The sequence below is a fragment of the Geotalea sp. SG265 genome (genome assembly GCF_022808985.1).
GTDB lineage: Bacteria > Desulfobacterota > Desulfuromonadia > Geobacterales > Geobacteraceae > Geotalea.
In genome coordinates this window covers 230,687-288,357 of sequence record NZ_JAKZFT010000005.1, presented here as the reverse complement: position 1 = coordinate 288,357, position 57,671 = coordinate 230,687, and the positions used below count along the sequence as shown (strand labels likewise).

Sequence of the window (57,671 nt, the reverse complement as noted above, 5' to 3'; positions counted from 1 at the left end):
ATAGTAACTATGCCGCTGCAATAGGTCAAGCCGGATTGCCGCATCCCATAAGAAGGGCACCGGCAAAGCCGGTGCCCTAAAAACCTTCGTACATCAATGGCTTCCGAGGTGGCAGGACGGGGGAGCACCCTCCGTCCTGGCCGGTCCATCGTCAGTATGAAGTGTAATCGTAATTGGCAGCTGCCCCAGTGTATGTACCAGGAGTGGATCCCCCATGATGGGTGCACTGGCTGACGTTATTGGCTGTACCGATGGTGTAGCAGGAAATGGAGCCGCTGGCGGTCGTGGGGAGCCCCAGGCCATTCCAGGTGGCGCCGTTCAGGAAGCGCCGGGACTGGGGAACGGCATCGGTTCCCCTCCCATTCGCCATATTGGAACCGTGAATTCCGCCTATCTTGTCGCCGCCATGGCAATGCCTGCAGTATTGGGCAAAATAGGTTCCGTTAGTTGTACCCCGCGAGAGGGCGATGTTGCTGCCATCCTTCAACCACATTGAAGAACCATGCTTGATACGCCCCAGAGCCTCATTGGCGGGAGCCGCTTTCGCGGCAGCAGTTGCCTCCGAGCCATAGACGTCGGCGCGGTGGCAGTTGAAGCAGAAGTAGCCTTTATCTGTGCTGGCAGTCAGATAAGTGCTGTAGTTGACCGTCGCGTAGGAGGCAGACCCTCCCTTGTTGCTCATCCATTCAAACTGTAGCGATACGTCGGCATCCTTGATGAGCCACTTGTTGATGGACGCGTGAGGACCGACCGGATCGGTCTTGGTAGAGCCGTGGCAGTCGGTGCAGCGCAGGATGGACCATGGACCGAATGGCGGTACGAATGCAGAACCGAGACCTGGGCTGACAAACCAGTTGGCTGTCGCTGCGGAAGTGCTGACACTGGTAATCCATTGGCCGGAGGAATTCATGGCCCTGACGGTAAAATGGGTCGCATCGGTAATGGTCGTGATCTCAAGGAAACCGGTGCCGCTGGCGCTCGTTCCCGTTCCGGCAATGGGGTTGGCAGGAGGAGTATCGGCACCCACATAAATTACCCAGCCCGGCAAGGCATTGCGCGGCAAGGCCCCAGCACCAGCGAAGGTGGCTACGCCATTGGTGATACTCACTGTATCGGTGGCGACGGAGGTATTGTAATACGGCCAGTTACTGGTGTTGAAGTAGCTGTTGTAGGAAGCACTGGTATTGCCATAGTTCATCTTGACCGGCTGGTTGTTACCGCGGGCGTAAACGGCATGGTGTGCCACGTTGTTCGGGTTGAACTCTGCCGCCACATCAGTTGAACGGGCAACGACATTGCTTTTGGCATCGCCAGATGGTGTCATCGGTGTGGCAGTACCGAAAGCATAGCTGCTGTGGCACCTGATGCACAGGTCGCGCTGCCCGGCAATGGTCGAACCACCCAGGCCGGTAGAGCTCAGGTTATCGAAGACGTTCTCAATCTTCTTGTAGGTCAGGTTTGCGGTATCGACAAATCCGCCATTGGCACGGGTAAAGCCGGTCGCCCAGCCACCGGTGATGACCGTACCCCAGACACCGGATGAGCCGGAACCGGCTCTGCCGCCGCTCTGGTTAACCGCTGTCCACTTGTCCCCCATGAGAACCTCATAGGTGTAAGTGGCATCAGGAGGGGTGGTCCATGGCAGGGAAACGGTATAGGTACCGGAAGACAGGGTAAATCCGCTGATGTAGCGAATCTGTTCCACACCTGCCGAGCTTCTGACCTTGATAAGCTGGCCAACCCACTTGCCGTCGGCCCAGCCGGGAACATTTTTCGAGTCCGACGCAACCAGGGTGTAGTTGTTAGTATTATTACTGCTGCTGGTAACGGTTCCCTCCGGGTTACGGAAGGCGGCATGAGTGTTGTGGCAATCGGCACAGGAAACGTGGCGGCTGCCAATGTAGAAATTCTGTCCGTTTGTCAGGCCGCTGACAGACGGACTGAATGTGATGACACCATGAGTCGTGCCACCATTTATAGTGGACGAGACACCAATATCGGGAAAGGTGATGGTCATCCCGTTGAAATCGCTACCGGTCCAGAGTTTGCCATAACCGGTGATAGAGGTGGTAGTCGCAGTGGAGATGTTGCCAAAATCACCTTTATTCCAGCCTGATGTAGCCGTTACCCGCTCGTAGCTGTCATGCCTGCCGAAGCTGTCCAGCGGGTGGGACGCCGGCTTCACCAGTTGATAATTACCGGCAGCTGTCTGGAAAGCAGCGACCGTAATCTGTGTGGTTCCACCGGAAGAGGCCGTGTTGGCGGTAACAGTCCTCGATCCGCCGGGTGCCTTGAAAACATACCCCACCAAGCCACCAGTTGCATTGGGAGGTGTTCCTGTCGAAGCTGTCCAGACATTCTTCGTAGTAATAAGGAAGGTGGTGGTTCTTGAGCCGCCGGAAGGTGTGGTGCCCGAATCGCCGACGAAGATATCGCGCATGCCGGAAAGGCGGCCGTCGATCTTCTTCTGACCGTACCAGTCGCTGGTGGAGTAGCTGGCGAACTTTTTATAATCGGTACCTTTACTGTGGCAGGAGAAGCAGATATTTTCAACAGCCGGCTTCGGATTGGATACCTCGAAGAGGGTCGTCGAATCAGGCACGGTGGTGAAGCTGCCGTTCAGGTACAGGGTATTGGATGATGTACTGTAGACGGTGTAACGGGCATTGCTGCCGGTACCTTTGGTCAGGGTCAGGGCGTAGCCGTCGAAGTTCTTTCCTGCCCACGGCGTACCGCTCACAGTGAGTGAGGTGCTGTTGGCACTGGACACGGTTCCCTGGTAGTACTGGTTGCCAAGCACCGCGAACCTGGCCGGGATCGAGGACTGGTGCTGACCGAAGCGGGGATACTTGCCAGCGGTGCTATACTGGCCGTTGACGCCCGACTTGGGTCCGAAATCGCCGTTGCCCCCCATGGAGTCGTTGTGACACTTGACGCAGACCCCGTTAAACTGGGTGCCGTCGGCGTATTTGGCGGATTTCACGCCGTAGCCGTGGGTAGAGACGTTAAGTACCGAGGTTGCGTTGGCATAGGTCAGGTTCGGATAGGGTATGGGCATGACGTTGATCTGGCCATCAGGAGTACTGTAAGCCTTCGTTCTCGATGTCTGGTGACAAGAGAGACATAGGTTGGTATCGTCATTGACGCCGGCGGTGGGTGTGGTGGTGGCATTGGCACGCAGGTTATAGGCCCGCTTGCCGGCGGTCTTGAACTGGTCGTGGTCCACATGGCACATGAGACAGCGACGGGCGGTGGTGTTGGTCGAGCTGTCGGGAATCAGGTTGTAGTAAGTGCTGGTTCCCAAGATGCCCGTACCACCGGTGGTCAGGTCATTGTCCATGTAGTGGCGGTAATTGAGACCCGATGCCTGGCTGTGCATGGAATAGGAAGTTGTACTGGCACTGTACAATGCCGCAGCACCGGTTGCCTCTTGATGACAGCCACCGCAGGGGCTGCCGCCGGAAGATTCACCAGCCTGGGCCTCGATCAGCCCGTTCATGTGAAGTGCCTTGCCTGCCGCAGTGAAGCCATCGTTGGTGGCATTGACATGGGTATGACAGCCGTTGCAGCTGGTGCTGGTACTGTGGGTACCGGCAGGTGGATAGCCATGGCACTTGCTGCAGTCGGCGGAGGTGCCGGTGATGAGCGTGCTATCGGTCCAGGTCGGGGTGAATGACGCCTGGGACGTTGACCAGCCGTTCTTAAACCGGGTACCGTCATGACAGTAGACGTTGGAGCAGGTGGGGTTCGCGCTGCTCGTTTCGGTTGGCGTCGTCGCCAGATTCCGCGGGTTAGTCTTGGCAATGGTGCCGAAGGTGACATTGGCCGGTAATTGCGAATCGATATGTCCGGTGGCGGAGACCGTGCCGGGAACGGTATGGCACTCGTTGCAGCGAATGGGATTGGTATAGCCCTTCGCCGCGGTCAGGTGAGCCTGGTGGAAACCGACCCCCTCGGCCGTGGTGGCGGTATTGCCGGCAGTATCCTTGCCGGTGCCGCCCGGTGCGATGACCGCAGCGGAAATATTGGCATAGGTGCCGAGCGCACCGTGGCACTTGGTGCAAAGAGTATTGGCGGCATTATTGGTGCCCCAGGTGGGTGAGGTTGTACCGTGGCACGCGGTGTTGGAACAGTTTGTGGCTGTGCCGGTGCCGCCGTAGCGGGTTGCGACCTTGATCTCCCGCTGTTTGTCCACGTGGGTAACGAGACTGGTATAGGGCTTCAGTGCCGTGCTGGAATTGAGATCGGCAGTTCGGGCGTGGCACGTGTCACAGGTATAGTTGGTGCCGAGGACCGTGGCGTTATTCACATGTTTGGCGTGGGTGCCAGTGGTCAGGGTTGTCGCATCCCCATGGCAGGAACCGCACGACAAGGTGCCGCCGCTCCAGGTGGGGGAGGCATAGGTCACGGGAGTGGCTTGGCCGTCGCTATGGCAGTAAACCGTGGAGCAGCTGGTGCCATTCCACCCTCCTGAGGCATAGGAGGCGGAAAACTTCACATCCCTGGTCTTGTTCACATGGTAATTGACGCCGGTGTAGTTTTTAAGCGCGGTGGTGCTGGCCAAGGCAACGGTTTTGCTGTGGCAGGTATCGCAGGTGAAGCTGTAGTTGATCCCTTTGCCCACATGCTTGGCATGCTGAGCTGTCAAGGCAGTGCCATTGGGGTTGTTGGCGTAGACACCGCTGCCATTCATACCGCCGTGGCACTGGACGCAGTCGTTTATAGTTGTTGCCCAGGCAAGGGTGACATAGTTGGGGGTCGCTTGCCCGGAGCTGTGACAGTAGACATTGGAACAGTTTGTGCCGTTGTAGGCGCCGGTGGGGCCGTTAGCCCAGCTGTTCATATCCACGTTTTTAGCCCCGTTGGGATGGAGATTGCGACCGGTGGCGCCATTGATGGTGGAGTTGTTGGCGGCGACCTGGCTATGGCACGAATTACAGCTGAAGTTGGTGTTGGAGCTGTAGTTCTTCATATGCTTGTCGTGGGCCGCCGACCAGGTGCGGGTAGTGTCGGTGCGCTTGTTATGGCATACACCGCAGTTGTTGGCGGATTTAGCCGTGTTCCAGGCAACCGCCACCTTTGGTGCCCCTAGTTTTCCGTCGCTGTGACAGCCGGTGGCTGTATTGCTGCAGGAGCCGTAGGTATATCTGAAGCCTTTGCTGTCCGTATAGGCAGTGCCGCCGGCAACGTAACTCGCACCAGTGAGATTTGTGCCCCCCACGTTAGCGTCACTGTTGGCGCTGGCGGGGCCGGTGGCATGGCTGGTGGTGGAATGGCAGTTCTTACAGCCATAGGCATATGCGGTTGCCGTATGGGCGTTATTGCCGGTCAGGTTCCAGAAGGTAGCGGCGGAGTTGTAATGGATACCATGTCCGGCAGTGGCACCCGCTGACAAGGCGCCGCTGTTGTCGGCCCCATGGCAGGAAGCACAGGTAGTTGTGCCACCCCAGGCAACGGAAACCGCAGTGCCATGGCAGTAAGTGTTGGCGCAGGTCTTGCCGGTGCCGGTCGTAGGATCGTAGGTACCGGTCCGGCCGCCAATTACCTTCATCTGCACATCTTCGGTACGGTTGAGGTGTTTGCCGTTAGAGGTGTTGACCTTGGTCGGCGGAATGGCCGTATCGGAGGTTGTGCCCGCATGGCAGTAATCACAGGAGAGGTTGTTGGTCTCGACATGTTTCACGTGGCTGTTGGCGGTAACGGAACCCGCTGCACCCGATGTGTATACCGGATGTGCCTTGCCCGCCTGGTTGCCGTGGCAACCGTCACAGCCGATGGCAGCGGCATTCCAGGCAATGGTCTTGAAGCCGGGGGTGGCGCCATTGATGTTGCCATCACTGTGGCAGTACAGGCTGGCACAGCTGCCGACAGCGGTACCCGGGGCTTTGACCGCCCCGGCAGTGCCGGTGGTGACGCTGCCGTTGTACGTCGGACCCGTGGCATTGTCGGTATTCAGGTTGACGGCATTGTCGAACTTGACATTGATGTTCTTGTCCACATGATTCGACTTGGTGCCGATGCTGGTGTCGCTGTTGGCTGTAGCGGCATGACATTCGGCGCAGCCGATAACCCTGCCGACGGAAGTGGTGTAGTTGATGTGAGCCAGGTGGGCATTGCTGGCGATCTTGGTTGCGGCCAGCCTGTTGCCGCCATGGCAGCCGCTGCAGTCGGAGGGTAGAGCACCCGCACCCCAGGTAGGAACAGCGTAGGTAGCCGGCGACTGGCCGTTACTGTGGCAGTAGCTGGCATTGCATGTCCCATAAACGGCACTGCCCGGCACAATGGCCGTCCCCTTACTGTAGGTGGTCCCGGCAGCATTGCCGGTCATGGCCAGATTGATGCTGTTGTTGACGTGGGTCGGATAAGTGACAGTGGTCGCACTGAAGCCGCTACCGTGACAAACGCTGCAGTCGATATTGTATGTAGCTGACTGGGCATGCTTGACGTGGCTGCCGGTGGCGGAAGCACTGCTAGACATATCCACATGGCAGCTCCCGCACGTCAACGCACCGCTCCCCCATGCGGCAGTGGTTACTTTTGTACCGGCGCCAAGGCCGGTTGTACTCTGGACGGTGCTGTGGCAGTAGCTTGTGGAACAGGTACCATAGGCGGCGCTGCCCGGGGCAATGGTATTGGTCTTACTGTAAGTGGTGCCGGCGCCGATTCCGGTCATGGACAGGTTGATGGTATTGTTGACATGAGTCGGGTAGCTGACCGTCGTGGCGGTGAAGCCAGTACCGTGGCAGACGCTGCAGGCAATCTGGGCAGTGCCCGCCTGGGCGTGCTTTACATGGCTGCCGGTGGCAGAGGCTGAGCTGGACATATCCAGATGGCAGCCACTACAGCTGAGGGATGCCCCACCCCAGGTGGGGGTGGCATAGGCGGAGGGTGCACCGCTGCCCGTTGCGCCTTGGATGGTGCTGTGGCAGTAGATATTGTTACAGCTGCCATAGGTGCTGCTGGGGGCAGCGGCTCCCGTGGAACCGGTAGTGGTATAGGAAGAACCGTTGCCGGATTTGTAGGTACCCGATAAAGCGGTCAGATTCCAGTCGACGGTACCGGTGACATGGCTGAAGTTGCCTGCGGCAACTGCCGTATGGCAGTTCGAGCAGCCAAGGCCCATGTTACCGGTGGCGGAACCCGTATGGCGTGTATGGGAGCCTGTTACAGGCGCCGCTGTCGGAGGCGTTGCCGTGGAAGCGCTATGACAGGCTCCGCAAGCCGTATCGTTGCCGCTGGTGGAAGTCCAGGATGGGTTGAGGGTCTTGCCGCTTCCGCTCCAGTTGCCGTGGCAGTACACGTTACAGGAGTTATTGTAGGAAGTACTGGTTTTGACCGTAGTGCCGGGGCTGGTGGAAACGAAGCCATCCGGGTAGGAAGCAGACAGCGGGCCATGGCCGCTGAATGAACCAAAGGCGACGTTGCCGGCAAACTGCGGCCAGTTGGTGCCGTTGGCATTGAAGCCGATCCTGATGCCATTGGAAACAAGGGGGTTAGTGGACCCGCCATTGTGGCAGGTGGGACAGTTCATCCCCTGGGTAACGGCATGTTTCTGGTGGGCGCCGGGGCTTGCCGGGCTTGTGGCGCCAGTGGCCGGTGAAGCCAGACCGGTGGCGGTGCCTATGGTGGTATCGGCCGGCGGATTGCCATGGCAACGGGTGCAGCTGGCGTAAAAGCCCTGGTCGTGGTTGTGGCACTGGATGCAGTCCTGACCGTTATTATGGGTTTTGCCATCGGTCTGGCCGGTGGTGTCGTAGCGGTGATGCTTGGTCTGGCTATGGCAAGCCTCACAGACACGCTTGGAGGAGGTATGGTTGTCCGAGTCGTTGCCGAAACCGGTGACGTTTTTGAAGGTAACCGCGCTCCCCGGAAAGTTGCCCGTGGAGGTGTCAGGAGCCGTAAGCGTCTGATTCACCCGCTTGATGTTACCGGTGTTCTTGTTATGACAGGTGGCACAGGTAAAGGCGCCGTACTTGCCGGTGGCGGTTCCCCAGTCCCCGCCCCACTTGGTGGTGCCGGGAAACTCGGTGCTGTTGTGCAGCAGGCCTGCCTCAGCGGAGGTAGCAAAGAATTGCAGCATTACCCAAAATAAGGAAATAAGTACAGCCAACCTCTTCCCGGGCTGATTTATATCAACAGTGACAACCTCTGTAACCATAACCCCTCCGCTGTAGTTCTAATGCTTAAATAGGCGAATTTGTAATAAAAACGCCTCCAGTCACTGACATTACTGGTAGATGCTCGTGAAACATTACGGATGGAGAGGAGCCGACACTCCTCCAGAGGCTAGGCTATGGGAGGTGGTCTGGTGGAAAGAGAGGTAGGAAGAGCAAGAGCAGCTGCTGTATGGTGGGGGAGATAGAGAGGGAATGACTGGACTGCCGCTGGGTGGTGAACGAATTGGGTAGCGGTACAATCCAGGTGCAGATGGCCGGCATCGTCATCGAGACAGTCGCCCACCGTATCCGCCATTTCCAGATGGGGATGGACTTCGTCATGGGCGCTGAAATCGTTCCCCAGCCGTAACAGCAGAAAAGTGAAAACGAAGGCGGCAATAAATATGAATTTGCAAAATTGGTTCAGCTTCATCTGTCCCATACGCAGAGTTCGTTACATTCAGACATCTCTTTGATGCGTCTAATGGCGTACTTTGCAGCTACAGTGCCAGGCAGATTCATAACAGGCTGACCCAGCGAAGTTTTCTGCATGAATACCTGCCGCCTTCCGGAGATGAAAGCACCGTATGGTCCGATGTGAGTAAATAATGGAAGAAATGTCATTTTTTTGAAGCTTAAATTAAAAATAATATTAAATCATATTGTTGAAATTGATGATTAATTAACTATATTAGGGCTTTCATGCAATATTCGAAGGCAAAAACCCAATTTCAGACTCTAGTTAACGATTTTGGAAAATTTCCTTTTTCGAATTTTGAGTTTTTAGGTGGAGACACATCTTTTTGTTAGTGCAATGTAATTTTTTGGGCCAATAATCGCCATTGCGCCGAGAATCGGAACTTTCAGAACTGTTTTTCGCTGCATACCTTGCCGCGGCATGGAAATCAGGGAAAAGGGTCCAGGAGAGAAAGCGTGTCAGAGAAGCGATGTAGGAGAGCCCAACGAGGCACAAAAAAAGCAAGAAGCCCGGACCGCTACAGTCGATGCTCCTTGCTTGGTTTTCAAGAGTGCTGGTGAAGGCTCAATGAGCCGGCAAGACCTTACAGCCCCTTTGCCATCATCTCCTCGATCATGGCCGGCACCTTGCCGAGGGTGCCTTTGCCTAGCTTCTTGATGATGAAGGAACTCCCCATGATCAGTTTCATCGCCTTCATCAGGTAATCCTTCTTGAAGGTGTCCTTCATATTGAAGACTTCCGGCAGTTTCTTCATGTAAAAGCGGCGGTAGCAGTCGACGATAGCCACATCCACCTGAAGCAGGCTCATCTTTTTCGGCTCGATGATGGGATCGATAAGGTTGTACTTTGAATAGTCGTGTACCTTGATGCGGTCCTTGACGTCCTGGTACATATCCGCATAGGGCCAGGGTGTGATGGCCAAAAAATGGGCATTATCGGGATTGTAATACTGGGCAAGTTTCAAGGTCCGCTCGATGCTTTTTTTTGTCTCATCTGGAAAGCCGAGAACAAAGGAGGTCTCGGTGATGATCCCCTGCTCGTGGATCAGGTCCAGGGCACGCTTGGACTGGTCCACGTCCAGTTCCTTCTTGATGAAGTCCAAGGTTTCCTGGTCCGTGGCCTCGATGCCGATATAAATGTGAACGACACCCGCCTTGCGGTACTTCCAGAGGATCTCCTGGTCGCGAATAATGTCGGGAACCCTTGTCTCCATGAGCAGATAGATGGGGAGCTCTTTGGCGATGAGCAGGTCGAGCATCGCCTCCCAGCGCTCCCGATCCCTGGTTGGGTATTCATCGGCAATGAGGAAGACATTGACGCCGTAGGTGTCGTACAGGTGCTTAATTTCATCGACCACTTTCTGTGGGTCGCGGCCGCGCCAGGACTGCTCCCAGAACTTCTGTTGAGAACAGAAGATGCAGTCATGGTCGCATCCCCGTGAGGTGCTGATGGCACCCAGGCGTGAATTGGGAATGACGAAGTACTTATAATCTGGCCAATCGAGCAGATCCCAGGCCGCAGGCAGGTCATCGAGATTTTCACGGAAGCAGCGTTTAGCGGTTTTGACAACGCGATCTTCCCTTTTGAAGGCGATGCCGGGGACCTCGGCCAGCTCGGCTCCCGCTTCCAGTGCCGTCAGCAGGGCTTTAAGTGTTGCCTCTCCCTCGCCGCAAATGATGTAATCCACTGCTTCCGTTGTCCTGAAGACCTCTTCATAGCAGAATGACGGATGAACGCCACCGAGGATGGTGATTGCGCGGGGATTTATACGCTTTGCCAGTTCAAGGGTCTTAAGAGCATCGTTGATGGTAGAGGTAATGGCTGTCGTGGCTATGTAATCGAACTTTGAAGCTTTGAGGCGCTGCTCGATCTCGGGATAGCCGTGATCCTTGGTCATGGCATCGTATATCTCCGCATCGAAACCGGCCTCCCGGGCGGTACCGGCGAGGTAGACGAAGTTGAGGGGTATCCAGCGGCCGGCTACCTCTACCACGCCACAGTGGTATGGGGGGGTGATGAAAAGGATTTTTTTTACGCGAGTTGCTGCCATTTAACGTTCTCCGTCCTCTTTCCTGCCTGTCCCGGCGCTCGGGTGTGCCTGATAACCAGGGCATCGCCATTGTATCACAGCGCGGATTTTAATATTCAATAAAAGTGCCGAGATGTGAGGCCCTTTGGTCAATCAGCGATCCTGATCCCGGGAAATGGCATCAAGAATACCGTGAAATACTGAGCGGTGAGCGGTCTTCCCCCCTTCTGCCCATGAGATAGCCTGCGTGCCCCTTCCATGGGCCACGAACATCATCTCCCTCCGGGGTGCAAGCAGTCTTACCGGCATATAGACCGCGACAGCAACAAGCATGCAGAGACCTGACCACCAGATAAACGACAACCCCCGGTCTCTGACCAGATCGGTCATGACGATCCTTTTGGCGTTGGGAAAGGCAAGGGTGTAGCCATTGCGCGTAACGGTGCTTCCAAGAGGCACCGTGCCCTCCGCCACCGCGGCCTTATCCTTCACCACCCGGAACTGGAGCTCATATTTACCGCTACTGTAGGGATCACGGGCCGACCTGGGCTCAGCCAGGGTAAAAGCTATCCTGTAGGGGGAGCCGGGGACCTCGACGCTGTCTTCCCTGCCGGGAGGATAGATCATCAGCGTGACATACGAGGAAAAAGCGAAGGCTCGCTCCGGAGGGGTAAATTCCACGAAGGGAGCAAGACCCAGATAGCGAGGATAGAGATAGACGCCATGCAGAGAGCCGGGGGGGTAAAGGCCGAATTCTTTCGTTGTTTCGGTGCTGCCGTCAAAAAAACCGACCGTGATGGCCAAGGTGCGAGCCAGGACCAGTCCCGGGCGGTCCCGGAGAAGAATCTGCTCCACCCGCCCCTGCGCCCCCATCGCCTCCGGCAGAGGCTCCCCCTCGATAAGTGGCGTGCGCACGGATTCCCTGGTGGTGGTGCTGAGGAGGATGCCGGAAAAAAGCAGCAAAAAGCCCAGCAGCAGAAAAAAGCGGGCAGGAAAGGCACTGATGCCTTTCCATGCAGCGATGAAGCCCTCGCCGTGCCGGCAGTGGTATCCTGCCCCGGCCAACTTTTTCTCCAGCAGGTCGGCCTCCATCCTGCCGGCCAGTTTGACACGTTCCCCGGCAGCCCATGTTTCCTGCGGTAGAAAGACCGTTAACCTTTTCTTCCGGATAAAATCGGCGATTTCAAAGAACAACCGGGCAGCAAGATTCAGGGGAATGCAGGCCAGCAACATGGCTAACGGGGGGGTGCTCCTGGTGAGCGCCAGGAGGGTCACCAGGGCCTCGTCATTGTAAAAGGCGATGATGATGTAAATGAGGGCGAAGCAGCCAATGATGGCAGGCGTTGCGCCCCGCGATGCCACTATGTGTCGGAGGAACCAGGCGAGCCGCTTCATTTTCCTCCTCCCGGCAGCTTTTTCTCCGATTGGACCTGGGCCACCCAGGTATTTACCAGCATTTCAGCAGAGAGATGCACGCCGGAACCATCCACCGCAAATGGTACGGGGATGGGGTTGCATCCTCCAGGCTTGCCCACCGTTTCCAGCGGAATCAGCGTTTTGCAGTAATAGCAGATAACGGTGCCTTCATTCTGCCCGTATCCGTCGGGTTGACAGATGGAGCAGGCATCCAGGACAACGGTCAGTTCGCCCGAACGGTAGAGAGCGAAAAACCGTACTTTCTGCGCGCCTTTCTGATAGAGGTACTTGTGCAGCTTGCCGTCCTTGAGGTCCACGTCCCCATCCTTGACCGGAAGCACGATCTCCCCCGCGCTATCCGCTTTTACCGCCAGTGGTTTCGGATCCCAGTACTCCACGGAGGGATGGCTGCTGTTAAAGGCCGCTGCCGCCATGACCAGGCCGGCAAACAGTGGGAAAAAGAGACGCCGGCGGCGCTCGCGGAGCTGGGCAGCGATGAGCTTGCGACGGACGGCGGCTTGGCGTACGTGGGCCACGGACGGTAGCGGCTCCCGAAAGGTCGCCAGTGTCACCCCAGTCGTAGGTATGAACCAGATGGCAAGCCCTCCCCAGAAGCCGACGCCGTTGCTGAAAAGAAGGCCGATGTAATTCCAGATGTCTGTGCGAAAAAACGGGTGGTCGGGAATGAGCATCGATTCGAAAAACTGGTGAACGAAGTCGTGGATGAGCTTCATCACCTTCATGCTTAGTGGCGAGAAGAGATCGAGCCGGGGAGAAAGGGACGCTATGAACAGAAGCAGCGAGACGGCGAAAAGGGATGTCCCCCCCTTTGCCATGCCGATGTTTGGCAGAAGCGGCTCCAGACGGTACACAATCATCCAGAGCCCCAGCATTGCCAGGAGAATCAGCAGTAATGCCATAAATTGCGAATTATCAGTCCCGTAGGGCAAGCGGCAGACAAGCAATAGGCCATACCCTGCTGCAAAGAGAAACACGGTTATGGCAACCACGGCATGTCTGACGGACGGCCTGTCCCCCTCAGCCGCAGTCCCCCTGTACCAGACAATGGCGGCAACGATGAAGAGTGAAATAAAGGCAGCGGCCAGGGCCGACTTGATGATAAAGAAGGGTATCTCACCGGGAACGGCAGCGAACAGGAAAAAACCGAAAATGGTGCCGGCCACGAGCCCCGCAGCGCAGCCTGCTGTTAGCGCGGCCTTTTCCCCGGCATAGGCCCGTGCCAGTCCCATGACAAGGATGGCCCAGACAAGGAGCATGGTTACTCCCCTAGCTAGGATCATCGCCCTTCCTCTCGTGCCGCAGATCCTTCACCAGCTTGCCGTCATCCATAAAAAGGGTGCGCCCGCCCCACCCTGCCACCTCCTGGTTGTGGGTAACCAGGACCAGCGTGAAGTGTTCTTCTTCGTGCAGCTCTTTCAACAACTCCATGACCAGCCGGGTGCTCTTGTGGTCCAGATTGCCGGTCAACTCGTCGCCAAGGAGCAGTTTCGGGCTGTTGATGATGGCCCGGGCGATACAGACCCGTTGCTGCTCCCCCCCCGACAATTCTCCCGGTCGGTTGGCAAGCCGTTTGCCCAATCCTACCCGTTCCAGCGCCTGGCGTGCCTCGGCCTGGTCGGGAACACTATGGAAGTACTGGGCCATCATCACGTTCTCCAGGGCGGTGAGATAGGGAATGAGGTGATGTTGCTGGAAAATGATGCCGACCGCTTCCCGTCGGAACCTGGCCAGATGGTCTTCGCTGAAGGCAAGGAGGTCCTCACCTCCCACCAGCAGCCTTCCGGCAGTGGGGCGGTCAAGACCCCCCAGGAGATTAAGCAGGGTGCTCTTGCCCGAACCGGAATGCCCCATTACAGTAAGCCATTCCCCCTCGGAAACCTGCAGGTCCAGGGGAGCAAGAGCGCAGATATCCCCGTAACGTTTGGTCAACCCTGCTGTTTCGATGATACATGTTCCGGATTCCACTGGCATTAACTCATTCTCCCCGTAAGCTGCGTACCGGATCGAGGCGGTAGACGGCGATCAAGGGGCCGGTACTGCCGACGAGGGCCAGAAAGCAGCTGACTACGACCGCCGCTGGGAAAAAGGCAGGCAGAAACTCGGCAGCAGTTGCAAAGACCGTCTTCGTCACCAGCAGGGCGATGGCATAACCGGCACCATAGCCTGCCACCCCGCCGATGATGCCGAGAAGAACCGATTCTGCGGTGAAAAGGAGCAGAACCGCTCGCCGCGACGCCCCCATGGCTTTGATGAGGCCGATTTCCCTGCCCCGCTCAAGCACGCTGCTGCTCATTGTTGCTGCAACACTGGCGCCACATGCAGTGACCACCACCGCCGCCACCAGGAGCATCAATAGCTGGACCTTCTTCAGCAGCGATTCGCTGGTCGCCGCAACCTGACGAACCTCTTTCACCTGTGCTCCTCCCAGAAGCTTCTGCAGATTGCCGGCGAGCCGCCGCAGGTCTTCCCCTGTCGCAGCTGCCAATATTTTCACGGCAGTCAGCTGCCCCTGCAGACCCAGCGCCTTCTGCAGGGCCAGCAGATCGAGAAAAACAAGCCGGTCCGCCTCGCCACCCGTTGAAACGATGCCGGTAACCCTGACCACCATGCCGCCGGCAGGACCGCTCAACGAAAGCGCATCGCCAGGCTTGATGGAACGGCGCAGGGCAAGGTCGCTGCCGATCAGGGCGCCATTTGCATCCGGCCAGGTACCCTGAATCCGCCACCAGGGGGAAAGTCGGCGGATCTGCGGAAATACCACCCCATCCACAGCGACCGTATCCCCCCAAAGCTTCAGTGCTCCCCGCAAGTGGAAGGAAAGGTCGCGCCCTGCAGCCGGCTCCTGCAACAGTGCCCGTTGAACCTGTCCCTGGTCCAGGTAAGCAGATTCCGCCACCCTGCCGAAATTCATGCCGCCGCTTCCCACCTCGACCCCGGCACTGTCTGCCACAATCACAAGGTTCGCGCCGTAGCGCCTGATTTCCTCGGCTACTTTTTTCTCCATGGAAAAGGAAACAATGCCCAGGGAGGTAACGAGACTCGACGCCATGGCCAGGACCGTCACCAGCAGCAGCGTCCCTCCCTTTCGATGGGCAAGAGAGCGTATGACCACATGAAAGAACCAACGTCTTCTGCTCATATCATCCCTTCAGCACCTGCACCGGCTTGATAAGCAAAGCCCGACGCAGGGGAACGACGCTGCCGGCGGCAGCCACGGCAAAGGCGGCCAGAATGGCGGTGGGGAAAAGCCAGAAGGGGGACTTGATCTTCGAACTGAAAACGATACGGCTGACCAGCTCCGCCAGCTGATCCCCAAGCAGGTAACCGAGCACACCACCGATCAGGGAAATAATGAGGATTTCGCCGAAGAAAATGGTGACGACCTGCAAACGATCCGCACCGAGGGTCTTCATCAGCGCCACCTCGTGCTGCCGCTCGGCCATCGAGGCCATGAGGCTCGTGGAAACGGCTATGGCCGAAGCCGCCAAGGCCAGGGAGGTAAGAAGAATCATGACCATGTTGAATTTCTTCAGCAGGGAACCTTCGGCGCTGGCAATCTGCCAGATGGGCTTGGCCCGGCTCCCGGCCACGACCTCCTCCACGTTCTTGGCAACGGAGGTGACGTAGGCGGTGCAATACCATTTCTCATATTCCAGTTTGGTCATGGTGGCCGGGTCCCGGGAGCCGAAATCATCCATGGGTACGGTCAAAGCGCTGACCAGCACCCGGGAGATACGCCCCTCCTTTGCCAGCAGCCCCTGTACCGTTGGCAAAGGAGCAAAAAGCTGCTCCTCCTCGTAGCCGCCGGTTGTTACAACCCCGGATATCTTGAAGCGCCGGCTCCTGCCGTTTTTCCCGGCAACAATCTCGCTCCCCGCTTTGAGACCGAGTCTTCTAGCAAGGGAAACGCCGACGATTGCCTCGTCCGCTGCCTGCGGCCATTGTCCTGCCACGTCCCACCAGGGTGCGATCACCCGCACCCCCTGGATTGAGGGCTCTTCCCCTTCCACCTCCAGTTCCTTGCCGAACCAAGTGCCGGTGACGACGCCGCGCGCTTTTTTACCTCCCGCTTCCAGATCGACGATGCCGAACAGGTATGGAGCAAACCCGGTGATGTTGTACTTCCAGAAAACGGTTTTGATCTTTTTCAGGTCCGCCTCGTCCAGGTCGGCTCCGTCTTCGGCCGCCGCTGGTTCCACCAGGATGTTGGCGCCGTAGCTGCGCAGTTCGAGGGCCATCTTGTGGGAAATCTCGCCGTAGATGCCGAGGAAGGCGGTCGCCACCGCTGCTCCCATCGTTATGGAAAGGAGCAGAAGCACAATCGCCTTTGGCCGGTTGAGAAGCGAGCTTTTCAGGACGCGCAGGAGCACCGGGGATTATCCTTCATTGGCTGCCTGGACGGCAGTTCTCAGGGCAGCAACTTTCACCTTGAGCCGCCGCCATGCAACAACGCCTCCGATAACCAGCACGGCCATCACCACATGCTTGACCATCAGCGCCGGCACCTGCAGCTTGTCAGCGGCATTGGCCCATTCGAAGCTCTTGTAGAAGATGGTCCGGGGAATGCCGCCGATGACAATCCACCAGAGGGCAAAACGGAAAAATTTCACCATCTGATCATAGGTTCTGAGGAAAAAGAGGGTCGCCTCACGGCTGGACATGACCGATTGGGTCCGGACGATGGCATGGATGACAAAAGCGCTGGCGGCGAGAAGGGCGGTGGCAACATCATGGAAGTAGTTGTTCATCATGATAGCAACGCCAAGTTCGGGGCTTATCTGCATCGGTCTTTCTCCTTGTTCATCGCTTCCCGCTCCCGGGCGAACTGTTTGAAGGCTCTCCCCTGGGGATACTGAATCATCCAGGATGTAATATGGGACATGGGGAAGCCCCGCCAGGATATTTGCGGTATGCGCCCCAGTATTCTCGGGATGGTGAAAAGTTCGGCCCTCAGTTTGATGATGGCATCTTCCCGGAAATCGATGCTCATCATAGGATCATCATGGGTAAAGACGGCATGGTTGCCATCGAAGCTGTCCCAGTCAAGGCCTGGCACGAGATACGGCTTGTAGAGATCATAGAGGCCCGTGCCGGGAAACGGCGTGGTCATTACCGGGTGGGCGGAAACCTTCAGCTCGTCGCAAAGCTTGAGAATTCCCTCGTAGTCCTCCCGCCGGTCCTGTCTCCCGCCGATCATCATGAACAGCATGACCTCGATGCCGTTGTCCCGTATTTTTTTGATGGCATCTCGCCGCTGCCGCCCCTGCTTGGTGACCGCCTTGTATTCCTCCAGACTGCCGATATTGTTCGATTCCCAGCCCACAAGCACCGCCGTCAGCCCCGCCTTGCGGGCATTGGTCAACAGCTCCCCTGCCCGTGGATGATCCACGGAAACTAGGTCACCGGAGCCGAACCACGACTTCCCCCGGAGGCTCTTGCCCATCTCCCGGTACAACTCTATGGTGTAGTTCATGTTGACCCCCCAGACGTTGTCGTCGATCCCCCAGAACAGGCGCCGCTTGCTCTGGGCGACTTCGGCGACGACCTCGTCAATGGGGCGGGTGCGTACCCGGCCGCCGAAAAACTCGTGGACCGAACAGAAACTGCAGCGATGGGGACAGCCACGGGAGGTCTGGAAATAGCCGTAGACATAGTTCGTTTTCCAGAGGTTGGTGATCGGTCGTGGCAAACCTTTCAACTCTGGGAACCCACCCTGGTAAACCGGCTTCAATTGCCTCTTTTCGGCATCATCCAGGAGTCCGCCCCAGATCTCCTCCGCCTCACCAAGGACGATGGCATCGGCATGGCGCCCTGCCTCATCGGGCAGGGCAGTTACATGGATACCTCCCAGAAGCACCTGCTTGCCCGCCGCCCGCAAACGGTCGGTCATGCGGTAGACCCAGGGAGCCTGGGGGGTGAGGACGGTAAAGCCGATCAGGTCCCCATCGGCCAGCTCCGGATCGAACTGTTCCTTGTTGGCATCCACCAGTTCAACGGTCACATCCGGGCGGACCTGGAGGGTCAAGCCGGCCAGATACTCCAGCACCGGTGGTGCGATGGGTAGTCCTTTCGATTTTTGCCCTTTTTCGCCAAAAGGGGGGGATACCAGTAAAAGTTTCATTTTCTCTCCATGGGTTCGGCGCAATACGCCACCCAGGACAACGAATGAAAAATTGCTACGTAGGAGAATTCAGCGCCGCCGTCACCTTCTGGAATTCATCGGTGAAAAGTGCGGTGAAATATTCAGAGCGTCCAGCCAGGTGCAGCTCCTCGTCGCAGACCATTCCCCACAGCTCACGCCGGTAGAAGAGGAGACGCATGGTGAGGGCGATGATCATGAGACCAAAACCCGAATAGACGATGGCCAAGCCTTGCTCCATCCCCGCATACAAGCGCACCCAGTAGGCAAGGTCGGCGAATACCAACCGTTTGTTGCCGATGACAATCTCGCCTCCTGGCTTGACGAGTTCCTGATGCAGCAACCGGTCTCCATCGTAAACGGCAATGGTAAAGGCAGGGTTGACAATTTGCCGGCTTTGTACCTGAGCCTGCTGGGCTCCGGCCCTTTTCAATGCCTCCGGGAGACCTGCACTGGTAGCGGATTGGCTGGAATTTTCTGCCAGGACGTCCGTATGAAAAAGGGTCTTGAAGGTATACCCCCCCATCTTAAAGCTGTCCTCTTTACCCTGCAGCACCTTGAGCTTCACAAATGCACTGTCAAGTTCTGCGCCGGACAGATCTTTGAGAATGAACAAAGGAGCAACATCGATGTCCATGACCACAAAGGAGAGCTCACCATCATGGAACGGCCGATTGATACCGCAGGTTTGGAGCCCTTTGGGTGACGAGATATAAACCTTGAGATCAACCGGCACTTCCTGATTGAAGTATGTGGGAACGATTTTTTCCACCGTGAAGGAAGTGGCAGGAACGGAGCCAATCTTCGGCAGCTTGCGCTTGGTGTACTCTCCGGTGAAGGTTTCTCCGGTAGCAACGGCCGCTTCACCACGAAAACTGGTGTAAAAGGTAAGGACGCCCCCCAGCAGGAGCAGCAAAAAACTGATGTGGAACAGTATCGTCCCCACTGGGGCATACCTGTTTTTTACTGCCCAGAACGTGTTGTCTCCCTGAAAGACCCGATAGCCATGTTGCCTCAGTACGACCAGCGCTGCATCGATCCCTTTTCCTGCTATGACGCTTCTGTGTTGACAGGCATCGAGATAGCTCTGACTTGAGGGGAGATTGATGTCCATGCAACGGCGCCAGATGAGAGGGATGCGGTGGGACATGACGACAAGCAGGTTAAGGAAGAACAATCCCCACAAACACAGCACCAGTGGCGCAGAATATATATCCGTCAGGGAGAGCGCTTCAAGAAATGAGACCAGCTCTGGGCTGTGTCGCTGCCACTGATGGAAGGCCTCCAGGCCGATCATCGATTTCTGGGGCACAATCAGGCCGACAATGAAAACTGCCACCAAGCCTATGACGATACCGACGGTAAAGCGCAGTGAGCCGAAAATCTTGATGAGCTTGTTGATCATAGGGGCAGCTGAATCAATTGGGCTGAACATTGAACATGTGCAGGCTTGAATTCACCAGCAGATTGATGCCAAAGTAGGTGATGATCATACCGGAAAGCGCAAAAATCAGTATCCAGGCCAGCCTGCGACCACGCCAGCCCAAGGTCACTCGTAGGTGAATCGCCATGCCATAGGTGAGCCAAGTGACCAGCGACCAAGTCTCTACCGGATCCCACGACCAATAATTGCCCCACAGGTTTCGCGCCCAGATGGCGCCGGAGACGATCATAATGGCATCGGTGATGAAACCGAAAACCAGGTACTTGAACATGAGATCATCCAACATGGGAAAATCAGGAAATCTCTGGTAGGCCCCTTTCAGCGGATTTTTCTCTTTTAACAGGTACATGATTGACAGGCCGAAAGCGATGACGTAGGAACTGAAGGCAAGCCAGGCAAAAAGGACATGGACGACAAGCCAATAGGACTTCAGCGAAACAGACATCGGCACCAGCTGAGGACTGCGCATGACGCCGTAGCCGAGGAGTAAAAGCGACATCGGTATGGTTCCGACACCGATTCCCCGCAGATGGCGGTTGCGCAGGGAAATAACCAGGGTGAACGCCATTATGAACCAGGAACCGGCGAGACCATCTTCATAATCCCCTGCCCATGGCAGGTTCCCTACCGCCATATACCGTGCGGCGATGGCTGCGGTTTGGATTAGAAATGCTCCGGCTGCAGGGTAGATCACCTTATCGATCACCCTTTCCTTCTTAAAAACATAGGCATAGATATACAGGGCACTGGTAATCCCGTAAAAGGCAATAGCCAGCCACACAAAAATGGCTTCGTATTTAGACATTGAACCTCCTGTTATTGCTTCTTAAGCCTTACCCATCTGGTGCACAGGATGTTCCACATTAACCTGTATGGCAGAATAACCTGTAGTACCTTCGTCCGTCAATGAAGTTGACCCGTCTATGCTGACCTAGTATATTATCAATGATTAAATACCTTAGAGCCAAGGAGATGGAACCGATGCAAAGATATAAACTCCTGCTGGTGGCTTTTGCAGCTGTCATCCTTTGTGTTGCCTGTACCAGGGAGGGCCGTGAACAGGTTACCTCCACATACCCAGGGGGGAACAAAAAGGAGACTGCCGTATTTCACGGAAAGGGCACTGAAAAGTCGCGGCTAAAAAGCTTCGAGTACTATGAAAGCGGTCAGAAAAAGAAAGAGTTCTCCTATCGCGACAATCTTCTCTCCGGGCCATGGACCTATTGGTACAAGAACGGCCACAAATTAGGCGATGGTGTCATTGAAAACAAGGCCATCAACCTGGGCATGGCAACGGGTAAAGAGACTTACTACTGGCCCAACGGCATCAAAATGCTGGAAGCGGAAACGGAAGGTGGTGGGCTGAAACCGGGCACGACTCCCATCTACCGTGACGAAGCAGGTCAAACCTATAGTGACAAGGGACGACCTAAAGAACTGGTTGAAAAATCAAAACTGCTGCTCGAACGATGGGAGCGGGGTGATATCTAATCCTTGCAAAATCCGCTCAAAAATTTGCCTACCCTTCTGTTTTTCGTATAAAGAATCGTCCTGCCATCCTCGGACCAGAGCCACACCTGCAATGGTCTGCAGAAAAGCCGCACCACAAGCGCACTTGCCAGGATGATCAGGCCAGCAAAAATCTGTGTGCGGTAGTTGTGGCGCATGACATCAATCCTGCCGAAATGCCCCAGACCTGTAACCTGCACTGCATACCCACCCTGCTTCGCCACCTCCCCCTGCCTGAACTTCTGCTCGAAACCGAGTTTTCCGTTTTCATACACCATTACCGTGAAATCAGCCGATTCCGGGTCATAAACAAGTTCCCCTGCAGCGCCGGGATGATTCAATTTCAAGGTAGCGCCATATCCCCTTTTTTTGCCCTTAGGATGTAGATAAACTGGCTCCGACTGAAAATCGAGCCCGTTCATGGTCACATAACTGAACACCATATAGGTATCGCCAATAAACCGTAGTCTCAGCTTCCCGCTATCTATGAACTCTCCACGCCTGAGTATGTGGGAATCCGGGATCATTCCTGTTCCATTGGCCATTTCAAAGCTTATCTGCGCCACCTTCCCACGGTCGGCGTTTTTCAAATCATTAATCTTCATTTTGCCTGTAAGGACCGAATTATCTACAAGAAATCCCTGCTGAACTTTCTGCAGATTGCCTGCCATCTCCACCCAGTTAGGACCTGGGGCCGCCATGAGATATCCTCGTATTCCGAAGGCGAAATTGAGAGTTCCGCAGATCAGGGCAAGAAGAAGGCCACCACAGGCAATAAGCTCGATGCAGAGCGTGAACCTTACCCGCTTGCCATAACAGCCAGGATAGATCGTAGAAACGGCATTCAAGGCGGTAAAACCGGCATCAGCAAGAATTTTTGCAGCTTCAGCATGTTGTCCGGGAAATGTGAAGCTATGTTCAAGGGCAACTGGCGGTATAGGTAAATCTCCAGGCTGCTTGAGCCTTCTCAGCCTTAGGGCAAGAACAGATGCACTCTGTAGAATAAGCAGGGCGGCAAACGCCAACATTACCCTTGGATCCAACTCTCCACCAAAGTATTTGCCACGGATGAGATATGCAGCCATCAAAACAAAAATGGCAGCCGTTGCATAACAGGAAACTATAGCTCTTATAAAACCGTGCATATCCGCCTATCAGTCCTGTCTCCACAGAACAAACAGACGGCCCCGCTTGCGCAAGACCGTCTGTTTGTTTCTGAAATTTGGAATGAAAATAATCAGTAGGTTACCGGTCGCCTTACATTTCGTGCGCCATCAGACGTCCCCCCGCTGTGTTGGGTGCACGCGGACATAGAGGTAGCGGTACCGAGCGTATAGCATTTGTTGTCCGGCGTTGCCATATCCCATGCCCCATCACCGGATATGGTAGCGCTCGGTACGTATTTATAGAGCCCAGCGCCGGGCATGAAACGGCGCTTGTTCTGGGTCAACCCGGCACCATCGACATATGTGGCGTTGGGGAAGCCGTGGATACCACCAAAACCGACGTCACCGTCATGGCAGTTGAGACAGGCAATGCCGGTAATATGCCCCTTACCTTTGGAGGTATTGGAAAGCCTGGCCGAACCGACCGCCGTAGTATTGGATTGGGGCTGGTAATCGGAGGAGTTGCCCACATGGGTTCCGGTCGTGGTGTACACGGTCGAAGAATGGCACTTCTGGCAAACATAGCTGGTCAATGCCAGATGCTCAACTGTTGGGTTCTCTTCCGTTGCCGTCTGCAATAGGTACTCATTGGCAGAGCCATGGGCACTGTAGGCAGTAGAGTGGCAATCGTTACAGTGCAGCTGGCTGTTGTCAGCCACGCCAGCTGTTCCCTGGCCGCTGAAGACTTGCACTGTCGTCGATAGAAGGCCTGCCTGCTTAAGGGACTGGTATGGCGCGGAAAGGGTGGCCGTGGTATATCGCGCAGCCCGCACCGCATGGTTGCTGTTGTTGGTGGTAGCAAAGGCGTCGTAGACATTCAGGGATGCCGGAGCTGCACCGAATGACTTTTTGACCTGATCATAGCTATTACGCAGGTCATAGGTGCCAACCACCTCACTAAAGGGATTTGTCGCCGTATTAATAGCCGTGCCGCTGAAACCATTGGCGGTAGTGACGGCCGCCGCACCGTTGGAATCGTGGCAGCTGAAGCAGAAGGTATCGAGGGTTGCATTGGCGGTATTGCCGGCTGCCGTCTTCGCTGTCAAATCGGTAAGGGTGATACTGTAAATGGTGGTACGGGTATCGGCATTGTAGAGATCGACGACCCCTTTTGTACCGGTGTCGTTGCCATGCCTGTTGCTAACCACGCTGACTGAGCCCCCGGAAATGGTCCCTTCGGCGTGGCAGACGACGCAATCGGCGTCGGTAATGTCGGCCCAGGCCTTGTTGATATGGTGTGAGTTTCTGGCAAATTCGGTCTGCATGTCCTTGACCGACCCGGTGCCGTGGCACCCTTTGCAACCGCTGGCAGCCGGCTCATAAATGCCGTTTATATGCTTGGTCTTGTCTACGAATATCGTCGCGTAGGTAGAACCGGTGGTGCTGATGTTTGCATGGCAGTTACAATTACCTGTCGGGAAAGAAGGCGGCGCGGTTGCCGTCGGGTGTCCTGATGCCGTTGACGGCGGGAAGCCGTGGCAGGTATTGCAGGAGCCGGGGGCCGTTAGCGTTGACGGCAGATAACCAGTAGCATTCCAGGCCGGAGCCTTGTTGGCACCAGTTGTATCGCCACCGGGCATTTTCGCGCCGTGGCAGTAGGTGTTGGAGCAGGTCATGACCCCGGAAGCACGACTAACGGATGGCGCAGCCGTGTTGCTCTTAGCCAGGAGCCCGAATGTCATGGTGGCAGTAGTGTAGTTGAGGTGAGTGGCATCTGTCACTGTTGTATGGGTGGTGTGGCACTCGCCGCAGTGAACCTTATCGGAAATATTGTCGCTGCCGACCAAATGCCCCTGATGGGCGCCAACCCTTGCCGACGATGCCGCTGTATTACCCGCCGTATCACGGCCATCGGTCGTATTATAACCGGGGGCAACGCTGGCTGCACTGACATTGGTGAAGCCGGTGGTCAACTGCGAACCGTGACACTTGAAGCACTCGGGCCGGGTGGTGTCGCTGCCCCAGAGCGGCTTGCCACCGCCGTGGCAAGAACTCTTGGAACAGGTGCCATACTGCCCTTTTGCTGTGGCAAAACCGGCGGCCGAGTACTTGGAGTAGACGGTATTGAGCGCCGTTGAGGTAAAGCCCAGATTGATTTTGCTGTCGGCGTGGGTCGATGTGGTTACCGTTGTGGCTGTGTAGCCGCTATGGCACATAGCGCAGTCATAGTTGGGGTTGCCCTGGGCATGCATCTTATGACTGCCGGAGGAGGCGTTGGCAAAGGCCTTCATGTCGTTGTGACAGCTGCCGCAGTTGACGGTGGCGCCCCATGTGACTGTCCGGGTAATCCGTGCTTTTGCGTTGTCGCTCTGACCATTGGAATGGCAGTAGTTGGTGGTACAGGTACCATAAGCGCCACTGGCCGGGGCGAAAGCGGTTGTTTTGCTGTAGTTGGTCCCTGCTGCAGTGCCGGTGAATGCAAGATTGATCTGCTTGTTCACATGGCTGGAACCAGAACCCGTTGGCACAGAGGTTGAGGTATAGGAGGCCCCGTGACAAATAGTGCAGGCCATGGCGTAACCGCTGGTAGTGTTGGCATGCTTGAAGTGGCTCCCCGACGTTGCATTGGCAAAGGTGGCCATGTTGTTGTGGCAGCTGCCACAGTTGGTCACTGTCGTGCCCCAAACCGGCTGCCGGTATATGGCGGCCTTGGCGTTGTCGCTCTGGCCGTTGGAGTGGCAGTAGCTGTTGCTGCAGTAGCTGTAGGCCGCACTCCCGGCAGGGAAGCTCGTTCCCTTCTGGTAGGTGGTAAGCGGCGCAATGGTGCCGTTACTGAACTTGAGATCCACATTGCGGTTGACATGGGTAGCCGTGGTGATACTGCTGCTGGTATAGCCGCTGCCATGGCAATTGAGGCAGGTAAAGCCATAGGTGTTGGCATGCTTCGCATGGTCGCCGGTTCCCGATGCACCGGACATATCCGCATGGCAACCGTTACACCCTAAGGCTGCATCGCTCCATTTGGGTGAGGTGTAGGCAATTCCGGTGCTGGTGCCGGTACTGCCCTGGGCTGTGGAGTGGCAGTAGATGTTGGTGCATGTGCCATAGGTAGCGCTGGGGGCAATGGCGTTGGTTTGGCCGCTGATGCCTGCGGTCCCAGATCCCGGCGTGTAGGTGGCAGTGGAACCTATCAAGCCGTTGGTGGAAGAACTGAGCCGCCACTGAACACTGCCGTTCACATGGCTAAAGCCACCATTGGCATTGGGATGGCACTTGGTACAGGAAAAGCCATAGTTGCCGGCACTGCTGCCGGCGTGGGTGGCATGCTTGCCGGTGGCTGGAGGATTGGCTGCGGTCGCAGCATGGCATGTACCGCACGCGGACTGGGTTCCGTCGTCGATGATCCACGAAGGGTTGATGGAGCCATTGGCGCCGGTCCACTGACCATGGCAATAAACATTACAGGAAGTACGGTAGCTTGCACTGGTATTGACTACGGTGCCGCTCTTGCTGGAAACAAAACTATAAGCAGGGCTGCCGCCAAGGGGCGAATGGCCGCTGAAGGAACCGAAGGCAGCAGTTCCGGCAAACCCGGGCCAGTTGGTATTGTTGATATCAAAGCCCATCTGAATCGTCTTGCTGACCGTCGGCATCGTGTTGCCGCTGTGGCAAGTGACGCATTTCATCCCCTCGGATGTCACGTGGGTTGCATGGACGCCGGCCTTTGTCGGCGGGTTCCCCAAGGCGAGTGTGGCCTCGGGGCTGGTTACCAGGGTTGCCGTACTGGTCGGTGGATTGCCATGGCACCCGTCGCATCCTGCCCCTTTAAAACCGGCACTGTGGGGATGGCACGACATGCAATCTTTCCTGTTGTAATGGGGATTGGTGCTCCGGTCAGCAATTTTTGTCGAGCTGTACTGGTGATAAAGCGTCTGGTGATGGCAGACCTCGCAGACGTTGCGGGAGGCATTGGCATAGGTGGTCCGGAGGTCGTCCCCGAAAGTACCCTGGGCATTGGCGGCCGATGCGGTCATCCGGTAAAAAACTACAGGCCTGCTGCCTTTGGGCGTTACGATGTTATCCTGTAAACGCTTCACATTAGTGGAATTTTTGATGTGACAGGTGCTGCAATCGTAGGATGTACCCCAGGTGCCGTAGCCTTTCAGGTTCTGGGGGTCGAGATTGGCACTGTTGTGCAGCAAAGGTGAACCACCACTATTCACCGTCGTTTGAGCAGTTGCGCCTGGCGGAGGGTTGTGACCGCTGGCCGTGACGCTGACTGTCGATGTATTGATGGCCCCATCCGCCGCTGCGGCTTTGGCGGTAACAGTAAATGTAGCAGAACCCTGCCCGGCTGGCGCAATAGACAGCGACGCAGGAGAAATGGCCGTAATGGTGAAATCGGTGGTGTTGCTGTTGCCCAGGACAAGATTATAGGTAACGTTGCCACAACCGGCACCGCTGTCATTGTTGGTCACGGTTACCGTGTAGAGCATATTGGCGCCGGCAGCAACCAGAGACGATGATGGAGAAACGGCCAACGTAGGGGTATTGGCAGTACAGCTGGCGCCCGCCTGTGTCGTTGCGGTGGCGGTCGTCCCCCCGGAAAAATTATTAAGTGCGTCGTAGGCGCAGACCCTGTAAGCATAGGCAGTATTGGCGACCAGACCAGTAGTGTCGTTATAGCTATTCAACGTACCTTGATAGATGGCGGTTCCTGAGCAATCTGCAGGGGGTGTAGTCGTTGCATCCGCCCTGACGACCTTGTAGGCACTGGTGGCATTCAGCCCTGAACCGCTGTCGTTGGCTGCGGTCCAGTTCAGATTGATTTGGCTGCTGCTTGCCGCCGTGGCTGTCAAAGTGCCATCTGTCGGAGCAACCGTGTCAACTGTTCTGTTCAGGGAAGCAGCGACGGTACTCCAACTGGCACCGCTGGTATTGGAGGCACGCATTTGGATGGCCAATGCCGTGCCATTGGTAGCTGATACATTGCTGGCAGTACAGGTGTAGGGCCCGGTTCCGCTCACCGCTCCATTGGTCCAGGTTGTGCCACCATTGAGTGTGTACTGGCATGTGTTCACAGCCTGTGTGGATGTGAAATCTTCTGTGATATTAAAAGGCGAATTCACGTAGCTGCCAGCCTGGGGAGTAACGACGAGACTACCGGCAGCCTCAACCGGCACCGCCGGTGTCGTATAAGTGATAGTCAGAGAAATGTTGTCCAACATTCGGGTTACAGCGGCTGTAGTGTCAGCAGTGGTGTCGAGTGGTCCCGAGACGCTAAATTTCAAGCTGGTGCTTGAAGCTTGCAAGGCACTTGGAACGTTAATACCGGTGGCACTTCGTGTTGCCCACGGGGTGGTTGCGCTGAAGGTAGTTCCTGCAACCAGCGTTGTTTTATTCCCATCTGCTGCGTCAGCCAAAACAAAATTTCCAGATTCAGATAGGGGATCCCCTAAAGTATATTCAGAGCATTTCCAATCATATGCTGCGTTGACCGAGGTGATGATTGATCCGGCAGGAACACCAAGAGACTCCCAGGTAACGCCGGTAAGGGTCCATCCCGCAGTTGCGTTGGCCTTGTTTCTTCCCGCGAGTCTTGTTTGAATTGCGCCACCAGGGTTACCACCGGTAGTCACGTTAGTGTCGGTAGTGCTTGTCCCGCCATTGCCGGCCCACCCCTCGGAATCGGCAGTAAAGGCAAATGTCTTGACGACGCTGCCGGCCATTAGGCTTTGTGGCCCATACAATCCGTTATAAATGAACGTGCTCAAGAGGATGGTAAAAGCAGCTATCAAGGTTAACTTCGTCCGAAAACTAACCCCTCTGACCTTCCGCGCAATTGTTTTCCCCATGGTGACCTACCCTTAGTACATAAAATTTATAGATACATGCCTCATTAGTTCAATAGCGCAAACTTCCGTTAAAACCCTGAGAAGTAGATTCCCAATGGTTTAATGGAAAATTTCAGTAACCATTGGCTTTTTGCATACGAAAGTCTTCGATACCGATGGCTATTGATGTCCTTACCGCATAAATTGTGCCAAGGTCTGTCTTGGAACGGAAAAGAAACAAGCAGGCTTTCTTGGCCTTGACCGAAGGCGGGGTGCATATTTCGGCTTTCTTTTCCAGGGCACTCCGTTTTTTCGACAGCTGACGTTTTGGAAAATCTGTTCCTGCCGTTTACGCGCAGCGGAAAACGCAATAGAGTGATCTACGTGATAGGCGTAGCGGACGAACTGGAGCAGGACCGGAAAGTCCGGAGGCCACTGGAAAATTGGCACAATCTGTTAACTGTCGGCCTGCGGATGCCTAATGGCCGGTGAATCCCAGACGACAGATTCCGAGAAAACGTAAGGAAAGTGCCATCATGGACCAGAGGAGGACAGGGAAACACCCTCCCGGAAACAAAAAAGGGGCTCCCGAAGGAACCCCTTTTCTTGTCTTTATTATGGTCGGGATGACTGGATTCGAACCAGCGGCCCCCTGCTCCCGAAGCAGGTGCGCTACCAGGCTGCGCTACATCCCGACAAGACTTTCCTTGTATCGTTTTACGGTTTCTTTGTCAACTGAAAAAGCGCCGTTTCTGCCTCACTTACAGCCCCTATGCCATCCCGGGGGCGGCCATCTCCCCTTGATCGCTGCCGCAAAAGCCAAGAAAAACATTGTCATATCTCCGACGAAGTGCTAAAAATTACCCCTTGCCCTTCTTCTCCACAGTGACGTCTGACCTGCCAGCACACTTTCTGAAAAGCGGAAGAAAATCTGCAATGCATGACGTGGAGTTGATCGACCCGGCTCTTGCGGTCAGTGATCCCGGATTATGAAAAATCGGCGGTACTGAAATGGCTAGCAATGAATCCATAGAGATTAAGCGACAACAAGGAAGCGTGTGGAGAAAAATCGGCATCTTTCTGGAGATGATCAAGTTCTCCCACACCATCTTTGCGCTCCCCTTTGCTTTCACCGGAGCGGTGCTGGCAGCGCGTGGGTTACCCTCCCCCTATCAGGCATTCTGGATTCTTATGGCAATGGTCGGCGCCCGCACTGCGGCAATGAGTCTGAATCGACTGATTGACGCCGAAATTGACGGTCGTAATCCTCGCACCAGGGGGCGCGCCATCCCGGCAGGCCTGCTGAGCAAGGGGCTGGTAGCTCTGTTCATCGCCATTTCCCTCGCACTCCTGCTCTGGGCGGCACGAATGCTCAACCCTCTGTGCTTACGTCTCTCACCCATCGCCCTTTTCTTCCTGGTGCTCTATTCCTATTGCAAGCGCTTTACCGCTCTGGCCCACATGGTGCTCGGACTCTGCCTGGCCGCCGCCCCCCTCGGCGCCTGGATCGCCATCACTGGCAGCATCAGCCCTTCCCCCATACTGCTGGCTCTGGCAGTGCTGGTTTGGGTAGCCGGTTTCGATATCCTTTACGCCCTGCAAGACCTGGATTTCGACCGTGCCAGCGGCCTGCACTCCATCCCCGTCGCCCTAGGGATAGGCGGCTCCCTGTGGCTTGCACGGTTTCTGCACCTCATGATGATCGCCCTTCTCGCAGTTCTGTACGTCACTGCAAATTTGGGAACCTTCTTCCTGCTCGGCTTGGTGATAACAATACTGCTGACGGGATACGAGCACTGGCTGCTGCGCAAGGGGGATCTGACCAGGCTCGATGCCGCCTTTTTCAACATGAACGGCTATATCAGCGTCGTCATATTCATCTTTACGCTGCTCGACATGCTACTGAAAGGAGCGGTATGACTCCCCGCTCATATACCCTTGCCATAACCGGCGCCTCCGGGGCGATCTATGGCCTGCGGACGGTGGAAGAAATCCTGAAAAGCGGTGCCCGGGTAACGCTGCTCATATCCAGGGCCGGCTTTGCCGTACTGAAGGAGGAATGTTCCCTGGACTGGCACGGCAGCCCGGTTGAGATCGCAGCGCAGTTGCGTGCTCATTTCAGGGTGGGTGCGGACCGGTTGGACTACTATGCCGAAGATGATTTCCTCGCCCCAATTGCCAGCGGTTCAGCTGCGGCAGGGGCCATGATCGTCGCGCCATGCAGCATGGGAAGCCTTTCGCGCATCGCCTGCGGCAATTCCGGCAACCTTGTCGAGCGGTGCGCTGATGTAACGCTCAAAGAAGGAAAGCCGCTGATCCTCATGCCACGCGAGACTCCGCTCAACGAAATCCACCTGGAGAACATGCTCAGGCTCTCCCGCATGGGAGCCGCCATCATACCGGCCATGCCCGCCTTCTATCACCACCCCCGAACCGTCGGCGACATGATCGATTTCGTTGTCGGCAGGATACTGGACCGGGCAGGGCTGCAACATGACCTCTTCAGCCGCTGGGGAGAAACGGAGAAGGATAAGCAATGATATCCATGGCTGCCATAACCGAGAAGGTGCGGGATGACCAGCGCATCAGCGAGGAAGAAGCGCTCCACCTCTTCGAAAGCCATGATCTTCTTACTCTCGGTGAGCTTGCCGGCCTGGCCAATGAACGGAGAAACGGCCGCAGGGTCTTTTTCAACGTCAACAGGCACATCAACCACACCAATATCTGCGTCAACCGTTGCAAGTTCTGCGCATTCGTCCGCACTGCCGATCAACCTGGTGCATATCTCTATGACCTGGACGAGATCAGGAACCGGGCTGTTGAAGCCCTGCAGCAGGGAGCAACGGAAATTCACATCGTCGGTGGTCTGCACCCCGACCTCCCCTTCGACTTTTACCTGGAGATGCTGAGGACGGTCCGTGAGGTCTCCCCATCGCTGCACGTCAAGGCCTTTACCGCGGTGGAGATTGATTACCTGGCCCGGCTCTGCGACTGCTCCATCGGGGAAACCCTGGCCAGGCTAAAGGAAGCCGGTCTCGGCTCCCTGCCCGGTGGCGGCGCAGAGATATTCAGTGAAAACATCCGCCAGCAACTCTGCCCGGAAAAGATCTCGGGAGAGCGGTGGCTTGCAGTCATGGAGGAGGTGCACCGGGCCGGGCTCAAGTCCAACGCCACCATGCTCTACGGCCATCTGGAAAGCTACGCCGACCGGGTTGACCACATGCGCCGGCTGCGGGAACTCCAGGACCGTACCGGTGGATTCCAGGTCTTCATCCCCCTCGCCTTCCAGCCCGAAAACTCGCCTCTCACAGTGACCAAAGGCAAGGGGACAACCGGTATCGATGACCTGAAAACACTGGCCGTGTCACGCATCTACCTGGATAATTTTGACAATATCAAGGCCTACTGGGTGATGCTGGGAGAGAAGGTCGCCCAGGTGGCCCTCTCCTTCGGCGTCAACGACCTGGACGGAACCGTGGTCGAAGAAAAGATCGGCCATGATGCCGGGGCGCTCTCGCCACAGGCCATGAGCCGTGACGGCATCATTACCCTCATCCGAAAAGCCGGGCGGGAACCGGTCGAGCGGGATACCCTTTACAACGAGCTGCGCACTTACTGAATGGTAGCTGCGCTATCTTCAGGATAGGTTACAATGTTGAGAGAAATCACCGGGAAAATAGCGGCGCAACAACCGATCACCAGGGAAGAGGCCCTGCGGCTGCTGCAAGAAGGAGAGCTGCTGCAACTGGGACGGCTTGCCGACGGCATCCGCCGCCGTCTCCATCCTGAGAACCGCGTCACCTTCGTCGTGGATCGGAACGTCAATTACACCAACATCTGCGAGTCCCAGTGTAAATTCTGCGCCTTCTATCGCACGAAGGATGCCGGCGATGCCTACCTGCTGGAGGAAGAGGCAATCTTCGCCAAGATCGCCGAGCTGGTGGAGCAGGGGGGAACGCAGCTTCTCATGCAGGGGGGGCTCCACCCCGAGCTGGGAATCGCCTTTTTCGAAAAGCTCTTTACCGGCATCAAAAAACGCTTTCCCCAGGTGCAAAACCACTCCCTGTCTCCGGCGGAAGTGACCCACATCGCCTCCCTCTCCGGCCTGACCGTTCGCGAAACACTGGAGCGGCTGCACCGGGCCGGGCTGGACTCGATTCCGGGGGGCGGGGCGGAAATTCTCGTTGACAGCGTACGCCGGCAGATTTCGCCGAAAAAAATCGGCTGGCAGCAGTGGGCGGCGGTAATGGCTGAGGCGGCCCGGCTCGGCATGCCGACGACCGCCACCATGATGTTCGGCAGCTGTGAGCAGGCCGAGGACATCGTCGAGCACCTCTTCCGGATCCGCGAACTCCAGTCACAGGGAGGCACCTTCACCGCCTTCATTCCCTGGACGTATCAGCCGGGAAATACGGAGCTGGGAGGAACGACCGCAACCGGTGTCGAATACCTCAAGGTCCTTGCCCTGTCCAGGATCGTCCTCGACAACATCGCCAATGTCCAGGGTAGCTGGGTTACCCAGGGAGCGAAAGTCGCCCAAGTCGCCCTTTTTTTCGGCGCCAACGACCTGGGTGGAACCATGCTGGAAGAAAATGTCGTCGCCGCCGCCGGGTGCAGCTTCCGCATGTCCAAAGAAGAAATGATTGAGCTCATCGTAGGAGCCGGCTTCACCCCCGCACGGCGCACCACCACCTATGAAATCCTGCAGGAATATTGAGCGAGACAAAGAATGGAGTTGACATGATCAAGCTGCGTAAAAACATCGCCACCATGCCCGGCTATGTTCCCGGCTATCAGCCGGAAGATCCGGCCGCTTATATCAAGCTGAACACCAACGAAAATTCATACCCGCCATCGCCAAAGGTGATTGAAGCAATCATCGCCGAGGCGGGAGAAGGATTGAAACGCTATCCGGAGCCTGCCAGCCGGGCAGCGCGGGAGGCGGCCGCCAAACTTTACGGCTTTCCCCCCGAATGGGTCATCATGGCCAACGGTTCCGACGAGGTGCTGAACAACCTGATCCGGGCCTTTGCCGACGATGGAGACGAGATCGCCTTTGTCTACCCCTCCTATTCCTATTATGGGACGCTGGCAGAGATCCAGGGGGCACAGGTAAAGACATTCGGACTCACTGACGATTGGAAAATCAAGGATTTTCCACATATCTATGAAGGTCGCATATTTTTTCTCACAAATCCCAACGCGCCTTTAGGCTTCACCTTCAGCCAGACCTACGTGGAAGAGCTGGCTGGACGCGTTTCCGGCATGCTGGTCATCGACGAGACCTATGCCGATTTTGCCGGGACGACATCACTGGAACTGGTCCACAAATACGACAACGTGGTGGTAACCCGATCCTTTTCCAAAAGCTATTCCCTGGCCGGCATGCGCCTTGGGCTGGCCATTGCACGGCCACAGGTCATCGCCGCTCTGGACAAGATCCGGGATCACTATAATCTTGACCGGCTTGCCCAGGCGGCAGCGGTCGCAGCCCTTGGTGACCAGGAATATCTCCGGGAAACAGTGAAAAAAATCCGGGAAACACGGCAATGGTTCACCGAACAGCTGGAAAAAATTGGCTATACCGTCATTCCATCCCACGGCAACTACGTCTTTGCCACGCCTCCGGACCGAAACGGCGAAAGGGTCTACCAGGGGCTATTTGACAGGAAGATTCTCGTTCGTCATTTTGCCGACCCGAATCTGGGCCACGGGCTGCGCATCTCCATCGGCACCCGGGAGGAGATGGAAAAAACCATCGCGGCACTGGCCGATATTGGCTGATCGCCCCCCTTCACTTCAGCAGCATTTAGCAGATGCAGAAATGGCGGATTCACCTTGCACAACCAATCAATAGGCACTTCACCTGCAAAGGGTATAATCGAGGACCAGCGGGCGCTGAACCAGCTGATAGAGCAACTTCGCGGCGAGCAGGTCCTTGCATTCGACCTGGAAGCGGACTCCCTCCATCACTACACGGAAAAAGTCTGCCTGATCCAGGTATCGAATCTTTCCCAGACGGCACTCATCGACCCCCTGACCCCGGTGGACCTGGCACCCCTCGCTCCGCTTTTGGCCGACCGAAGCATACGAAAGGTCTTTCACGGTGCCGACTACGATATGCGCTCCCTCTATCGGGATTTCGGGCTTGAGGTGTGCAATCTCTTCGACACCATGATTGCCTGCCAGTTCCTCGGCGAAAAGGAGGTCGGTTTGGCGGCTGCCCTGAAAAAACGCTTCGGGGTGGAGTTGAACAAGAAGTACCAGAAGGCGGACTGGAGCAAACGCCCCTTTTCAGCGGAAATGATCGAGTATGCCAAGATGGACACGGCGCTGCTGATCAAGCTCTACCAGCAGCTCGCAGAGGAGCTGCGCGCCAAGGGGCGGCTGGAATGGGTCGAGGAGGAGTCGGAACTTGTCTCCTGCGTCAGGGCGGCCTCGCGGGATCACGAGCCGCTCTTCCTTCGTTTCAAGGGGGCGGCCAAACTGAAACCGCGGGCATTGGCGGTACTTGAGGAACTGCTGCGCATGCGGGATGAAAAGGCTCAGAAAAAGGATGTTCCCCCGTTCCGCATCGTCGGCAACGAGCCCTTACGCGAACTGGCCGAGCTGCAGCCGCGGACCCTGGCCGACCTGAAGGGCATCCCGGGACTGACGCCGAAGCTGGTCGATAGCCTGGGGCGGGAAATTCTCAAGGTTGTGGCAAAGGGAGCTGCGATCCCGGTTGCCAGGCTGCCACACTTTCCTGCCACGGCGCGGGTCATCAGGGATCGCTATCAGGAAGCCCGCCTGAAAAGGCTTAAGGAATGGCGGGAATCAAAAGCAGCAGAATTGGGGATCGGGGTGGGCATCATCGCCAACAACAGTCTCCTGGAAGCACTCGCCGATACCGCACCCGACAGTCCGGAATCCCTGGCGGCAATACCTAACCTGAAGTGCTGGCAGAAGAAGGAATTCGCCGCGGAGCTGCTGGAAATTCTCCAGTAGCAACCACTTGTTCTCTATTTTTTCTCCTCTTCACTGAAAAGAAAGTCGAAATCTCCATCAAGACCGTCCGTCGGCGCCTTTGCCTGTTGAGACTCCGCTTGCTCCTCTTTTTTCCCCTGGGGAGCCTCTGCGAAGAGATCCTCCATTTCAAATTCGCCCGGCGCGCCTCCAAATCCCGGAGCAAGGCCACCGGCCGGTGCTTTCGCGCCCTCCCCACCGGGAGCCGTCGCTCTTTCCAGAGTAGCACTGGGCTCCAGGAGGTCGTCCAGGCTCGGCTCACTTTCCGAAGCAGGTTCACCGAAGGAAAACTCCGCCATCCCTGCCTCCTCCCCCGGCGCAGAGGGGTTCGTCTCAACGGCCGGCTCTTCCCAACTGAAGTTCTCATCCTCAGGCAGCGGGATGCTCTGTCCGGCTTGTGCGCCGGGAGACACAATCCCAGCCGCAACAGGGCCCACAACCCGCTCCTCGACGGGAGCGAGGACTGAACGAATACCCTTGCTCACCTTGAAAGACACCAGGTCGTTGCCGCACTTCTTGCACTGGTCCAGAAACTCGAAGCTGTTATAACCGCATTTGGGACACTTCATTACTTTACGCTCCTTATGATTGGCCGGCGAGGACACCGTTTTCCCGCAATTGCGCGGCGGTATTCAACGCTTACCCCAGATCGCCCCATTGGTACTGCAGAATGGAAAGAATGGCTAAGCTGGCGGTTTCGGTTCTGACAATCCTTTTACCTAGGGAAACGGGAACGAACCCGGCAGCAGATGCAGCAGCCGCCTCCTCCGGTGAGAAGCCCCCTTCAGGGCCGATAAGAACGCCGATGTCACCAGGTGCCGGCAGCCCCGTCAGGACATCCCTGAGATGGTTTGTTTTCTCTTCTTCCCAGAGCAGCAGCTTAACAGAATGGCGGGCGAGCTGCAATACCTGTGAAAGGTCATCAGCCAGGATCACCCCGGGCACCGTCATCCGCCGGGACTGTCTGGCTGCCTCGGCGACGATCTTCTGCCAGCGTTCCACGCGACTGGCACCCCGTTGGGGATTGATCCGGACAATGGAACGGCCTGCGACAAAGGGTACTATCTCCGCCGCCCCCAGTTCTGTGCATTTCTGCAGGATCAGCTCCAGCTTGTCCCCTTTGGGCAACCCCTGATAAATGGTGATCCGCGGCCCCAATTCGCCCTCCTGGACAGGAATCTGCCGGACAATGCCTATGCGCAGACTTGCTGCATCCAGCGAGTCGATGATCCCTTCGTATTCTCCCCCCTCTCCATCGGCCAATATCACCCTGGCGCCCGGCTTGAGACGCAGGACTTTTGCCATGTGCCTGTGGAGATAACCGGTAATGACGGCATCGACCTCACCGATATCCCGTTTATCGACCATGAACCTGCGCACTAGCACGGCTCCTTACGGAGCGCAATGCAGCACCATTCCCCTTCGCGACGGACCTCCATCAACTTGAGGGAGCAGGGGGCAAAGCCGTCGAGGACAAAACGCTCCTTTTCGCAGAGAATGCCGGAAAGAACGAGATAACCGGCCGGGGCCACCTTGGCTGCCAGCTCACCGGCAAGACGCACCAGTTCCTCGGCCAGAATGTTAGCCAGGACCAGGGCAAAACGGCCCTTCACCGCCTGCAGCGGTGTTGTCGAAAGATGAACTACATTGAGGCAGTCATTAAGCGCCGCATTTTCCTCGGCAACGATGACCGCATCGGCATCGATATCGATGGCCATTACCCGCTCCGCCCCCAGCTTGGCCGCGGCAATGCTCAATACGCCCGAGCCGGTACCCACGTCCAGCACTGTTGCAGGAGCGGCAGTCGCGGCATCGTGAAACGCCCCTTCGCCCAGAAAAATGCTCTCCAGCACCTCCAGGCACATCTTGGTGGTCGGATGGGCGCCGGTGCCGAACGCCATGCCGGGATCGAGCGTGAGGACCAGGTCGTCGGAGCCTGCCGCATACTCCTCCCAGGTCGGCTTTATCACCAGCCGCGAACCAATACGCACCGGTTTGAAATATTTCTTCCAGTTATTGGCCCAGTCCTCGGCATTGATCGCTTTGACTGTAGGGCTTTTAAAGGCGAAGCCGGCAAATTCGGGACCATGGGCAAGCAAAAAGGCGCCGATGGTTTCCAGGTGTCCTTCCAGGGCGACGTCGGGCGCAAAATAGGCCTTCACAGTCTTCACCGGAGAATCATCGATGGTGTCCAGGGAAAAGGTATCGAGGGAAAGGTTCTCTATGCTGACGCCGTTCCCGGAGAGTTCGACCAGGAAATCGGCCAGGAGGTCCACCATGGACTCCGGCACCTCGCATGAAATTTCTGTCCAAACAGTATCCACTGCCTGTACTCCCTTGTATTTAGATTTTGCCGAGTCTTCGGCAGGACAACAAAAAAGCTAACCTAGCAGAATATCAGAACCAATAGCAATAAAAACCTTGACAAACGGCGAGGTAACGGTGTAGCTTTCATTAGAATATCCTTGGAGTTCCCCCATGACTGCGGTCAAACAAATCATCGTCGATGCTGTGGATGACCGCAAAAGCGAGCTGACCGCAATCGCCGCTGAACTCTTCCATAACCCGGAAACAGGCCTTGGCGAGTTCAAGACCTCTGCACTGCTCAGCGATAAACTAGCCGTGAGCGGCTTCAGGATCGAACGTGGCATATCCGGAATGGCTACGGCCTTTCGTGCCGCTTGGGGCACCGGTTCTCCGGCTATCGCCATCCTGGCCGAAATGGATGCACTCCCTGCTCTGGGGCAGGCCTGCGGCCATAACATCATTGCCGCTGCCGCCATCGGCGCTGCCCTTGCCCTTCGCCAGGCATTGCCCGAAGATGCAGCCACCATAGTCGTCCTCGGCACTCCTGCCGAAGAACTGGGTATCGGCAAGTTCGAATTGATCAGGCACGGGGCCTTCGACCGGGTCGATTTCGCCATGATGGTCCATCCCTCCTCCAGACGGCAGGTCATCAAGATGTCCTTGGGACTGGCAAGGATACGCTTCACCTTCCTCGGCCGTGCCGCCCATGCCTCGGCCTATCCCGAAGAGGGAATAAACGCCTTGGATGCAGTCCTTCTAACCTTCAACGGCATCAATGCCCTGCGCCAGCAGCTGCGCCAGGATGTGCGGGTTCATGGTATCATCACCGAAGGGGGAACCGCACCGAATCTGGTCCCGGAGAGAGCCTCCTGCTACTTTTACGTGCGGGCCGAAGAGAGCGCAGAACTGCTGCGCGCCCTCGAACGAGTGAAAAATTGTGCCCGGGGCGCTGCAGAAGCCACGGGTTGCGGGTTGGAGATGGACGCCGACGAGCGGGTCCTGGCCCCGATGAAGGTCAACAGGGCGTTCTCCGCCCTTTACTCGGAGCAGCTGGCCTTCCTCGGACTGAACGAAGCACATGCCCCGGCTGACAGGAACAGGGGCTCTTCGGACATCGGCAACGTTTCCCAGGTTGTGCCGACAATCCACCCCCATGTACCCATCGGCCCCGGCCTGCATATTCATACCGAAGCATTTGCCAGAGCGACAGTTTCCCCACAGGGGCAGGAAGCCGTTGTCGAAGGGGCAAAGGCGCTGGCGCTGACCGCCGCCGCCCTGGCGTCCTCCGCGGAAACCCGGGAGAAAATCCTCAATGAATTTAGGTTGTTTTAATTATTTTTTTGCGTATTATTAAAATCATGGTATATATCTAATGAATTTTGAAACTATGCCGATATAGTTAAAAAACATTCGGCGGAACAATCACATGCAGAGAATTTACCTATTTTCCGACGCAACGGGGGAAACGGTTGAGCGGGTCGTACGGGCGGCACTGATGCAGTTCAGGAACGTGGACGTTAAACTCCACCGCATGAGCCGGCTGCGAACCCGCGAAGACATCAGCCACTCTCTGGACGAGGCGGCCAAACAACCGGGAGTCATCTTCTACACCCTGGTCGATAACGAGCTCGCCCAGTATCTGCACAGCGAGGCGCAGATTCGCCAGCTGGAAGCAATCGACCTGATCACGCCGCTCTTGTACCGGTTGGCCAACCTGTTGGGTATTCAGCCCCAAAAGGAACCGGGGCTGCTCTACCAGCTCAACAGCGAGTACTACAAGCGGATGGAGGCGGTGGATTTCACCGTCAAACAGGATGACGGCCAGGAGCCGAGAAACCTGTACAAGGCGGACATCGTGCTGGTGGGGGTATCAAGGACATCCAAGACTCCACTGTCCATGTATTTGGCTCACAAGGGGTACAAGGTGGCCAACGTACCGTTGGTATTGGGAATAGAACCGCCGCCGGAGCTTTATCAGCTGGATAATAACAGGATAGTCGGACTGATCATAGATGCCCAGCGGCTGGTGGATATCCGCACGGCGCGGCTGCGCAACATGAGGCAAAGCCCGCGCGGCAGCTATGCTGATTACCAGAGAGTCGAGGAAGAACTGGGCTTCTGCCGCAAGATTTACCGGAAACACCCACAGTGGCAGGTCATAGACGTAACGAACAAGTCGGTTGAGGAATCTGCCGCCGAAATCCTGAAAAGATTCGAAACCGGCATTAAAGACTAACATCTAACGCAGGATTGCAGTGACAGCAGAAAAAATTAAAAGAGAGGGAGCAATCATGAGAATTCTGGTAGTGGAAGACGAGAAGAAAGTTTTGAGTTTCATCAAGCGTGGCCTGGAAGAGGAGCAGTATGAGGTGATCACTGCCGGCGACGGAGAGGAAGGGCTTAAGATGGCCATGGAAAAGAACTATGACCTGCTCATCCTCGACTGGATGCTCCCCAAGATGGACGGGCTGAGTGTGCTCAAGGAGCTTAAAAGCCAGAAAAACACCACTCCGGTCCTCATGCTCACCGCCAAAGACTCGGTAGAAGACATCGTCGCCGGCCTGGATTCGGGATCGGACGATTACCTGACCAAGCCGTTCGCCTTTGCCGAACTCCTGGCCAGGGTCAGAGCACTGCTGCGCCGGAGCGAACAGGATCGTGGCGCCGAAATACGTTTCGCCGACCTGCGTCTCGACCCGGTCACCCACAAGGTCTGGCGCAAGGACAAGGAGATCGATCTCACCGCCAAGGAATACGGTTTGCTCGAATACTTCATGCGCAACCCCCACGAAGTACTGACCCGGACCATGATTGCCGAGCACGTCTGGGATTACACCTTCGACAGTTTCACCAATATCATCGATGTCTATGTCAATTATCTGCGCAAGAAGATCGATCGCGATGCAGACAAGAAACTCATCCATACTGTGAGAGGAGTCGGATACATCCTCAAAGAGGAGGATTGATCAGTTGTTTTTTTTCAGATCAATCCGCTTCAGACTGACACTGTGGTATCTGGTAACATTAGCGTTAATCCTCCTTCTGTTCAGTACGTTCATTTATCTGACCATCAGTAACCGGCTTTACGCAGAAGTCGACCGGGGGTTGCTGGCCATTGCAGAAGCAGTGGCCAGCCCGACCCTGGAGCCTTTTCGCAAATCGGCACCAAGCGTTCTCGACCAGATTCTCGAAGATTTCATTGGCCCCAATGTGGCCGACAAATTCGTGCAGATATCCGACGCCGAAGGCAAGGTCTTCTCCAGTTCGACCAATCTGCAGAGTATCTCCCTCCCCTTGGACAAGGCTTCGCTCATGCTCGCCGGAATCGGCAAGAGTACATACCATACCCACAGCAACCTCCTGCACTATCCCATTCGCACCATTACCATGCCCGTCATGGAAAAAGGGCACATGGTCCAGGTTGTCCAGGTGGGGACGCTCCTGGATTACGCCAGCGATATTCTGGAGAAGCTGCTGGTTATTTTCGCCGTCTCGATCCCCCTCGCCTTGATGCTGCTCTGGTATGCGGGCTGGTTTCTCGCCGGCCGCGCCCTGAAACCGGTAGAACTCATCACCACCAGTGCCCAAAAAATCAGCGCGGAAAATCTCAGTCATCGACTGGAAGTCCTTAATCCCAACGACGAGATTGGCAGGTTGGCGAAGACCTTCAACATGACCCTCGATCGCTTGGAGAATGCATTTAACCGTACAAGACAGTTCTCCATGGATGTCTCACACGAGTTGCGCACCCCGCTGACGATCCTGCGGGGGGAGACTGAGGTGGGAATCCGCTGGGGCGGGGATGCAGAGGAGTTGAAAAAAATCCTCAAAAGCAACATGGAAGAAATCAACCGCATGTCCGACATCATCGGCGATCTGCTGGAACTGTCACGCACCGAAGAGGGTAAACTCGTCCTAAACCCGGTACCGGTGGAACTGTACGAGTTGCTGCAGGATATCTGCACCAAAGCTGCCCCCGGGGCCAAAGAGAAAAGGATCGTCCTGAACCTGTCCAATGCCGGTTCTTTCATGGTCTCCGGAGATCCGGCACGATTGCGGCAGATATTTCTCAACCTGGTTGAGAACGCCATAAAGTACACCCCGTGCGATGGCAGGATATCCATTGCCATCGATTCGGAACCCGGTTGGGCGAAGATCTCGGTGACCGACACAGGACCGGGTATCCCCCAGGCCGATATTCCCCACGTCTTCGAGCAGTTCTACCGCGTAGACAAGGCACGAAACCGCAATGACGGCGGCAGCGGTCTGGGTCTATCCCTGGTTCGCGCCCTGAGCGAAGCCCACGGCGGCAGGGTAGAGCTTTTTTCCCTGCCGGGAAACGGTTGTACCTTTACCGTATTTCTTCCCCTTCCCCAGCTCTGATTCCCCCCTTGTGAAAATCTGCCCGGAGGTTGACAACGCCCACCGGGCTTACTATCTTTACCAGGGTTTGAATATTCTTCAGGAGGAATCTCTATGCACTGTCGACCATCGAGACTGTTCTCACTCCTCACCTGCTCCCTTGCCATGTCGGTCATGCTCTGCGGCGTTGCCTCGGCAAAACCGACCCTTCCCGATTTTGTGGACCTGGCAAAGAAGCTGAAACCCACTGTTGTAAATATCAGCACCGCCAAAACCATCAAGCCCCAACGTCGCTTTCAACGGCCGTTCAACAGTCCTTTCGGCAATGATCCGTTTCAAGATTTCTTTGACCGCTTTTTCGATGAGTCCCAGCAGCATCCCTACAAACAGAAAAGCCTCGGTTCAGGCTTCATCATCAGCGACGAAGGTTACATCATCACCAATAACCATGTGGTGGCCGAAGCCGACGAGATCAAGGTCAAGCTCTCCGACGGACGCGAATTCAAGGGGGAGATCAAGGGAACCGATGAAAAACTCGATCTGGCCCTGCTGAAGATATCGGCGAAGGACCACCTGCCGGTTGCCCCCCTCGGCGACAGCGACACCATCGAAATCGGCGAATGGGTCATGGCCATCGGCAATCCATTCGGGCTCTCGCAGACGGTAACCGCCGGCATCGTCAGTGCCCAGGGAAGGGTCATCGGCAGCGGCCCCTATGATGATTTCATCCAGACCGACGCCTCCATCAATCCCGGCAACTCCGGCGGGCCGCTCTTCAACACCCAGGGTGAAGTGATCGGCATCAATACTGCCATCGTTGCGGGCGGACAGGGGATCGGCTTTGCCATTCCGGTAAATATGGCAAAAAACATCATCCCCATGCTTAAGGAAAAGGGAAAGGTGACCAGGGGCTGGATCGGCGTCTCCATCCAGCCGATTACGCCTGATTTGGCCCAGTCTTTCGGTCTCGAAGGAGAGAAGGGGGCTCTCGTTGCTGAAGTGATCAAGGACGGACCTGCGGAAAAGGCGGGTATAAAAGCCGGAGACATTATTCTCGAGTTTAATGGCCGGGCCATCCATGAGATGAACGAGCTGCCCCGCCTAGTCGCGGCAACCCCAGTTGACAAGAAGATTACCGTCAGGATCCTGCGGGAAGGACAGCCCCAAGAGCTGGCCGTGAAGGTGGAGCGGTTGAAGGATGGTGAAGAGGGAGACCAGGTCGGCGTGAGTCAGGAGAGGCTGGGTATTACAGTCAGGGAGTTGAACAAGGAGCTGGCGGCGAAGCTGCGTATCAAGGAGCAGAACGGCGTCGTCATAACCGACGTCAAGCCCGACAGCAGCGCTGAACAGGCCGGCATCGCCAGGGGTGACATCATCCGCGAAATCAACGGCAGCAAAATCACCAGCGTCGGCGATTATGACAAGGCGGTCGGCAGCCACAAGAAAGGCGCCGTCATGCGCATGCTGCTGCGCCGGGGAGATATGTCGCTCTTCGTAGCCTTCCGCGTCGAGTAGACCCGCAGCTGCTCATCCGCAAAAAGCCCCCGTTTCCGTCAGGTAGCGGGGGCTTTTTTGTCGCTCAAGCCGGACAAGCAGCTGCCATGGCTTCGGTAGAGAGTGACAGAGCGACAGCGGCAAGCGGACACCCGCCGGTCAGTGAACAAAGCTTCTAAGTGCCGGCATTTGGAAATCAGACAATGGATGGGTGAGACAGTGCAAGGTCCGCAGCTGTGGCGACGGAACGAATGGACGAAGTCGCGGCAGCCGCCTCTTACGCTGAGGCAGGAGCGATGCCAGCTGCGTATTCCTGAAGCACCGTCAGGAACTCCTCTCCGTAGCGCCCCAGCTTGTGCACTCCCACGCCGCTCACTGCAAGCAGCCCCTCAGCATCCACCGGTCTGGCCGCGGCCATCTCCGTAAGAGTCGCATCGCTGAAGACGACAAAGGGAGGCACCCCAGCCTCGTCCGCCAGGCGCTTGCGCAGGGCGCGCAGCGCCTGGAAAAGCCCTTCGTCCCGGGGCCGCTCCACCTTGTCCCGTCCCACTTTTTTGGCAGGCACCTGTTTATGGCGCGGCCGGGCCAGGACCAGCCGTTCTTCGCCGCGCAACAGGCCACGAGCCGCGGTCGTCAGCTTCAGCACCGAATAGGAAGCCAGATCCTGCTCCAGATACCCCAGGTGCACCAGTTGCCGTATGATGCTCCCCCACAGGTCCGCAGACATATCCCTGCCGATGCCGTAGGTGGAAAGCCGGTCGTGGCCCAGCGAGCGTATGCGCTGGTTGTCGGCGCCACGCAGCACATCGATGACGTGTCCCATGCCGAAGCGCTGTCCGACCCGATAGACGCAGGACAGGGCCTTTTGTGCCTCCACCGTCGCATCGTAGCGCTCCGGCGGATCTAGACAGACATCGCAGTTGCCGCAATCATGATCGAGGGACGCCCCGAAATAGCCAAGCAGGACCCGCCGCCGGCAGGTGACCGCCTCGGCAAAACCGACCATGGCATTGAGCTTGTGCAGCTCGATCCGCTTCTGCTCCTCATTGGTGCCGTTTTCAATCAGTCCCCGGGCAATGGCAATGTCGCCATAACCGAACAGCAGCAGCGCCTCTGCTGGCAGACCGTCCCGCCCTGCACGTCCGGTCTCCTGGTAGTAGCTCTCGATGTTTTTCGGCAGATCGTAGTGGACAACGTAACGGATATTGGACTTGTCGATCCCCATGCCGAAGGCAACCGTCGCCACCACCACCTGCAGCTCGTCCTTTTGAAAAGCCTCCTGCACCTGGGACCGCTCCCGGTCAGCAAGTCCGGCGTGGTAAGGAGCGGCGGCAATGCCCGACTGAACCAGACGCGCCGCCACCTCTTCGACCCGCTTCCTGCTCAGAGCATAGACGATCCCAGGCTCCCCGGGCTGGCGGCTCGACAGAAACATCCGCAACTGATCGAAGGGCTTGTGCTTTTCCGTCACCAGGTAGCGGATATTAGGGCGGTCGAACCCCGCCACGTAACAGGCAGCCTTCTGCAAGCCCAGGCGCTCGATGATGTCCTGTCTGGTCTGGGAGTCGGCAGTGGCCGTAAGGGCGATTAGGGGAATGCGCGGAAACAGCTGCCGTAAACGCCCGAGCTGCACATACTCGGGGCGGAAATCATGCCCCCATTGGGAAACACAGTGAGCTTCGTCAATGGCAAAAAGGGCTATCGCCATATCCTGCAGCCGCTCCAGGAATGCATCGGACATAAGCCGCTCAGGCGCCACATAGAGCAGATCCAGCGTCCCATCATGCAACTGAGCCAGCACCTGGCGGGCTTTCGCCTCAGTCAAAGAGGAATTGTAGCACTCCGCCCGTACCCCATTGGCCTGGAGGGCATCCACCTGGTCCTTCATCAGCGATATGAGTGGCGACACCACGATGGCCACACCAGCCCGGTGCAAGGCGGGTATCTGGTAGCACAGGGACTTGCCCCCACCGGTGGGCATTATGACAAAGACATCACGACCGGCGATCAGCCCTTCGATGATCTCCTCTTGCGGCTGACGGAACGACTTGTAGCCAAAAACCCTCAGCAGGGTCTGTTGCGGATTTTCCGTCATACCGGTTTATCCTCCTGTTCTACCGCTGGTCCCGGCTGGATGACCTGGCCGGCCCTTCACTGCTCGCAGCAAGCCCTTTCGCCGATATGCTGCAAGTCTCCGTTCGATTCGCCCCATCACCTGATCGGTAACGGCCCGCAGATACGTCTTATCCTTTCGCTTCAACCGGTCCGGATAAACTGGAGTATGAATATCGACCATGATTGATCCGGGTGAAGGTCTCTTTTTCCCCTTGCCGAAAACGACATGAGCACCCCGTATGGTAACCGGCACAATCGGTGCGCCGCTTGCCAATGCCAGAAGAGCCGCCCCCGGTTTCGCCTCGTTGGGTATACCGGTCAAACTCAACCTCCCCTCGGGAAAGATGCCGATGATCCCTCCATCTCTGAGGACTGCCAAAGCCCGTCCCATTGCCTCATTGTCGTTGCCGCTCTGGGTAACGGCAATGGCGCCGCATTTTCTGATGAACCACCCCAGCAGCGGGTGGTGATAAAAAGACTGGTAGATAAGAAAGTGGACCTGGCGGTTGGTGCAGAGGGCAAGCAGCATTGAGTCGAAATAGCTGCTGTGGTTGGCACAGAGGATCAGCGGCCCATTGGCCGGCAGATGCTGCCTTCCCTTGATCTGCAGCAGGTGAAAGATGCGCAGGTAAAAGGAGAACACCACACGGAGCAGCCGGTAAATCATCAGTCACCTGCCTGCCGCATATCTGCATCGATATAAGGAGTACAGAAGAAGCAGAAAAAAGCCGCGATGACAATAGCTGCCGGTGCGATGAGCAGTGCCGAACGGATGCCCCAGAGGTCGGAGAAGAAACCGAGTATGGTCGGCGAAAAGGCATCCCCCAAAGCATGAATGAAGAAAATGTTGACGGCAAAGGCCGTAGCCCGGAGTGTGGGCTTCGTTACGTTGACCAGCACCGTATTGAGGGGGCCGGTGTTGAAGAAGAGAAAAAATTCCGCAACGAAGATGGTGGCAAGGGCGGTTACAAGCGAAGAAGCCATGATGGCGGCAACAGCCAGCGGCGTCCCGATGACGAAGCCCCAGCCGGAGATAAGCAGGTACCCTTTGCTGTTCTTCTTCTGCAGCCGGTCCCCCAGCCATCCCCCCGCCAGGGTACCGGTTATCCCTGCCAGCACCGTAATGGCCCCGAACAGGGTGTTGGCCCGCTCCACGTCCAGGTGATGGACCCGATTGAAAAAGGAAGGTATCCACTGGGAAAGCCCGCCAATGGCAAAGGTCATCGCCGCCATGGCCAAAGTGGCAATGACGAATGAGCGGTTCCGAGCCAAGGTGGCGAAGGCATTGGGCTCTCCGCTCCTATCGTCGGCCGGGGAGCCTTTACCCTTTCGGGGGTCACGGAGAAAATGAACCGGCAGGGCCAGAAGCAGCCCCGGCACCCCCACCAGCAGGAAAGCGGCATGCCAGCCGAGCCTTTGGCCGATCACCCCCCCCAGCAGATAGCCCAAGGCGCTTCCCACCGGAATGGCCAGATAGAAATAGGACAGCACCCTACCCCGCCGCTCCTTTGCAAAGAAATCGGAAAGCAGCCCTGGTGAGACGGTGCCGAAACTGGCCTCGCCAATGCCGACGACGGTTCTGGCGGTAAGAAGCGTGCGATAACCAGGGGCAAATCCCGCCAGCCCCGTCGCCAGGCTCCAGGTAGCCAAGCCGAGGGATGCCAAGTGAATCCGATTCCCTCGATCGCCTATCCGGCCGAAAAATGGCGCCGAAAGCATGTAGCAAAGCATGAAGGAGCTGCCGAGAAGGCCGAGCTCAGTGTCAGAAAGCCGCAGATCGGTTTTAATCAGGGGGAAGACCGCGTAGAGCACTTGGCGGTCGATGTAGTTGAGCAGGTTGACCGCCAGAAGAAGCGCCAATGCATAGCGGGAATAGGTGCGGGTAACGGTTTGATCGTTCACGATAGGGCACCAGCCTCAGGTGGAAATGAGAGGGCAACGTATCATGTTTACCACGAAAAAGCCACTGGGCAATGAACGACCTTCCAAAAGCAGAAACGGGAAGCTCCGTCGGAACTTCCCGTTTTTACTATCTCTCCACCATGCCGTTGGTCGGGGGCCTCACAGCGAGTTCCCTAACAGGTGGGCTCCTTTATGCTGCTTCAGGCAATTCCCGCAAAGGGGCAGCACACCACAGCTTAAAAAGGCGCCCATTCAATGATTATTCCGCAGGGGCTTTAAAAACCTCACGAGCAGGGCAGAGAGAAACTAAGTTTTGAGGTAATGTTATCCCGCTCCATCGAATAAATCAAGGGGCTTTTTCAGCCGGGGAAGCCTAGGAACTGCCTCAGCTTGACCACCTCATCCATCAGCCGGTCGAACCCCTGGAAAGTCAGTGACTGGGGGCCATCGGAGAGGGCCTTTTCCGGCTCGGGGTGGACCTCAACGAGGATGCCGTCGGCACCCGCAACCAGTGCCGCCTTGGCCATGGGAGCAACCAGGGCACGTTTGCCCGTGGCATGGGAAGGATCGACCATGATCGGCAGATGGGACATTTCCTTGATAAGCGGCACCACCGACAGATCCAAGGTATTGCGGGTGGCGGTCTCGAAGGTGCGGATGCCCCGCTCGCAGAGGATGACGTTCGGGTTTCCTTCAGCAAGTATATATTCTGCGGCGGCAAGAAATTCTTCGATGGTGGCGCTCATGCCGCGCTTGAGGAGAACCGGCTTCCTGATCCGCCCCAATTCACGCAACAGGTCGAAATTTTGCATATTCCTCGCTCCAACCTGGAGGAGGTCGGCATATTCCGCGATGACAGCGATATTTTCCGGGCTCATCACCTCGGTGACGATGGGTAACCCGCTCTCCTTGCCGGCAAGGGCCAGAAGCTTCAATCCCTCCTCCCTGAGCCCCTGAAAGGTATGGGGCCCGGTTCTCGGCTTGAAGGCCCCACCACGCAGAAGGACTGCGCCGGCAGCCTTGACCGCCAGGGCCGTCTTGACGATCTGCTCCTCGCTTTCCACGGCACAGGGTCCGGCAGCAACTACCGGCGGGCATCCCTCTCCTATCCTGACGCCGCAGACGTCGATGACGCTGCTCTGGGGATGGAAGGCCCGGGAGACGAGCTTGTATGGCTTGGAAACATGAATCACCTCCTGCACCCCAGGAAGATCCCGGATCACCACATCATCCACATAACCGGTGTTGCCGAGCACTCCGATGGCGGTCCGCTCGCTCCCTGGTATCGGACGCGCCTGGTAACCCATCCCCTCCACCGCCTCGGCAACGGCAGCGATCTCCGCCTGACCGGCAGTATAACTCATCACTATCAGCATATCAGGATCCTCCCACCAATCTTAATCACGTTTAAGATAACAGGCAGCACCTTTCGGGTCAACGAAGAATTGCCGTTCTGCTTTCTTCAGATGGCATCTAATCTGTTGCTTTTTTGTTAGGATAAGGTACATTAAGCCATTGCAACGAGCCAAGCCAATAAAAAAAGGGGATGCCCCATGAAACTCAGGGAAGACCAGATCGGCAGGATGGCGGAGAAAATACTGGGGGACCTCTCGGCAGCCGGGCTCATCGACCTTAAGCAGGATCGCACCGCCGCGCTCAATGCCGTTAAAAGCGCCGTTACCGCCGACATTAAGGCAGAAGAAGCTTTGGAAAAAGATGCCGCTCAGCTGCTGGACCAGACCCTGCGCAGTATGGGGAGCGGAGCGACCGGCATCGACCAGCACAAGATGCTGCGCATGATCAAGGAAAAGCTGGCCAAAGAACGGAAGATCGTCCTCTAACAGGTTGTTGAAAAACGTCGAGAGGAGGCCGAGATGCAAGGCTTAAGCGAGCGAAAAGCCGAAGCGTACCCACTGTACGCTGAGGTTTTGAACGAGTGATAACGCAGCAGATCGGACCCGCAACAGTTTTTCAACAGCCTGCTAATCTATAATCGGGGTGACTATGCAGGTTTCAGAAGACAGGATTTCACACATTGCCCACAAAATTTATGATAAACTCTGGCGGGACGACCTGGCAGATTTCCCCGACGAGGCACGCGCCCTGAATGTCATCAAGGACTCCATCGCCGGGTTCTTCTCAGTGGCCGAGGATATCGACCAGGCCGTGCGTAAAAAACTGGCATCCTATTCCCAGCCCAAGGTCCCTGGGAGCAGGGAATGGGAAGTGCTCTACCAGAAGCATTACGCCGAAGAGCTGGCGAAGAGGAAATGGTGATGGGCAAAACTCCGCAGGCAGCAAGGATAGTCTTGCTGCTGGCCATAGTGCTGCTGCTTCTGGCGGGATGCGCACCGGGACGCCAAGTTACCATGTCCCCCGCCTTCAATCCGGCACCGGAAGATAACATCGTTTACATTGTGCCCTTCGCGCAGAGCCTCGTCCCGCAGGATTTTTACGAAGCAGTATTCGACAATTTCGTGGACGATCTGAACAAGAACCGCTCCCGCACCGATGTGCAATGGTATTATATTCTCAAAGAAGACCTCAAGGACATCGACCCGGCATGGCTGACCCGGCAGGTCTACATCACCGGCGAGCTGTGGGGTTATATCGAGAATTCCGGCTGCTGCTCCACGGAACTCCGGGCAAAGGCCCGGCTGCGCCTTTTCGAAATGGAGCAGCGGGATGCTACCCTTGAGATGTTTTTTCCCGTTGAAACTTTTTTCGAGCATGACCGCTCCACCCTGACCGACGAACGGCAACGCCTGGCAAAGGGCTTGGCCAAGCAGATGGCGGATGCCATCACCGACATCTTTGCCCGGCGCAAATCGACCCAACCTCGCTGAGTTCCCCCTCCTCCAGGGCCCAGCCTTTCCTTCCTTGATTTTTTTTCCATTAATGACTTGATTTTTGCCCCTGCCATGTTTATATTTACCCCATGTTTAGCACTCAGCAGCAAGGAGTGCTAATATTTTTTCCCGATCGCAATTCCATTTAATCCCAAGGAAAGGAGAAGTATCGCATGAAGCTGAGACCAATGCAGGACCGTATCATCGTCAAACGGGTTGAGGAAGAGACCAAGACCGCCGGCGGAATCTACATCCCTGAGACCGCCAAGGAAAAGCCCCAGGAAGGCGAAGTGGTGGCAGTAGGCAACGGCAAAAGGACCGAAGACGGCAAGATCCTGCCGCTGGATGTCAAGGTCGGTGACAAGGTGCTCTTCGGCAAATATTCCGGTACCGAAGTGAAGGTTGAAGGCCAGGACTACCTGATCATGAGAGAGGACGACATCCTCGGTGTCATCGAAAAGTAATAAAATCCATTAACCACTGAATATTCCAAGGAGGATAACTTACAATGGCAAAGGTTATAAAATTTGACCAGGAAGGCAGAAACGCATTCCTGAAAGGTGTAAATACTCTTGCTGACGCAGTAAAGGTCACCCTCGGCCCCAAAGGCCGTAACGTCGTCATCGAAAAATCGTTCGGTGCCCCCCTCATCACCAAGGACGGCGTCACTGTTGCAAAAGAGATCGAACTGGAAGACAAGTTCGAGAACATGGGCGCCCAGCTGGTGAAAGAGGTTGCCTCCAAGACTTCCGATGTCGCCGGTGACGGTACCACCACCGCTACCGTGCTTGCCCAGGCCATCTACCGCCAGGGTGCAAAGCTGGTTGCTGCCGGCCACAATCCCATGGAAATCAAGCGCGGCATCGACAAAGCCGTCGAAACCCTCGTTGCCGAACTGAAAAAACTCTCCAAGCCCATCAAGGACCATAAGGAAATCGCCCAGGTCGGCACCATTTCCGCCAACAACGACAAGACCATCGGCGACATCATCGCCGAGGCCATGGAAAAAGTCGGCAAGGAAGGGGTCATCACCGTCGAGGAAGCAAAAGCCATGGAAACCTCCCTTGAGACCGTCGAGGGTATGCAGTTCGACCGCGGCTACCTCTCCCCCTACTTCGTCACCGATCCGGAGCGCATGGAAGCCAACCTGGAGAACGCCAACATCCTCATCCACGACAAGAAGATCTCCAACATGAAGGACCTCCTCCCGGTTCTGGAGCAGACTGCCAAAACCGGCCGTCCGCTCTTGATCATTGCCGAGGACATTGAAGGCGAAGCCCTTGCAACCCTCGTGGTCAACAAGCTGCGCGGCGTGCTCAATATCTGCGCCGTCAAGGCCCCCGGCTTCGGCGACCGCCGCAAGGCCATGCTGGAAGACATCGCCATCCTCACCGGCGGCAAGGTCATCTCCGAGGAAGTTGGCTTCAAACTTGAGAACACTACCATGGATATGCTCGGCCAGGCCAAGAAGATCACCATCGACAAGGACAACACCACCATCATCGATGGTGCCGGTGCCGAAGCCGATATCCAGGGCCGCGTCAAGATGATCCGCGCCCAGATTGAAGAGACCACCAGCGACTACGACCGGGAGAAGCTCCAGGAGCGCCTCGCCAAGCTGGTCGGCGGCGTTGCCGTTATTAAAGTCGGTGCTGCCACCGAAGTCGAAATGAAAGAAAAGAAAGCCCGCGTTGAGGATGCACTGCACGCAACCCGCGCTGCCGTTGACGAAGGGATCGTTCCTGGCGGCGGCGTCGCTTACCTGCGTGCCCTTTCCACCCTGGAAAGCCTCAACCTCCCCACCGAGCAGCAGTTTGGTGTCAACGTCATCAAGCGCGCCCTTGAGGAGCCGATCCGTCAGATCGCCCAGAATGCCGGTGTCGATGGTTCCATCGTCGTCGACAAGGTGAAGAACGGCAAGGACGCCTTCGGCTACAACGCTGCCGAGGACGAGTACGTGGACATGATCCAGACCGGCATCATCGACCCGACCAAGGTATCCCGCAGCGCCCTGCAGAATGCCTCCTCCATCGCTGGTCTCATGCTGACCACCGAAGCGATGATCGCCGACAAGCCTAAAGAAGAAGGCGCAATGCCCGCAATGCCCGGCGGCATGGGGGGTATGGGAGGAATGGGCGGCATGGGCGGCATGATGTAAGACCAAGGGCTGCGCCTTTCGCGCCATCTCGGTACCGTCCTCGGCGACCGCCTTGTGCGGGGTAGCGCTGCTACCCCTCCGCGGGGCCTCCTGCGGGGGCACCGATCTGTCGTGAAAATCACAGCCCATCAGCCGCTGTGGTAATATGAAAAGGGAGTGGACAATCATCCGCTCCCTTTTTTTGTACCAATAAATCAGCCTCTTGGCCTGCCATCTCCCCCTTGAGCCCCGCCAGCCTCGGAAAATTTTCTTCATGAGCTTGGAGAATGGAAATTCTGTGCAATAATCAAATCTGACATAACCCATGCTCTGGAGGGAACCATGAACAGCAACCATGCCTGCACTCTCAATCAGCATCTCATGGAGGTCAAGGAAGGGAAGCGGTGCTTTGAAAATGCCTTCCAGGGCGTAGCGCGGATGATCCTCGAAGGAAACATCGAAAAGATCGTCGTCAACGGTAAAACCACCTACGACTTCATGATCTTCCGCACCGGCAGAAAGCACCCAGTGGGGATGTATGACGAGATCAACAGCTTCGTCTCTTTCGTCAAGGATGCCGCCGAAGGGGGCTCCTCCAAGGAGATGGCCTTTGTTCTTGTCGGTGAGCCGGGGAACGGCAAGACCTTCTTCGTCGAGTACCTCTGTGCCAAATATCGTGAGTTCCTCAGCCGTCCCGAAAACCGGCGCTACACCTACCAACTGGTCAACATGGATAAGCTGGGGCATTACGGCCGCATTGCCACCATCGAATCCCAAACCTACGAAGATCCAATGATCCTGGCCATGAATCTCTTCGAGAGCCTGGACCAAAGCCGGGAATTTCTCGCCAGGACCGCCGGTTTCACCGACCGCGAGATCGACAAGGCCTTCGAGAACTACCGCCCCCTAGGCGCTGATACGGGCTACATCTGGAACGACCTGCGCAAGCACACTGGCGACAATATGGAAGAGATGCTCAAGTACGTGGAGGTCATCCCGGTGCCCCTGACCGAGACACTGGGGACCATCACCGGCAAATATGCCGCCAAGGACAAGATCACCTCATCGGCAGTGGATCTGCTGGGTGAGGAGTCAATCCAGCGGCTCCTGCACGTCACCGACGTGAACAATCCCTACCGCTTCGATCTACGCCGCGGCGCCCTGGCGCGGGTTGCTGGCGGCGGTATCCATTTCAGCGATGAGATTTATAAGAACAAGAAGGACCTGGTCCAGGTCTACCTGGGGGTGATTCAGAACCGGGTCATCGAGATCGACGGCTATCGCTGGCCCATAGATACCTTGATCATCGCCACCAGCAACAACTCCGAGTTCAACCACTTCCTAGCCGAACGGGAAGAGGCGCCCATCATCGACCGCTGCCGGGTCTGCTACGTCTCCCACAATACCAACTACCGCATGCAGGAAACCTTGACCAGCTACGCCATCGGCACGGAAACGAAGACCACCCTCACCAAAGAAGCGCTGCACCAGGACCCGAACCTCAATTATTCCGCCTCGGTGGCCACGGTCATGACCCGGCTTCCCCGCTCGGAGAAGCTCACCCCCATTGAGACCCTCAAGCTGGCGGCTGGGGAGGTCGCCGGAGAGAAGAGCCTGAAAACCCTGGCCGAAGTGGTGGACATGCTCAGCCAGGAGCCGGATATCACCAAGCGCTTCGGCCAGAAGGGGCTTGGCCAGAGGAACCTGGGGCGGGCGGTGCAACTCATGGTGGAAAGCTCGGAGACCAACGAGGGGCGTTGCATGATCGCCGTGGATGTCTTCAAGGCCTTGGAACGGATAGTGCTCGATTATGTTTCCGACGCCAACGACCGGGCGAAATACCTGGAGGATCTGAAGGTCGCCAAGTCGCTCTACCGGGAACGGATCATGACCGAGATGTTCAACGCTTACATGGACGAACCGTTCGCCATCCGCAAGGACGTGCTCAACTATGTCAACATGATCATCGGCATTGACGCGGAGAACCTTGGGCCGGACAAGATGTGGAAATACAAGGATCCACAGACGGGGGAGCTGAAGGCCCTGCGCATCGACGAACGCTACGTGCGCAACATCGAAGAGCGCCTGGGGCTCAAAACCGAAGAGCAGCGGGAGTCGTTCCGCACCTCCATCCGCAAGATCTACGGGCAGAAGATTTCTGTGGAGCCCAACTACGATTTCATGGACAACCTGGAGCTGGTCAAGGCGGTCACGGACGTGCGGCTGAAATCAGATATCGCCGGCGCAGGCAGCCTGATTGGAGCCCTGGCCAACCGCACCAACGAAGAAAACCAGAAGCTCTATGACCGGATGATCACCACCATGCTGGAGAAGCTCAATTACTGCCGCACCTGCGCCCAGAAGACCATCGAGTACTTCTGCAGCCAGGAGGATGAGATCTAGTGGCCGATTTCGACCCCAACAAGAATCCTTTCGCTTCCCTGGAGCCACCCAACGCGGAAGGAACCTACACGACCCGCATCCGCTCCATCCATGATCTGCTGGAACGGGACAAGATGCGGGAAAAGGACGGATTTCCGCGCAAGATCCGCATCGGCAAGCTGGTCAAGCCGACCCGCGGCGGCAAGGAGAAATTCGTCGTCATCCCCACCACGGTGGAGGAGAAGTTCTACCATGACAGCGTTCCCTCCCCTACCGGCGAAGAGAATGCCACCGGAGGAACAGGCAAGGAGGAGGAAGGGGACATCCTGGGAGAGCGGCCGGTCCGTCCCGAAGAGGGGGCCGGCGAAGGGGAGGCGGGCCAGGGAGAAGGGGAAGGGCACGAACTGGAATCAACCGCCTACGACCTGGGCAAAATCCTCACCGAAACCTTCGAACTCCCGAACCTGAAGGACAAGGGAAAGAAAAGCTCCCTCACCCGCTACACCTACGACCTCACCGACAAGAATAGGGGTTTTGGCCAGCTTCTCGACAAGAAAGCGACCATGCGCAAGATCCTGGAGACCAACATCAGCCTGGGCAACGTCCCGGATATTGCCGACATCGACACGACCCGCTTTCTCATCTCTCCAAAGGACAAGGTCTACCGCATCCTCTCCCGGGACATCGACTACGAGTCCCAGGCGCTGGTTTTCTTTATCCGCGACTACTCTGGCTCCATGGAGGGGAAAGCGACGGAGCTGGTGGTCTCCCAGCATGTGATGATCTACTGCTGGCTTCTCTACCAGTTCGCTCGCCAGGTGGAGTCACGTTTCATCCTCCACGACAACGAGGCGCGGGAGGTGCCCGACTTCGAGAGCTACTATCGCCTGCGGGTCGCCGGCGGCACCAAGGTTGCCTCCGCCTATCGGCTGGTCAACGAGATCGTCGAAAAGGAGAGCCTGGCCAAGGACTACAACATCTACGTTTTCCACGGCACCGACGGCGACGATTGGGACACGGAGGGGGTGGAGGCGATCCCGGAGATCAAGCAGATGCTCACCTACACCAATCGCATGGGGATCACCATCGCCGAGCACGCCTATGCCGCTGGCCGGCATTCGGAAGTGGAACAATACCTGATCAATTCGGGGCTCCTCAGGGAGCGGGCCGACGTACTGCGCCTCGACGTCCTCGACGAGGAGGCGGAAGAGCCGCGCCTCATCGAGGGAATCAAGCGGCTCATTTCTTAACGCAAACACTGGAAATCCAATGGAACTGATCAGCCAGCATGCAAAAGAGATCATGGAAGGGTGCAAGGAGCGGGCAAAGGATGCCGGTCTGCGCTTCCAGGACGAAACACTGGAGTATATCGTCACCAACCGGGACATGCTGGAGCTTTCACCCAAGGCGATGATCCCCACCCTGTACGATTACTGGGTCCACGACGTGGAGGTCCTGAAAGGTCTGCGCAAATACGAGCTTTATCCCTACAATCCCTACGAGACAGTCATCAACACCCGTCCTCCCATATCCTTTTACAACGACAATAACCCGGACTGGCTCAACGTGATGATCTTCTACCACGTGTTGGCCCATATCGACTTTTTCCAGAACAACCTCTACTTCCGCCTCACCTGGGACTACGACCTGAACGGACAAGCCCTAGCCGACAAACGGCTCATCGCCCGCCTGCGCTCGGAAAAGGGACGCTGGGTCGATTACGTCATCGAGTTCGGCCGGGCCGTGGACAACCTGGTGGGATATTTCGACGAGCTCTCACGGGCCAGCCGTGCCCAGGCCCCCACCTTGTCCAACAATGTCAACTACTACTTCGACACCTTCCTCCAGTCGGTGAAAAAGGCGCGTATCCAGGAATACGTCAAGGAGGTGGAGCGCTATAACCAAGCCATTGCCCGCTATGGAGAGATGGGGGAAAAGACCTTCATTGCCGACACGCTGAAGAAGCATCCGGAACTGGAAGCGGTCTTTTCCCGCCAGGAGCCGCCGAAAACCAAACCCCGGCTCGATCTGCTCCAGCACCTGATGACCTACTCCCCATTCCTCACCCGGGACGAAAACAAATGGATGCTCTCGGTATTGGAAATTGTCCGCAACACCTCCGTCTATTTCCAGCCCCAGATCCGTACTAAGATCATGAATGAGGGGTGGGCCAGCTACTGGCACGAGCGGCTCTTCCTCCTGGACGACCGCATTCGTGAGCACGAGGTGGACTTTGCCCGGGTCCACGCCGGCGTCACTTCTCTGCCGCGGGTCGGGCTCAACCCCTACGCTTTGGGGATGCGGCTCTTCTCCACGATTGACGAGGCGGCCGAGAAGGGGAAGAGAAGCCTGGAGTTCCAGGCATTGCGGGATATTCACGCCAGGGAAACCTACGACCGGCAAACGGGGGGTGGCATTGACTACATATTCAAGGTGCGGGAGGACTTCTGCGACTTCACCTTCATCAATACCTTCGTCGATCAGGACTTCGTCAACCGGCACAAGCTTTTCGTCGTGGACCGGAGGCTCGACCAGCAGCGGATGGTTTGGCAGTATTACGTGAAGAGCAGGAAGAGTGAGGACTACCGGCAGATGATCCTCGACACACTCTACCATCCACCGCGCATCGAGATCGAAGAGAAGAGCAAGGACGGCAACCTGTACCTAACTCATCGTTTCGAGGGAAAGCCGCTGGTCAAGGAGTTCATCGCCAACACCATGATGGGAATCGAATACCTTTGGGGGGGGCCTGTGCAGTTGGAAACTAGCGAGGTGATGCCCAGCCCTTCCGAGGTGGAACGGCAGTTTTCCGGCCGTGGGGAAGCACCTCCCATCAATTGGCAGCGTGTTCTTTACCGGATGGAGCAAAAAAAACTGACAAAAACAACCATCGACACGGAAAGCGGCCATGACTGACATACGGCAGGCTCTGCAGCATATCAAGGGAAGCGTCAGCAGCTGGGACCAGCGGGAACCGCTCTCCTTC

At 56.7% G+C, this 57,671-nt stretch carries 42 protein-coding genes, 1 tRNA gene and 1 other RNA gene (1 of these 44 cut by a window edge); 21 read left to right on the top strand and 23 right to left on the bottom strand.

Translation table 11 applies throughout. The features are described 5' to 3' along the window. Positions 1-151: 151 nt before the first annotated feature. From ML541_RS08545 to ccsA, 12 genes are all read right to left on the bottom strand, one after another. Complete coding sequence (locus tag ML541_RS08545) at positions 152-8,158, bottom strand: CxxxxCH/CxxCH domain-containing protein (protein WP_279342400.1); 8,007 nt, start codon at positions 8,156-8,158, stop codon at positions 152-154. Between the two features lie 128 nt (positions 8,159-8,286). Beyond that, entirely contained in the window at positions 8,287-8,598 is a 312-nt protein-coding gene (locus ML541_RS08540) for a hypothetical protein (protein ID WP_243372303.1), read from the bottom strand. A gap of 619 nt (positions 8,599-9,217) precedes the next feature. After that, entirely contained in the window at positions 9,218-10,684 is a 1,467-nt protein-coding gene (locus ML541_RS08535; protein WP_243372302.1) for a cobalamin-dependent protein, read from the bottom strand. Positions 10,685-10,816: 132 nt separating this feature from the next. Then, a complete protein-coding gene (locus ML541_RS08530; protein WP_243372301.1) occupies positions 10,817-12,058 on the bottom strand; it encodes a hypothetical protein in 1,242 nt (413 codons plus the stop codon). Beyond that, positions 12,055-13,380: a DUF2318 domain-containing protein gene (locus ML541_RS08525; RefSeq protein ID WP_243372300.1), complete on the bottom strand. Its 1,326-nt coding sequence runs from the start codon at positions 13,378-13,380 to the stop codon at positions 12,055-12,057. Before ML541_RS08525 ends, ML541_RS08530 begins: the two co-directional genes overlap by 4 nt. Beyond that, positions 13,367-14,065 (bottom strand): ABC transporter ATP-binding protein, encoded by a 699-nt coding sequence (locus ML541_RS08520; RefSeq protein ID WP_347710794.1) that lies wholly within the window; start codon positions 14,063-14,065, stop codon positions 13,367-13,369. Before ML541_RS08520 ends, ML541_RS08525 begins: the two co-directional genes overlap by 14 nt. A gap of 10 nt (positions 14,066-14,075) precedes the next feature. Beyond that, on the bottom strand, positions 14,076-15,239 hold the full coding sequence (locus ML541_RS08515) for an ABC transporter permease (protein ID WP_243372298.1): 1,164 nt from the start codon (positions 15,237-15,239) through the stop codon (positions 14,076-14,078). A 1-nt stretch (position 15,240) separates the two neighbouring features. Continuing rightward, complete coding sequence (locus ML541_RS08510) at positions 15,241-16,470, bottom strand: ABC transporter permease (protein ID WP_243372297.1); 1,230 nt, start codon at positions 16,468-16,470, stop codon at positions 15,241-15,243. A gap of 6 nt (positions 16,471-16,476) precedes the next feature. Next, the gene (locus ML541_RS08505; protein ID WP_243372296.1) at positions 16,477-16,884 is read right to left on the bottom strand and encodes a hypothetical protein; all 408 of its coding nucleotides are present in this window, start codon (positions 16,882-16,884) and stop codon (positions 16,477-16,479) included. Next, positions 16,875-18,221: a radical SAM protein gene (locus tag ML541_RS08500; RefSeq protein WP_243372294.1), complete on the bottom strand. Its 1,347-nt coding sequence runs from the start codon at positions 18,219-18,221 to the stop codon at positions 16,875-16,877. The genes ML541_RS08505 and ML541_RS08500 overlap by 10 nt, the downstream gene beginning before the upstream one ends. Positions 18,222-18,276: 55 nt before the next feature. Further along, complete coding sequence (locus ML541_RS08495) at positions 18,277-19,644, bottom strand: cytochrome c biogenesis protein ResB (RefSeq protein WP_243372293.1); 1,368 nt, start codon at positions 19,642-19,644, stop codon at positions 18,277-18,279. A gap of 13 nt (positions 19,645-19,657) precedes the next feature. Beyond that, positions 19,658-20,488 (bottom strand): cytochrome c biogenesis protein CcsA, encoded by an 831-nt coding sequence (gene ccsA / locus ML541_RS08490; protein ID WP_243372291.1) that lies wholly within the window; start codon positions 20,486-20,488, stop codon positions 19,658-19,660. Between the two features lie 176 nt (positions 20,489-20,664). Here ccsA and ML541_RS08485 point away from each other — a divergent pair, with 176 nt between their 5' ends. Next, on the top strand, positions 20,665-21,174 hold the full coding sequence (locus tag ML541_RS08485; protein WP_243372289.1) for a hypothetical protein: 510 nt from the start codon (positions 20,665-20,667) through the stop codon (positions 21,172-21,174). On the opposite strand, the gene ML541_RS08480 is transcribed toward ML541_RS08485, so the two are convergent. The 3 genes from ML541_RS08480 to ML541_RS08470 all read right to left on the bottom strand — a co-directional run bounded on the left by ML541_RS08480 (position 21,171) and on the right by ML541_RS08470 (position 28,827). Beyond that, positions 21,171-22,337, bottom strand: coding sequence for a hypothetical protein (locus tag ML541_RS08480; RefSeq protein WP_243372286.1), 1,167 nt, complete (start codon positions 22,335-22,337; stop codon positions 21,171-21,173). The genes ML541_RS08485 and ML541_RS08480 overlap by 4 nt on opposite strands. A gap of 92 nt (positions 22,338-22,429) precedes the next feature. Then, a complete protein-coding gene (locus ML541_RS08475) occupies positions 22,430-27,526 on the bottom strand; it encodes a CxxxxCH/CxxCH domain-containing protein (RefSeq protein ID WP_243372284.1) in 5,097 nt (1,698 codons plus the stop codon). A 1,224-nt stretch (positions 27,527-28,750) separates the two neighbouring features. Next, a tRNA-Pro gene (locus ML541_RS08470) sits at positions 28,751-28,827 on the bottom strand. A gap of 316 nt (positions 28,828-29,143) precedes the next feature. On the opposite strand from ML541_RS08470, the gene ML541_RS08465 reads away from it, so the two are divergent. From ML541_RS08465 to ML541_RS08440, 6 genes are read left to right on the top strand one after another with little or no spacing between them, the layout of a single operon-like run. Next, positions 29,144-30,052, top strand: a complete 909-nt coding sequence (locus tag ML541_RS08465) for a 4-hydroxybenzoate octaprenyltransferase (RefSeq protein WP_243372282.1) — start codon at positions 29,144-29,146, stop codon at positions 30,050-30,052. After that, positions 30,049-30,672, top strand: a complete 624-nt coding sequence (locus ML541_RS08460) for a flavin prenyltransferase UbiX (protein ID WP_243372280.1) — start codon at positions 30,049-30,051, stop codon at positions 30,670-30,672. The genes ML541_RS08465 and ML541_RS08460 overlap by 4 nt, the downstream gene beginning before the upstream one ends. Further along, on the top strand, positions 30,669-31,751 hold the full coding sequence (gene mqnE / locus ML541_RS08455; protein ID WP_243372278.1) for an aminofutalosine synthase MqnE: 1,083 nt from the start codon (positions 30,669-30,671) through the stop codon (positions 31,749-31,751). The genes ML541_RS08460 and mqnE overlap by 4 nt, the downstream gene beginning before the upstream one ends. A 33-nt stretch (positions 31,752-31,784) precedes the next feature. Beyond that, positions 31,785-32,849 carry a cyclic dehypoxanthinyl futalosine synthase gene (mqnC, locus tag ML541_RS08450; RefSeq protein WP_243372277.1) on the top strand — a complete coding sequence of 355 codons (1,065 nt, stop codon included), beginning with the start codon at positions 31,785-31,787 and terminating at the stop codon, positions 32,847-32,849. A gap of 23 nt (positions 32,850-32,872) precedes the next feature. Then, positions 32,873-33,916, top strand: coding sequence for a histidinol-phosphate transaminase (gene hisC, locus ML541_RS08445; protein ID WP_243372276.1), 1,044 nt, complete (start codon positions 32,873-32,875; stop codon positions 33,914-33,916). 54 nt (positions 33,917-33,970) lie between these two features. Next, positions 33,971-35,119: an HRDC domain-containing protein gene (locus tag ML541_RS08440; protein ID WP_243372275.1), complete on the top strand. Its 1,149-nt coding sequence runs from the start codon at positions 33,971-33,973 to the stop codon at positions 35,117-35,119. Between the two features lie 14 nt (positions 35,120-35,133). On the opposite strand, the gene ML541_RS08435 is transcribed toward ML541_RS08440, so the two are convergent. The 3 genes from ML541_RS08435 to prmA all read right to left on the bottom strand — a co-directional run bounded on the left by ML541_RS08435 (position 35,134) and on the right by prmA (position 37,461). Then, positions 35,134-35,706 (bottom strand): hypothetical protein, encoded by a 573-nt coding sequence (locus ML541_RS08435; protein WP_243372274.1) that lies wholly within the window; start codon positions 35,704-35,706, stop codon positions 35,134-35,136. 70 nt (positions 35,707-35,776) lie between these two features. After that, positions 35,777-36,517, bottom strand: a complete 741-nt coding sequence (locus ML541_RS08430) for a 16S rRNA (uracil(1498)-N(3))-methyltransferase (RefSeq protein ID WP_243372273.1) — start codon at positions 36,515-36,517, stop codon at positions 35,777-35,779. Next, positions 36,517-37,461: a 50S ribosomal protein L11 methyltransferase gene (prmA, locus tag ML541_RS08425; protein ID WP_243372272.1), complete on the bottom strand. Its 945-nt coding sequence runs from the start codon at positions 37,459-37,461 to the stop codon at positions 36,517-36,519. Before prmA ends, ML541_RS08430 begins: the two co-directional genes overlap by 1 nt. Before the next feature lie 154 nt (positions 37,462-37,615). Here prmA and ML541_RS08420 point away from each other — a divergent pair, with 154 nt between their 5' ends. From ML541_RS08420 to ML541_RS08400, 5 genes are all read left to right on the top strand, one after another. Then, entirely contained in the window at positions 37,616-38,776 is a 1,161-nt protein-coding gene (locus tag ML541_RS08420) for a M20 family metallopeptidase (RefSeq protein WP_243372271.1), read from the top strand. 94 nt (positions 38,777-38,870) lie between these two features. Continuing rightward, positions 38,871-39,680, top strand: a complete 810-nt coding sequence (locus tag ML541_RS08415; RefSeq protein ID WP_243372270.1) for a pyruvate, water dikinase regulatory protein — start codon at positions 38,871-38,873, stop codon at positions 39,678-39,680. Between the two features lie 55 nt (positions 39,681-39,735). Beyond that, on the top strand, positions 39,736-40,410 hold the full coding sequence (locus ML541_RS08410) for a response regulator transcription factor (RefSeq protein WP_243372268.1): 675 nt from the start codon (positions 39,736-39,738) through the stop codon (positions 40,408-40,410). Positions 40,411-40,414: 4 nt separating this feature from the next. Continuing rightward, complete coding sequence (locus tag ML541_RS08405; protein WP_243372266.1) at positions 40,415-41,827, top strand: ATP-binding protein; 1,413 nt, start codon at positions 40,415-40,417, stop codon at positions 41,825-41,827. Positions 41,828-41,920: 93 nt separating this feature from the next. Continuing rightward, entirely contained in the window at positions 41,921-43,321 is a 1,401-nt protein-coding gene (locus ML541_RS08400) for a DegQ family serine endoprotease (protein ID WP_243372264.1), read from the top strand. Between the two features lie 256 nt (positions 43,322-43,577). On the opposite strand, the gene recQ is transcribed toward ML541_RS08400, so the two are convergent. The 5 genes from recQ to aroF form a co-directional block, all read right to left on the bottom strand. Beyond that, positions 43,578-45,395, bottom strand: coding sequence for a DNA helicase RecQ (gene recQ, locus ML541_RS08395; protein WP_243372262.1), 1,818 nt, complete (start codon positions 45,393-45,395; stop codon positions 43,578-43,580). A 6-nt stretch (positions 45,396-45,401) separates the two neighbouring features. Beyond that, positions 45,402-46,082 (bottom strand): lysophospholipid acyltransferase family protein, encoded by a 681-nt coding sequence (locus ML541_RS08390; RefSeq protein ID WP_243372260.1) that lies wholly within the window; start codon positions 46,080-46,082, stop codon positions 45,402-45,404. Then, the gene (locus tag ML541_RS08385; RefSeq protein ID WP_243372259.1) at positions 46,082-47,317 is read right to left on the bottom strand and encodes an MFS transporter; all 1,236 of its coding nucleotides are present in this window, start codon (positions 47,315-47,317) and stop codon (positions 46,082-46,084) included. Before ML541_RS08385 ends, ML541_RS08390 begins: the two co-directional genes overlap by 1 nt. Positions 47,318-47,445: 128 nt before the next feature. Next, positions 47,446-47,622: non-coding RNA, 6S RNA (gene ssrS, locus ML541_RS08380), on the bottom strand. 54 nt (positions 47,623-47,676) lie between these two features. After that, the gene (gene aroF, locus ML541_RS08375; RefSeq protein ID WP_243372258.1) at positions 47,677-48,693 is read right to left on the bottom strand and encodes a 3-deoxy-7-phosphoheptulonate synthase; all 1,017 of its coding nucleotides are present in this window, start codon (positions 48,691-48,693) and stop codon (positions 47,677-47,679) included. Between the two features lie 177 nt (positions 48,694-48,870). Between aroF and ML541_RS08370 the strand changes: the two genes are divergently transcribed. From ML541_RS08370 to ML541_RS08330, 9 genes are all read left to right on the top strand, one after another. Next, positions 48,871-49,158, top strand: a complete 288-nt coding sequence (locus ML541_RS08370; RefSeq protein ID WP_243372257.1) for a DUF507 family protein — start codon at positions 48,871-48,873, stop codon at positions 49,156-49,158. Between the two features lie 163 nt (positions 49,159-49,321). Next, on the top strand, positions 49,322-49,594 hold the full coding sequence (locus ML541_RS08365; RefSeq protein ID WP_243372256.1) for a DUF507 family protein: 273 nt from the start codon (positions 49,322-49,324) through the stop codon (positions 49,592-49,594). Beyond that, entirely contained in the window at positions 49,594-50,163 is a 570-nt protein-coding gene (locus ML541_RS08360; protein ID WP_243372255.1) for a hypothetical protein, read from the top strand. The genes ML541_RS08365 and ML541_RS08360 overlap by 1 nt, the downstream gene beginning before the upstream one ends. 176 nt (positions 50,164-50,339) lie before the next feature. Further along, positions 50,340-50,630: a co-chaperone GroES gene (gene groES, locus ML541_RS08355; RefSeq protein ID WP_012645497.1), complete on the top strand. Its 291-nt coding sequence runs from the start codon at positions 50,340-50,342 to the stop codon at positions 50,628-50,630. A gap of 44 nt (positions 50,631-50,674) precedes the next feature. Then, a complete protein-coding gene (groL, locus tag ML541_RS08350; RefSeq protein WP_243372254.1) occupies positions 50,675-52,324 on the top strand; it encodes a chaperonin GroEL in 1,650 nt (549 codons plus the stop codon). Between the two features lie 321 nt (positions 52,325-52,645). Next, positions 52,646-54,706, top strand: coding sequence for a serine protein kinase PrkA (locus tag ML541_RS08345; RefSeq protein WP_243372253.1), 2,061 nt, complete (start codon positions 52,646-52,648; stop codon positions 54,704-54,706). After that, positions 54,706-55,935, top strand: a complete 1,230-nt coding sequence (locus tag ML541_RS08340) for a DUF444 family protein (protein ID WP_243372252.1) — start codon at positions 54,706-54,708, stop codon at positions 55,933-55,935. The genes ML541_RS08345 and ML541_RS08340 overlap by 1 nt, the downstream gene beginning before the upstream one ends. Positions 55,936-55,954: 19 nt before the next feature. Then, the gene (locus tag ML541_RS08335; RefSeq protein WP_243372251.1) at positions 55,955-57,601 is read left to right on the top strand and encodes a SpoVR family protein; all 1,647 of its coding nucleotides are present in this window, start codon (positions 55,955-55,957) and stop codon (positions 57,599-57,601) included. After that, on the top strand, positions 57,594-57,671 hold the beginning of the coding sequence (locus ML541_RS08330; protein WP_243372249.1) for a serine protein kinase PrkA. The gene runs 2,253 nt beyond the window's last position; 78 of the gene's 2,331 nt are visible here — the first part of the coding sequence; its start codon is at positions 57,594-57,596; its stop codon lies beyond the right edge, outside the window. The genes ML541_RS08335 and ML541_RS08330 overlap by 8 nt, the downstream gene beginning before the upstream one ends.

What these genes read in the sequence shown, in the direction of transcription:
- ML541_RS08545 (WP_279342400.1), bottom strand. Translation starts at nt 8,158, where the DNA reads ATGGTTACAGAGGTTGTCACTGTTGATATAAATCAGCCCGGGAAGAGG.
- ML541_RS08540 (WP_243372303.1), bottom strand. Translation starts at nt 8,598, where the DNA reads ATGGGACAGATGAAGCTGAACCAATTTTGCAAATTCATATTTATTGCC.
- ML541_RS08535 (WP_243372302.1), bottom strand. Translation starts at nt 10,684, where the DNA reads ATGGCAGCAACTCGCGTAAAAAAAATCCTTTTCATCACCCCCCCATAC.
- ML541_RS08530 (WP_243372301.1), bottom strand. Translation starts at nt 12,058, where the DNA reads ATGAAGCGGCTCGCCTGGTTCCTCCGACACATAGTGGCATCGCGGGGC.
- ML541_RS08525 (WP_243372300.1), bottom strand. Translation starts at nt 13,380, where the DNA reads ATGATCCTAGCTAGGGGAGTAACCATGCTCCTTGTCTGGGCCATCCTT.
- ML541_RS08515 (WP_243372298.1), bottom strand. Translation starts at nt 15,239, where the DNA reads ATGAGCAGAAGACGTTGGTTCTTTCATGTGGTCATACGCTCTCTTGCC.
- ML541_RS08505 (WP_243372296.1), bottom strand. Translation starts at nt 16,884, where the DNA reads ATGCAGATAAGCCCCGAACTTGGCGTTGCTATCATGATGAACAACTAC.
- ML541_RS08500 (WP_243372294.1), bottom strand. Translation starts at nt 18,221, where the DNA reads ATGAAACTTTTACTGGTATCCCCCCCTTTTGGCGAAAAAGGGCAAAAA.
- ML541_RS08495 (WP_243372293.1), bottom strand. Translation starts at nt 19,644, where the DNA reads ATGATCAACAAGCTCATCAAGATTTTCGGCTCACTGCGCTTTACCGTC.
- ccsA (WP_243372291.1), bottom strand. Translation starts at nt 20,488, where the DNA reads ATGTCTAAATACGAAGCCATTTTTGTGTGGCTGGCTATTGCCTTTTAC.
- ML541_RS08485 (WP_243372289.1), top strand. Translation starts at nt 20,665, where the DNA reads ATGCAAAGATATAAACTCCTGCTGGTGGCTTTTGCAGCTGTCATCCTT.
- ML541_RS08480 (WP_243372286.1), bottom strand. Translation starts at nt 22,337, where the DNA reads ATGCACGGTTTTATAAGAGCTATAGTTTCCTGTTATGCAACGGCTGCC.
- ML541_RS08475 (WP_243372284.1), bottom strand. Translation starts at nt 27,526, where the DNA reads ATGTTGGACAACATTTCTCTGACTATCACTTATACGACACCGGCGGTG.
- ML541_RS08465 (WP_243372282.1), top strand. Translation starts at nt 29,144, where the DNA reads ATGGCTAGCAATGAATCCATAGAGATTAAGCGACAACAAGGAAGCGTG.
- ML541_RS08460 (WP_243372280.1), top strand. Translation starts at nt 30,049, where the DNA reads ATGACTCCCCGCTCATATACCCTTGCCATAACCGGCGCCTCCGGGGCG.
- mqnE (WP_243372278.1), top strand. Translation starts at nt 30,669, where the DNA reads ATGATATCCATGGCTGCCATAACCGAGAAGGTGCGGGATGACCAGCGC.
- mqnC (WP_243372277.1), top strand. Translation starts at nt 31,785, where the DNA reads ATGTTGAGAGAAATCACCGGGAAAATAGCGGCGCAACAACCGATCACC.
- hisC (WP_243372276.1), top strand. Translation starts at nt 32,873, where the DNA reads ATGATCAAGCTGCGTAAAAACATCGCCACCATGCCCGGCTATGTTCCC.
- ML541_RS08435 (WP_243372274.1), bottom strand. Translation starts at nt 35,706, where the DNA reads ATGAAGTGTCCCAAATGCGGTTATAACAGCTTCGAGTTTCTGGACCAG.
- ML541_RS08420 (WP_243372271.1), top strand. Translation starts at nt 37,616, where the DNA reads ATGACTGCGGTCAAACAAATCATCGTCGATGCTGTGGATGACCGCAAA.
- ML541_RS08415 (WP_243372270.1), top strand. Translation starts at nt 38,871, where the DNA reads ATGCAGAGAATTTACCTATTTTCCGACGCAACGGGGGAAACGGTTGAG.
- ML541_RS08410 (WP_243372268.1), top strand. Translation starts at nt 39,736, where the DNA reads ATGAGAATTCTGGTAGTGGAAGACGAGAAGAAAGTTTTGAGTTTCATC.
- ML541_RS08400 (WP_243372264.1), top strand. Translation starts at nt 41,921, where the DNA reads ATGCACTGTCGACCATCGAGACTGTTCTCACTCCTCACCTGCTCCCTT.
- recQ (WP_243372262.1), bottom strand. Translation starts at nt 45,395, where the DNA reads ATGACGGAAAATCCGCAACAGACCCTGCTGAGGGTTTTTGGCTACAAG.
- ML541_RS08390 (WP_243372260.1), bottom strand. Translation starts at nt 46,082, where the DNA reads ATGATTTACCGGCTGCTCCGTGTGGTGTTCTCCTTTTACCTGCGCATC.
- aroF (WP_243372258.1), bottom strand. Translation starts at nt 48,693, where the DNA reads ATGCTGATAGTGATGAGTTATACTGCCGGTCAGGCGGAGATCGCTGCC.
- ML541_RS08370 (WP_243372257.1), top strand. Translation starts at nt 48,871, where the DNA reads ATGAAACTCAGGGAAGACCAGATCGGCAGGATGGCGGAGAAAATACTG.
- ML541_RS08365 (WP_243372256.1), top strand. Translation starts at nt 49,322, where the DNA reads ATGCAGGTTTCAGAAGACAGGATTTCACACATTGCCCACAAAATTTAT.
- ML541_RS08360 (WP_243372255.1), top strand. Translation starts at nt 49,594, where the DNA reads ATGGGCAAAACTCCGCAGGCAGCAAGGATAGTCTTGCTGCTGGCCATA.
- groES (WP_012645497.1), top strand. Translation starts at nt 50,340, where the DNA reads ATGAAGCTGAGACCAATGCAGGACCGTATCATCGTCAAACGGGTTGAG.
- groL (WP_243372254.1), top strand. Translation starts at nt 50,675, where the DNA reads ATGGCAAAGGTTATAAAATTTGACCAGGAAGGCAGAAACGCATTCCTG.
- ML541_RS08345 (WP_243372253.1), top strand. Translation starts at nt 52,646, where the DNA reads ATGAACAGCAACCATGCCTGCACTCTCAATCAGCATCTCATGGAGGTC.
- ML541_RS08335 (WP_243372251.1), top strand. Translation starts at nt 55,955, where the DNA reads ATGGAACTGATCAGCCAGCATGCAAAAGAGATCATGGAAGGGTGCAAG.